General features: G+C 69.1%; 53 protein-coding genes (2 of these 53 only partly in view). 48 read left to right on the plus strand and 5 right to left on the minus strand.

Going from position 1 to position 57671, the window contains the following annotated elements; all coding sequences use genetic code 11:
- Nucleotides 1–773, minus strand: partial view of an aminotransferase class I/II-fold pyridoxal phosphate-dependent enzyme gene (locus tag M2317_RS11570; RefSeq protein WP_429460306.1) — the 5' portion only. It extends 544 nt beyond the left edge of the window; the window shows 773 of its 1317 coding nt (coding positions 1–773); it begins with the start codon at nt 771–773; the stop codon falls past the left edge of the window.
- 86 nt (nt 774–859) lie between these two features.
- On the opposite strand from M2317_RS11570, the gene pdxS reads away from it, so the two are divergent.
- The 12 genes from pdxS (at nt 860) to M2317_RS11630 (ending at nt 12505) form a co-directional block, all read left to right on the plus strand.
- Nucleotides 860–1753, plus strand: a complete 894-nt coding sequence (pdxS, locus tag M2317_RS11575; protein WP_429460308.1) for a pyridoxal 5'-phosphate synthase lyase subunit PdxS — start codon at nt 860–862, stop codon at nt 1751–1753.
- Nucleotides 1743–2333, plus strand: a complete 591-nt coding sequence (pdxT, locus tag M2317_RS11580) for a pyridoxal 5'-phosphate synthase glutaminase subunit PdxT (RefSeq protein ID WP_429460310.1) — start codon at nt 1743–1745, stop codon at nt 2331–2333. The genes pdxS and pdxT overlap by 11 nt, the downstream gene beginning before the upstream one ends.
- A 15-nt stretch (nt 2334–2348) precedes the next feature.
- A complete protein-coding gene (locus tag M2317_RS11585) occupies nt 2349–3224 on the plus strand; it encodes a DUF402 domain-containing protein (RefSeq protein WP_429460312.1) in 876 nt (291 codons plus the stop codon).
- Nucleotides 3225–3286: 62 nt separating this feature from the next.
- On the plus strand, nt 3287–4048 hold the full coding sequence (locus M2317_RS11590) for a YebC/PmpR family DNA-binding transcriptional regulator (RefSeq protein WP_429460314.1): 762 nt from the start codon (nt 3287–3289) through the stop codon (nt 4046–4048).
- Between the two features lie 6 nt (nt 4049–4054).
- On the plus strand, nt 4055–4642 hold the full coding sequence (locus M2317_RS11595; RefSeq protein WP_429460316.1) for a GrpB family protein: 588 nt from the start codon (nt 4055–4057) through the stop codon (nt 4640–4642).
- A 49-nt stretch (nt 4643–4691) separates the two neighbouring features.
- Nucleotides 4692–5258 (plus strand): crossover junction endodeoxyribonuclease RuvC, encoded by a 567-nt coding sequence (gene ruvC, locus M2317_RS11600; protein ID WP_429460318.1) that lies wholly within the window; start codon nt 4692–4694, stop codon nt 5256–5258.
- 27 nt (nt 5259–5285) lie between these two features.
- The gene (gene ruvA / locus M2317_RS11605) at nt 5286–5900 is read left to right on the plus strand and encodes a Holliday junction branch migration protein RuvA (RefSeq protein ID WP_429460320.1); all 615 of its coding nucleotides are present in this window, start codon (nt 5286–5288) and stop codon (nt 5898–5900) included.
- The gene (gene ruvB / locus M2317_RS11610) at nt 5893–6921 is read left to right on the plus strand and encodes a Holliday junction branch migration DNA helicase RuvB (RefSeq protein ID WP_429460322.1); all 1029 of its coding nucleotides are present in this window, start codon (nt 5893–5895) and stop codon (nt 6919–6921) included. The genes ruvA and ruvB overlap by 8 nt, the downstream gene beginning before the upstream one ends.
- 74 nt (nt 6922–6995) lie before the next feature.
- The gene (locus tag M2317_RS11615) at nt 6996–7415 is read left to right on the plus strand and encodes a preprotein translocase subunit YajC (protein WP_429460324.1); all 420 of its coding nucleotides are present in this window, start codon (nt 6996–6998) and stop codon (nt 7413–7415) included.
- Between the two features lie 56 nt (nt 7416–7471).
- Nucleotides 7472–9205 (plus strand): protein translocase subunit SecD, encoded by a 1734-nt coding sequence (gene secD / locus M2317_RS11620; protein ID WP_429460325.1) that lies wholly within the window; start codon nt 7472–7474, stop codon nt 9203–9205.
- Complete coding sequence (secF, locus tag M2317_RS11625) at nt 9205–10194, plus strand: protein translocase subunit SecF (protein ID WP_429460327.1); 990 nt, start codon at nt 9205–9207, stop codon at nt 10192–10194. Before secD ends, secF begins: the two co-directional genes overlap by 1 nt.
- Before the next feature lie 64 nt (nt 10195–10258).
- On the plus strand, nt 10259–12505 hold the full coding sequence (locus M2317_RS11630; protein WP_429460329.1) for a RelA/SpoT family protein: 2247 nt from the start codon (nt 10259–10261) through the stop codon (nt 12503–12505).
- Here the strand turns inward: M2317_RS11630 and M2317_RS11635 are convergent.
- Together M2317_RS11635 and M2317_RS11640 are read right to left on the minus strand one after the other, a co-directional pair.
- Nucleotides 12475–13035, minus strand: a complete 561-nt coding sequence (locus M2317_RS11635; protein ID WP_429460330.1) for a hypothetical protein — start codon at nt 13033–13035, stop codon at nt 12475–12477. The genes M2317_RS11630 and M2317_RS11635 overlap by 31 nt on opposite strands.
- A 72-nt stretch (nt 13036–13107) precedes the next feature.
- Nucleotides 13108–14454, minus strand: a complete 1347-nt coding sequence (locus M2317_RS11640) for a DUF349 domain-containing protein (RefSeq protein WP_429460332.1) — start codon at nt 14452–14454, stop codon at nt 13108–13110.
- Between the two features lie 246 nt (nt 14455–14700).
- Here M2317_RS11640 and nirB point away from each other — a divergent pair, with 246 nt between their 5' ends.
- The 5 genes from nirB (at nt 14701) to M2317_RS11665 (ending at nt 20720) form a co-directional block, all read left to right on the plus strand.
- Nucleotides 14701–17250: a nitrite reductase large subunit NirB gene (nirB, locus tag M2317_RS11645; RefSeq protein ID WP_429460734.1), complete on the plus strand. Its 2550-nt coding sequence runs from the start codon at nt 14701–14703 to the stop codon at nt 17248–17250.
- Nucleotides 17247–17609 (plus strand): nitrite reductase small subunit NirD, encoded by a 363-nt coding sequence (gene nirD, locus M2317_RS11650; protein WP_429460334.1) that lies wholly within the window; start codon nt 17247–17249, stop codon nt 17607–17609. Before nirB ends, nirD begins: the two co-directional genes overlap by 4 nt.
- Nucleotides 17606–18841: a uroporphyrinogen-III C-methyltransferase gene (gene cobA, locus M2317_RS11655; protein ID WP_429460336.1), complete on the plus strand. Its 1236-nt coding sequence runs from the start codon at nt 17606–17608 to the stop codon at nt 18839–18841. Before nirD ends, cobA begins: the two co-directional genes overlap by 4 nt.
- A complete protein-coding gene (locus tag M2317_RS11660; protein WP_429460735.1) occupies nt 18829–19965 on the plus strand; it encodes a uroporphyrinogen-III synthase in 1137 nt (378 codons plus the stop codon). The genes cobA and M2317_RS11660 overlap by 13 nt, the downstream gene beginning before the upstream one ends.
- Before the next feature lie 77 nt (nt 19966–20042).
- The gene (locus tag M2317_RS11665; protein WP_429460337.1) at nt 20043–20720 is read left to right on the plus strand and encodes a sirohydrochlorin chelatase; all 678 of its coding nucleotides are present in this window, start codon (nt 20043–20045) and stop codon (nt 20718–20720) included.
- 59 nt (nt 20721–20779) lie between these two features.
- Here the strand turns inward: M2317_RS11665 and M2317_RS11670 are convergent, their stop codons facing one another.
- Together M2317_RS11670 and M2317_RS11675 are read right to left on the minus strand one after the other, a co-directional pair.
- Nucleotides 20780–21697: a formate/nitrite transporter family protein gene (locus M2317_RS11670; RefSeq protein ID WP_429460339.1), complete on the minus strand. Its 918-nt coding sequence runs from the start codon at nt 21695–21697 to the stop codon at nt 20780–20782.
- Nucleotides 21698–21830: 133 nt separating this feature from the next.
- Nucleotides 21831–22124, minus strand: a complete 294-nt coding sequence (locus M2317_RS11675; RefSeq protein WP_429460341.1) for a hypothetical protein — start codon at nt 22122–22124, stop codon at nt 21831–21833.
- Between the two features lie 106 nt (nt 22125–22230).
- Between M2317_RS11675 and M2317_RS11680 the strand changes: the two genes are divergently transcribed.
- From M2317_RS11680 to M2317_RS11830, 31 genes are all read left to right on the plus strand, one after another.
- Nucleotides 22231–23559, plus strand: coding sequence for a replication-associated recombination protein A (locus M2317_RS11680; RefSeq protein WP_429460342.1), 1329 nt, complete (start codon nt 22231–22233; stop codon nt 23557–23559).
- Between the two features lie 169 nt (nt 23560–23728).
- Entirely contained in the window at nt 23729–24358 is a 630-nt protein-coding gene (gene rpsD, locus M2317_RS11685; RefSeq protein WP_429460344.1) for a 30S ribosomal protein S4, read from the plus strand.
- 115 nt (nt 24359–24473) lie between these two features.
- Entirely contained in the window at nt 24474–24662 is a 189-nt protein-coding gene (locus tag M2317_RS11690) for a hypothetical protein (RefSeq protein ID WP_429460346.1), read from the plus strand.
- Between the two features lie 62 nt (nt 24663–24724).
- Complete coding sequence (gene alaS, locus M2317_RS11695; protein ID WP_429460348.1) at nt 24725–27385, plus strand: alanine--tRNA ligase; 2661 nt, start codon at nt 24725–24727, stop codon at nt 27383–27385.
- Nucleotides 27382–27855 (plus strand): Holliday junction resolvase RuvX, encoded by a 474-nt coding sequence (ruvX, locus tag M2317_RS11700; RefSeq protein ID WP_429460349.1) that lies wholly within the window; start codon nt 27382–27384, stop codon nt 27853–27855. Before alaS ends, ruvX begins: the two co-directional genes overlap by 4 nt.
- A 1-nt stretch (nt 27856) precedes the next feature.
- Nucleotides 27857–29248, plus strand: a complete 1392-nt coding sequence (mltG, locus tag M2317_RS11705; protein ID WP_429460351.1) for an endolytic transglycosylase MltG — start codon at nt 27857–27859, stop codon at nt 29246–29248.
- 4 nt (nt 29249–29252) lie between these two features.
- The gene (locus tag M2317_RS11710; RefSeq protein ID WP_429460353.1) at nt 29253–30074 is read left to right on the plus strand and encodes a shikimate dehydrogenase; all 822 of its coding nucleotides are present in this window, start codon (nt 29253–29255) and stop codon (nt 30072–30074) included.
- A 48-nt stretch (nt 30075–30122) separates the two neighbouring features.
- On the plus strand, nt 30123–31346 hold the full coding sequence (gene aroC / locus M2317_RS11715; protein WP_429460355.1) for a chorismate synthase: 1224 nt from the start codon (nt 30123–30125) through the stop codon (nt 31344–31346).
- Entirely contained in the window at nt 31339–31857 is a 519-nt protein-coding gene (locus M2317_RS11720) for a shikimate kinase (protein WP_429460357.1), read from the plus strand. The genes aroC and M2317_RS11720 overlap by 8 nt, the downstream gene beginning before the upstream one ends.
- Complete coding sequence (aroB, locus tag M2317_RS11725) at nt 31854–32942, plus strand: 3-dehydroquinate synthase (RefSeq protein ID WP_429460358.1); 1089 nt, start codon at nt 31854–31856, stop codon at nt 32940–32942. The genes M2317_RS11720 and aroB overlap by 4 nt, the downstream gene beginning before the upstream one ends.
- Nucleotides 32939–33490 (plus strand): GNAT family N-acetyltransferase, encoded by a 552-nt coding sequence (locus M2317_RS11730; RefSeq protein WP_429460359.1) that lies wholly within the window; start codon nt 32939–32941, stop codon nt 33488–33490. Before aroB ends, M2317_RS11730 begins: the two co-directional genes overlap by 4 nt.
- On the plus strand, nt 33487–33927 hold the full coding sequence (locus M2317_RS11735) for a type II 3-dehydroquinate dehydratase (protein ID WP_429460361.1): 441 nt from the start codon (nt 33487–33489) through the stop codon (nt 33925–33927). The genes M2317_RS11730 and M2317_RS11735 overlap by 4 nt, the downstream gene beginning before the upstream one ends.
- 64 nt (nt 33928–33991) lie before the next feature.
- Nucleotides 33992–34552 (plus strand): elongation factor P, encoded by a 561-nt coding sequence (efp, locus tag M2317_RS11740; RefSeq protein ID WP_264157830.1) that lies wholly within the window; start codon nt 33992–33994, stop codon nt 34550–34552.
- A 3-nt stretch (nt 34553–34555) separates the two neighbouring features.
- Complete coding sequence (nusB, locus tag M2317_RS11745) at nt 34556–34966, plus strand: transcription antitermination factor NusB (RefSeq protein WP_429460363.1); 411 nt, start codon at nt 34556–34558, stop codon at nt 34964–34966.
- A gap of 59 nt (nt 34967–35025) precedes the next feature.
- Nucleotides 35026–38280, plus strand: coding sequence for an SNF2-related protein (locus tag M2317_RS11750; RefSeq protein WP_429460365.1), 3255 nt, complete (start codon nt 35026–35028; stop codon nt 38278–38280).
- Between the two features lie 132 nt (nt 38281–38412).
- Nucleotides 38413–39801: an MFS transporter gene (locus M2317_RS11755; RefSeq protein WP_429460367.1), complete on the plus strand. Its 1389-nt coding sequence runs from the start codon at nt 38413–38415 to the stop codon at nt 39799–39801.
- Nucleotides 39802–39803: 2 nt separating this feature from the next.
- Nucleotides 39804–41405: an FAD-dependent oxidoreductase gene (locus tag M2317_RS11760; RefSeq protein WP_429460369.1), complete on the plus strand. Its 1602-nt coding sequence runs from the start codon at nt 39804–39806 to the stop codon at nt 41403–41405.
- Nucleotides 41402–43489 (plus strand): molybdopterin oxidoreductase family protein, encoded by a 2088-nt coding sequence (locus tag M2317_RS11765; protein WP_429460371.1) that lies wholly within the window; start codon nt 41402–41404, stop codon nt 43487–43489. The genes M2317_RS11760 and M2317_RS11765 overlap by 4 nt, the downstream gene beginning before the upstream one ends.
- 85 nt (nt 43490–43574) lie before the next feature.
- Nucleotides 43575–45152 (plus strand): Rieske 2Fe-2S domain-containing protein, encoded by a 1578-nt coding sequence (locus tag M2317_RS11770; protein ID WP_429460372.1) that lies wholly within the window; start codon nt 43575–43577, stop codon nt 45150–45152.
- A 51-nt stretch (nt 45153–45203) separates the two neighbouring features.
- Nucleotides 45204–45695 carry a hypothetical protein gene (locus M2317_RS11775; protein ID WP_429460374.1) on the plus strand — a complete coding sequence of 164 codons (492 nt, stop codon included), beginning with the start codon at nt 45204–45206 and terminating at the stop codon, nt 45693–45695.
- Nucleotides 45696–45868: 173 nt separating this feature from the next.
- Nucleotides 45869–46399: a bifunctional pyr operon transcriptional regulator/uracil phosphoribosyltransferase PyrR gene (gene pyrR / locus M2317_RS11780; protein WP_429460376.1), complete on the plus strand. Its 531-nt coding sequence runs from the start codon at nt 45869–45871 to the stop codon at nt 46397–46399.
- Complete coding sequence (locus M2317_RS11785) at nt 46396–47361, plus strand: aspartate carbamoyltransferase catalytic subunit (RefSeq protein WP_429460378.1); 966 nt, start codon at nt 46396–46398, stop codon at nt 47359–47361. Before pyrR ends, M2317_RS11785 begins: the two co-directional genes overlap by 4 nt.
- Nucleotides 47358–48659: a dihydroorotase gene (locus M2317_RS11790; RefSeq protein ID WP_429460380.1), complete on the plus strand. Its 1302-nt coding sequence runs from the start codon at nt 47358–47360 to the stop codon at nt 48657–48659. The genes M2317_RS11785 and M2317_RS11790 overlap by 4 nt, the downstream gene beginning before the upstream one ends.
- A complete protein-coding gene (locus M2317_RS11795) occupies nt 48656–49162 on the plus strand; it encodes a hypothetical protein (RefSeq protein WP_429460382.1) in 507 nt (168 codons plus the stop codon). The genes M2317_RS11790 and M2317_RS11795 overlap by 4 nt, the downstream gene beginning before the upstream one ends.
- Complete coding sequence (gene carA / locus M2317_RS11800; protein ID WP_429460383.1) at nt 49159–50301, plus strand: glutamine-hydrolyzing carbamoyl-phosphate synthase small subunit; 1143 nt, start codon at nt 49159–49161, stop codon at nt 50299–50301. The genes M2317_RS11795 and carA overlap by 4 nt, the downstream gene beginning before the upstream one ends.
- Nucleotides 50301–53588 carry a carbamoyl-phosphate synthase large subunit gene (gene carB / locus M2317_RS11805; protein ID WP_429460384.1) on the plus strand — a complete coding sequence of 1096 codons (3288 nt, stop codon included), beginning with the start codon at nt 50301–50303 and terminating at the stop codon, nt 53586–53588. Before carA ends, carB begins: the two co-directional genes overlap by 1 nt.
- On the plus strand, nt 53585–54430 hold the full coding sequence (gene pyrF, locus M2317_RS11810; RefSeq protein ID WP_429460386.1) for an orotidine-5'-phosphate decarboxylase: 846 nt from the start codon (nt 53585–53587) through the stop codon (nt 54428–54430). Before carB ends, pyrF begins: the two co-directional genes overlap by 4 nt.
- The gene (gene gmk, locus M2317_RS11815; protein ID WP_429460387.1) at nt 54423–55331 is read left to right on the plus strand and encodes a guanylate kinase; all 909 of its coding nucleotides are present in this window, start codon (nt 54423–54425) and stop codon (nt 55329–55331) included. Before pyrF ends, gmk begins: the two co-directional genes overlap by 8 nt.
- A gap of 65 nt (nt 55332–55396) precedes the next feature.
- Complete coding sequence (rpoZ, locus tag M2317_RS11820) at nt 55397–55654, plus strand: DNA-directed RNA polymerase subunit omega (RefSeq protein ID WP_120228631.1); 258 nt, start codon at nt 55397–55399, stop codon at nt 55652–55654.
- Nucleotides 55655–55670: 16 nt separating this feature from the next.
- Nucleotides 55671–56867 carry a methionine adenosyltransferase gene (metK, locus tag M2317_RS11825; protein ID WP_429460388.1) on the plus strand — a complete coding sequence of 399 codons (1197 nt, stop codon included), beginning with the start codon at nt 55671–55673 and terminating at the stop codon, nt 56865–56867.
- On the plus strand, nt 56867–57671 hold the beginning of the coding sequence (locus tag M2317_RS11830; RefSeq protein ID WP_429460390.1) for a primosomal protein N'. The gene runs 1145 nt beyond the window's last position; 805 of the gene's 1950 nt are visible here — the first part of the coding sequence; it begins with the start codon at nt 56867–56869; its stop codon lies off the right edge, out of view. The genes metK and M2317_RS11830 overlap by 1 nt, the downstream gene beginning before the upstream one ends.

Here is a 57671-nt window from a genome sequence, read left to right on the forward strand (position 1 = left end):
TCCTCGACGAGCAGGACGTAGGGGTGATCGGCCAGCACCGCACGCAGCGCTGCGGCGCGGTCCGGGCTGAGCCGCGCGCCGGTCGGGTTCTGGGCTCGTGGTGTGCAGATCACGGCGCGCACCCCGGCATCCAGGGCGGCGCGGAGCCCGTCGACCGTCATGCCCTCCTCGTCGACCGGCACGGGGACGGCCCGGTACCCGCCGAGGCGTACGGTGTGGATGCTGGCGAGGAAGCACGGGTCCTCGAGCGCCACCGCGTCGTCGCGGGTCAGCGCCTGAGCGAGCAGTCGCTCCACGGCATCCACGGCGCCGCTGGTGATCGTGATGCGGAAATCGGCCGCGGGCAGGGCGGAGCCCATCCATTCGCGCGACCAGGCGTCCAGCCCCGGGTCGATCACGGGCTCGCCGTACAGCACCGGACGCCCGCCGAAGGAGGCCAGCACGGGGGAGGGATCGGGGATGAGCGCCGGGTCGGGGTTTCCTGTACCGACGTCGCGCAGCACGGTGTCGGCGGCATAGCCGTCCTGTGCGGCTGGGGCGTGTCCCGTGATCACGGTCCCTGCTCGCCCTCGGGTCTGCACGAGCCCGGCCTGGGACAGCTGGCGGTACGCGGCGACCGCGGTGTTCCGATTGATGCCGAGACGCTCGGCCAGCTCGCGGACCGGAGGCAGAAGGTCGCCCGCTTGCAGGATGCCGCGGTCGCGCAACCCGCGCACGCTGGCGGCGATCTCGGCCGCTGTCGCGCCGCTGATCTGCTCATTCGTGTCAACCATCGAAACACGAGTCTAGTTCGTCCTGCGACAGTGCTAGGTTTTGGCATAGATCAAACGGATCTTTGACCTCGATGAAGGGAAACCCGATGTCCCAGCCAGTCGCCACCGGAACCGGCCGCGTCAAGCGCGGCCTCGCAGAGATGCTGAAGGGCGGCGTCATCATGGACGTCGTCACGGCGGAGCAGGCCAAGATCGCCGAGGATGCCGGGGCGGTCGCCGTCATGGCGCTCGAGCGGGTGCCGGCGGACATCCGCGCGCAGGGCGGCGTGTCCCGCATGAGCGACCCCGACATGATCGACAGCATCATCGACACCGTGTCGATCCCTGTGATGGCGAAGGCGCGCATCGGCCACTTCGTCGAGGCGCAGGTGCTGCAGGAGCTCGGCGTCGACTACATCGACGAGTCCGAGGTGCTGTCGCCGGCGGACTACGTGAACCACATCGACAAGTTCGGTTTCACCGTGCCGTTCGTGTGCGGTGCGACGAACCTGGGCGAGGCGCTGCGCCGCATCAACGAAGGCGCGGCGATGATCCGCTCGAAGGGTGAGGCCGGCACCGGGGACGTTTCGGAGGCGATGAAGCACATCCGCAGGATCCGCGGTGAGATCGCGGCATTGACCGCCCTTCCGAAGGACGAGCTGTTCGTCGCCGCGAAGGAGCTGCAGGCCCCGTACGAGTTGGTCGCCGAGATCGCCGAGACCGGCGCACTGCCCGTCGTCCTGTTCGTCGCCGGTGGCGTCGCGACCCCCGCGGATGCCGCGATGATGATGCAGCTCGGTGCTGACGGCGTGTTCGTCGGCTCCGGCATCTTCAAGTCCGGCAACCCCGCGGAGCGCGCCAAGGCCATCGTGAAGGCGACGACGTTCTTCGACGACCCGAAGGTCATCGCCGAGGTCTCCCGTGGACTCGGCGAGGCGATGGTCGGCATCAACGTCTCCGACCTGCCCGCGCCGCACCGCCTGGCAGAGCGTGGCTGGTAGTCCACGCGTCGGCGTCCTCGCCCTCCAGGGCGACGTGCGCGAGCACGCGCGCGTCCTGGAGGGCCTGGGCGCTCGGGTCACGCTGGTGCGGCGGCCGGAGGAGCTCGCCGAGATCGACGGACTCGTCCTCCCCGGTGGCGAATCGACCGTGATCGACAAGCTCGCCCGCGGCTTCGGGCTTGCGGAGCCGGTGCGGACGGCTATCGCCGGAGGGATGCCGGTCTACGGCACGTGCGCCGGACTCATCCTCCTCGCGGATGCCGTGCTCGACGGCACGGCCGACCAGCGGACTTTCGGCGGGCTCGACATCGTCGTCCGCCGGAACGCGTTCGGACGGCAGACGGAGTCGTTCGAGACGACGCTGGACATCGACGGATTCGATGCGCCTGTCGACGCGACTTTCATCCGTGCGCCCCTGATCGAGCGCGTCGGTCCTCGAGCGCGCGCGATCGGCTCGCTGCCGGACGGCGGCGTCGTCGCGGTGGAGCAGGGCGTTCTGCTGGGGACCTCGTTCCATCCCGAGGTGACCGGAGAGGATCGATTCCACCGGCGGTTCCTCGCGCACGTGCGCTCGCGCTGACCGTAGTGTTGCGGCATGCGTCTGCCGATCGGGTCAACGGATGTCAGCACGAGTGGCGGCAACGCCACCCTGATCGGTCGACGGGGCGCGGGCTGGCAGCCCATCTCGACCAGCGGATCTTCACTGGAGGAGGCGATAGCGCTACTCGAACCGAGTGGCCATCGTGACGCGCACATCGACCCGGCGTTTGACGATGCCGTCACCGCCGGTGCCGGCGCGCCCGTGTTCGCACCGGGCGACGCGATCCTCTGGCGGTACGGCCGCTACGTCGAGACCGCGCGCGTGATCCGCGACGACGAGCGCGGCCTCGTCGTCTGGATCGCGTCCGGCTCCGCTCGCCTCGAGTCGGTCCCCGCCGATGGCCGCAGCACGCGCGAGGTGCCCCTCGACGAGCGGTTCAGTGTCCCGTGGGTCACCCGGGAGTCCACCTGGCGCGGCCAGGGCATCGTGCGGGTGGCTCCCACCGGAAAGCCGTGGTCGGTCTGGTTCTTCCGCAACCCGGACGGCACGCCGGCCGGCGCGTACGTGAACATCGAACTGCCGCATCGGCGAGTCGCGGGCGAGCTGCCCGGCGTCTTCACGAGAGACCTCGTGCTCGACCTCATGATCGATTTCGAGCATCCGGGCTCGGAGGACATCTGGCTCAAGGATGCCGATGAGCTCGACGCCGCCGTCGCGCAGGGGCGTTTCACCTCCGAACAGGCCGAGGCCGTGCGGACGATCGCCGAGCACGCCGGCCATGAGTTCGCATCGGACGGGTCCTGGCTCCTCGACGAGGCGTGGGATCGCTGGATGCCGGATGCGGCCATGGACGTCCCGCTGCGGCTGCCGGAGAGCGCGGTGATCGATGCCATGCGGCAGAGATCCGGTCGATCCAGCATCCACGGCTGATCGGCAGAGGGCCGGACCGCGTAGACTGATGCGCGCGAAACGCGAGAACGAGCGGGAGTCATATGTCCGGACATTCCAAGTGGGCCACCACGAAGCACAAGAAGGCTGCGATCGACGCCAAGCGCGCGAAGTCGTGGGCGAAGCTCATCAAGAACATCGAGGTAGCCGCCAAGCTCGGCGGTGCTGATCTTCAGGGCAACCCGACGCTGTTCGACGCGGTGCTCAAGGCGAAGAAGACGTCGGTCCCGAAGGACAACATCGATCGCGCCATCAAGCGCGGCGCCGGTATCGGCGGCGAGGCCGTCGAGTACACGTCGATCATGTACGAAGGCTACGGACCCAACGGCGTCGCCCTCATGATCGAGTGTCTGACAGACAACAAGAACCGCGCAGCCGCTGAGGTGCGCACCGCGCTGACCCGCAACGGCGGTACGCTCGCCGACCCGGGCAGCGTCGCCTACAACTTCAGCCGCAAGGGCGTCATCGTGGTCAGCTCCGAGGGCACCGACGAGGACGACGTCATGATGGCGGCGCTCGAGGCGGGCGCCGAGGAGATCGAGCCGCACGCCGAGGGCTTCGAGATCGTCACCGAGGCCACGGACCTCGTCCCGGTGCGCACGGCGCTCGTCGAAGCCGGCATCGAGTACGAATCGGCCGACGTCGAGTTCGTCCCGAACCTCAAGGTCGAGATCGACGCGGACACCGCACGCAAGATCTTCCGTCTGATCGACGCGCTCGAGGACAGCGAGGACGTCCAGAACGTCTTCAGCAACTTCGACCTCACCGCCGACGTGCAGGCCGAGCTCGAGAACGACGACGAATAGGCGCCCGTGACGGCGCCGCAGATCGTCGCATACGATCCGTCCTGGCCCGCGCTCGCGGACGAGTGGATGGCGCGCGAGCGCGCCGCGGTCTCGTCCGCGGGTGCGCCCGTTCGGATCGAGCACATCGGCTCGACCGCAGTGCCCGGTCTCGCGGCGAAGCCGTTCCTCGATCTGCAGCTGCTCGTGAGCGTGCTGCCGGACCCGCCCGCACTCGAGCAGGCGCTGCGCGGCTGCGGGTTCGAGCGGGCTCTTGGTTCGCGCCCTGATTCGCCGGGAGTGCACACCGACATCCCTCGGCCAGGATGCTCGGGTGAGCGGCACGAGAAGATGCTGTTCTTCGCAGACCTCGCAGACGCCGATGCCGCCGTGGACGGGGTGATCCTGCACGTGCGCCGTGCGGATTCGCCGTTCGCCGATTTCGTCCGATCCTTCCGCGACTGGCTGCGACGCGACCCCGCTGCCCGCGCGGAGTACGAGTCGATCAAGCGCGACCTGGCCGCCGGATTCGCGGATGCGCCGGACTACGACGACTACACCCGGGCGAAATCGGCCTTCATGGATCACGCGCAGTCGGCGATGGGCTGGCGCCGATAATCGGGCGCGCCGCCGCCGGCACCGTCCACGGCGCACATAGCCTGGGGGAGTGACTTCCTCGACGATTCGCGTGCTCGGGATCGACCCCGGCCTCACCCGCTGCGGTGTGGGTGTCGTCGACGTGTCGCGCTCGCGCCGAGCGAGTCTCGTGCATGTCGGCGTCGTCCGCACGCCGGTCGATGCTCCGATCGGCGAGCGGCTGGCGGCGGTGGCCGCCGGCATCCGTGAGGTCGTGGCGATGTACGGGCCGGATGCCGTGGCGGTCGAGCGGGTCTTCGCGCAGCACAACAGCCACACCGTCATGGGCACTGCGCAGGCGAGCGGTGTCGCACTCCTCGTCGCCGCCGAGGCGGGTCTTCCGGCGGCAACCCATACGCCGAGCGAGGTAAAGGCCGCGGTGACGGGTTACGGCTCGGCGGACAAGAAGCAGGTCCAGTCGATGATCGCGCGCATCCTGCGTCTGGACGCACCGCCGCAGCCCGCCGATGCCGCGGATGCCCTCGCCATCGCGCTCTGCCATGCCTGGCGCCGGGACATCGGAGCCGGGGCCGCGGGCGGCGATCTGACGCCCGCGCAACGTGCCTGGGCAGAGGCCGAGCGTGTCGCTCGAACATAACTACGACCTCTCTCGTAGGCTGGACGCATGATCTCCTCCCTGCATGGCGTCGTCCTGCACGCCGCGTCCGATCAGGTCGTCATCGAGGTCGGGGGAGTCGGCTTCTCCGTCGCCGTCCCGGCGGACGTCGCCCACACGGCGCGCGTCGGGGAGCGGCTGCAGCTGCACACCAGTCTGATCGTCCGCGAGGACTCCCTGAGCCTGTTCGGATTCGCGGAACGCGACGAGCTCGAGATCTTCGGTCTGCTGCTCGGCGTCACCGGCGTCGGTCCGAAATCCGCCCTCGGGGTGCTCTCGCACCTCACCGTCGATCAGATCGCCGAGGCCGTGACGGCCGAGGACGACGCGCCCTTCCGGCGGGTGTCCGGCATCGGGCCGAAGACGGCGAAGCTCATCGTCCTGCAGCTCGCCGGCAAGGTGCACGCGCCGACGCCGGGTGGGCGCTCGACGACGGCCGCTCCGGATGTCACTGACCAGGTGACCGCGGCGCTGGTGGGGCTCGGATGGTCGGAGAAGGTCGCCGTCGAAGCGGCGGCGAAGACGATCGAGGAGGCGAGCGAGGCGGAACGCACATCGGTGCCGGCGCTGCTGCGCCGCACGCTCGCTCTGCTCGGCCCAGCCCAGGGAGGAACCCGTGGCTGACGCCCGCGACGCCGCAGAGCCGCAGGACGAGGTCGAGCTCGCCATCGAGGGGGCCCTGCGCCCAACGAGCCTCGGCGAGTTCGTCGGCCAGCCCAAGGTGAGGGGCCAGCTGCAGTTGCTGCTGGAGGCGGCGCGGATCCAGCAGCGTCCCGCCGATCACATCCTGCTCGCCGGGCCCCCGGGGCTCGGCAAGACGACACTGGCGATGATCGTGGCTCACGAGAGCGAACGGCCCCTGCGGCTGAGCAGCGGACCGGCGATCCAGCACGCCGGTGACCTCGCGGCCCTGCTGTCGAGCCTGGTCCCCGGCGAAGTGCTGTTCATCGACGAGATCCATCGCATGGCGCGCTCGGCGGAGGAGATGCTGTATCTCGCGATGGAGGACTTCCGCATCGACATCATGGTCGGCAAGGGCGCCGGAGCCACCAGCATCCCTCTCGACCTGGCGCCGTTCACACTCGTCGGAGCGACGACCAGGTCCGGACTTCTGCCCAACCCGCTGCGCGACCGCTTCGGATTCACCGGCCACCTCGAGTTCTACGACGAGTCCGATCTGGAGCGTGTGATCGCCCGGTCTGCGCTCGTGCTGGACGTGCGGCTCCCGCAGGACGCCCTCGCCGAGATCGCCCGCCGCTCGCGCGGCACACCCCGGATCGCGAACCGGTTGCTGCGCCGAGTCCGCGACTATGCGCTCGTGCACGGTGCTGGCAACGAGGCCTCACTGGCCGACGTGCGCGCGGCGCTCGAGCTGTACGACGTCGATCCCATCGGTCTCGACCGACTGGACCGCGCCGTTCTGGACACGCTCGTCCGTCGGTTCCGCGGGGGACCGGTCGGTCTCAGCACACTCGCTGTGGCGGTCGGCGAGGAGGCCGAGACCGTCGAGAGCGTCGTCGAGCCCTACCTGGTGCGCATCGGATTCCTGGGGCGGACGCCCCGCGGTCGGGTGGCGATGCCCGAGGCGTACGCGCACCTCGGCATCGCGCACCCCGACGGGGCCGCATTGTTCGATGACTTATAATCACTGGAGACTTCACCCGACCCCCCCCAACTTCTGCACGCTCTGGCGCGTGCGCCCCGGAAAGGTTCCTCCTGATGGAAATCATGCTGTTCGGTCTTCTTGCAGTTCTCGTCATCTTCATGGTGATCAACACGCGCAAGCGCAACAAGCAGATGAAGGCCGAGCAGGAGGAGAAGGCGCAGAAGACGGTCCCCGGCGCCAAGGTCCTGCTGCAGGGCGGGCTGTACGGCACGGTCGTCTCGTTCGACCCCGAGAACCTGGACCAGCCGGCGCAGATCGAGCTCGCGCCCGGCGCCGTCGTCGAGGTGCACAGCCAGGCGATCCTGCGCGTGGTCGAGCCCACCGAGGACGCCGAGGACGCCGACGACGAGTTCGACTCCGCGGACGAGGTCCCCGCCGCTGACGCCATCACCGACGAGCAGCTCCCGCCGCTCACGGTCGAGACGCCCGAGCAGACGCGCGCGCGCCTCGAAGGCGACGCCGACGCCAAGTAGCATCGCAGCGAGTACGCTCACCCTCCCCGCCGGCCTTCTCAGAAAGCGCGACCCACGTGGCATCCTCCACTCCGACTCGTCATGCATGGCGAGTCCTTCTCGGCCTGCTCCTGGTGACGGCCGCCCTCTTCGGCATCAACGCCATCGGCGTCTACGGCGTCAAGCAGAGCTCCTGGACGCCTGAGCTCGCGCTCGACCTCCAGGGCGGAACCCAGATCATCCTGAGCGCGGTCACGGAGGACGGCTCCGACCCCACGCAGGAGCAGCTCGACCAGGCGGCGGACATCATCCGCCAGCGCGTCGACGCCTCAGGAGTCGCGGAATCCGACATCACGACCGAGGGCGGACGCAACATCGTCGTCCAGATCCCCGGTGAGGCCGACGAGGAGACCCGCGAGCGAATCCAGGCCGCAGCTCAGCTCGAATTGCGCCCCGTCATCTACACGACGGCCGCGGCGACAGAGTTCACGGGCGAAGACGGCAACGCGACCCCCTACCCGTCGCCCGATCCGGCGGCGAACGCCACGCCGACCGTCGAGCCGACCGACTCCAGCGACCTGTCCTGGGTCACAGAGAAGCTCCAGCAGGAGTTCCTGGCCTACGACTGCGCGAACCCGCAGAACGACCCGTCCAACGCACCGGCGGATCAGCCCCTCATCACGTGCGACGACCTCGGCACCACGAAGTACATCCTCGGACCGCAGGAGCTCGACGGCAACGCGATCGACGACGCCACGAGCGGCCGCGACCCGAAGAGCGGCGCGTGGCTCGTCCAGCTCGACCTGGACGACGACGGTGCCGGCATCTTCGGCGAGATCAGCCAGCGGCTCTACCAGAACAAGCTCGACGGACTGTCGCCGCGCGACCAGTTCGCGTTCGTGCTGGACGGCAAGGTCATCTCCGCCCCGCAGATGAACGGCGTGATCCTCGACGGCCGTCCCAGCATTTCGGGCAGCTTCGACCAGGAGAGCGCGCAGGCACTCGCCGACCAGCTCAAGTACGGCGCTCTGCCGCTGAGCTTCACCGTCGAGAGCACCGACACGGTCTCGGCCACCCTCGGCACCCAGCAGCTGCAGATCGGCCTGATCGCGGGGCTCATCGGCCTCGCGCTGGTCGCCCTGTACTCGCTGCTCAGCTACCGGGCGCTCGGCTGGGTGATCATCGCGTCGATCGCGGTCATGGCGGTGCTGACCTACATCATCATCTGCATCCTCGCGTGGCGGATCGGTTACCGGCTCTCGCTCGCCGGCGTCGCGGGTCTGATCGTGTCCATCGGCTTCACAGCCGACTCGTTCATCGTCTACTTCGAACGCATCCGAGACGAGCTCCGAGACGGGAAGTCCGTCACCGCGGCGGTCGAGGACGGCTGGGGACGGGCGAAGCGCACCATCTACATCTCGAAGTCGATCAACATCCTCGCCGCCGTCGTGCTGTACATCCTCGCGGATGCCACGGTGAAGGGCTTCGCGTTCACACTGGGTCTCACGACGCTCATCGACGTGTTCATCTTCGTGATCTTCACGCACCCGGTGATGCAGCTCCTGGCGCGCACGAAGTTCTTCGGCGAGGGCCACAAGCTGTCGGGGCTCGACCCGGAGAGCCTGGGCGCCGTCTACCGCACCCGAGTGCAGTACCGCGAGGTGACCACCGCCAGCGCCGGTCGCGCTGCGAAGAACGCGCGTTCGCGTTCCGAGGCCGATCGTCGTCAGACGATCGCCGAGCGCAAGCGCGCGGAGGCGCTGTCCGCCGCCGATTCGACGAGCACGACCGGAAACGAGGGCGAGCACTGATGTTCTCCATGAATGAGTTCGGAAACAACCTCTACACGGGCAAGACCTCGTTCCCCTTCGTGGGCAAGCGCGTGCTGTGGTTCTGGGTCGCGATCGCCCTCGTGGTCGGATCGATCCTCGTGCTGTTCATCCGGCCGCCTCAGTTCTCGATCGAGTTCACGGGCGGGTCGCAGTTCACCGTGACCGCCCCCGAGTCCACGGACCAGGGACTCGCCACCGACGCCGTTCACGAGATCGTTCCCGATGCGACGACCAAGGTCGCCGTCATCGGCGGCAGCGACGTGCGCGTCCAGACGTCCCAGATGAGCGCCGTCGAGACCCAGCAGGTCGCCGGCGCCCTCGCCGACGCGTACGGCGTCGAACCCAGCGAGGTGACGTCCTCGTTCATCGGCCCTGCCTGGGGAGAGAACGTCACGCGGCAGTCGCTGTGGGGCCTGGCGATCTTCCTCGCGCTGACCTTCCTCATCCTCGCGATCTACTTCCGCACCTGGAAGATGTCCGCCGCAGCCATCCTCGGCCTCGTCGACGTGCTGATCATCACGGTCGGGATCTACTCGCTGGCCGGCTTCGAGATCTCGCCAGCCGCGGTCATCGGGTTCCTCACGATCCTCGCGTACTCGCTGTACGACACGACCGTCGTGTTCGACAAGATCAGGGAGAACACGACCGAGGACGGCGAGAAGTCGTCGCGCACATTCGGCGAATCCGTGAACCTCGCGGTGAACCAGACGCTCGTGCGCTCGATCAACACGTCCATCGTCGCAGCGCTGCCGGTCGGTGCGATCCTGTTCATCGGCGCGTTCTGGCTCGGTGCCGAGACGCTGACGGACATCTCGCTGTCGATCTTCATCGGCATCCTGGTGGCAACGTACTCCACGCTGTTCGTGGCCGCTCCGCTGTACTCGCTGTTCCGTGAGAAGGAGCCGGCGATCGCCGAACGCGACGCTCGCATCCTCGAAGCGCGCGAGCGCGCCGTCGCGAGTGTCTGACGCGCCGCGGTGGGGCCGGGGCGGCTCCGGGGCGCGTAGGATTGCAGAGCCCGGGAGGTAGGCCATGGCGGAGGCGAACACGCAGGCGCAGGGATCCAGTCTGAGACGGCTCGTGCCCCGCATCTTCTCGCGCGCGCCCCGCGTCGACGACCTCGACATGCTCAACCGCACGGTGCGGGCGAATCACCCCAAGGGCGACCTCGCGATCATCGACCGGGCGTACGCGGTCGCGAAGGAGAAGCACACCGGGCAGAAGCGGCAGAGCGGCGAGCCGTACATCACGCATCCGCTGGCCGTGGCACAGATCCTGGCCGAGCTCGGCCTGGGGCCCCGGGCGATCGCGGCGGCCCTGCTGCACGACACCGTCGAGGACACCGGCTACGCCCTGAGCGAGCTGACAGCCGAGTTCGGCGACGAGGTCGCGATGCTCGTGGACGGCGTGACCAAGCTCGACAAGGTCAAGTACGGCGAGAGCGCACAGGCCGAGACGGTCCGCAAGATGATCGTCGCGATGTCGAAGGACATCCGCGTGCTGCTCATCAAACTCGCCGACCGTCTGCACAATGCGCGCACCTGGGGTTTCGTCCCGCCGGAGAAGGCCGCGAAGAAGGCCAAGGAGACGCTCGAGATCTACGCGCCCCTGGCGCACCGCCTCGGCATCCAGGCGATCAAGAGCGAGCTCGAGGATCTCTCGTTCGCCGTGCTGCATCCGAAGATCTATGCCGAGATCAACAGCCTGATCGCCCAGCGCACTCCGCAGCGCGAGAAGTACCTGGGCCAGGTGATCGAGGCGATCGACGAGGACCTGCGCGATCTGCGCATCCGCGGCAAGGTCGTCGGCCGCCCCAAGCAGCTGTACTCCGTGTACCAGAAGATGGTCATCCGCGGTCGCGAGTTCGACGACATCTACGATCTCATCGGCATCCGCGTCCTCGTGAACTCGGTGCGCGACTGCTATGCCGTGCTCGGCGCGATCCATGCGCGCTGGACGCCGCTGCCCGGACGCTTCAAGGACTACATCGCGACCCCCAAGTTCAACCTCTACCAGTCGCTGCACACCACCGTGATCGGCCCGAGCGGCCGCACGGTGGAGATCCAGATCCGCACGCACGAGATGCACCAGCAGGCCGAATTCGGTGTGGCGGCGCACTGGATGTACAAGGAGCGGATGAACGGCGGCAAGGCCGAGCTGCGCGCCTCGGACACGGACATGGCATGGCTCGCCCACATCTCGGACTGGCAGGCCGAGACAGCGGACCCGGGGGAGTTCCTGGATTCGCTCCGGTTCGAGATCGGTGCGAAAGAGGTCTACGTCTTCACGCCCAAGGGGCGCGTGATCGGGCTGCCGGCCGGCGCGACGCCGGTCGACTTCGCCTACGCCGTGCACACCGAGATCGGTCACCGCACGATGGGCGCCAAGGTGAACGGCCGCTTGGTCCCGCTCGAGTCGGTCCTGACCAGCGGTGACGTGGTCGAGGTCTTCACCTCCAAGAATCCGGATGCCGGGCCCAGCCAGGACTGGCTCAGCTTCGTCAAGAGCACCCGCGCCCGCAACAAGATCCGCGGCTGGTTCACGAAGGAGCGTCGGGAAGAGGCGATCGAGCAGGGCAAGGAGGCCATCGCCCGCGCTATGCGGCGTCAGAACCTGCCGCTGCAGCGCCTCATGAGCCAGGAGTCGTTCTCCGAACTCGCCCGTCAACTGCACTTCGAGGACGTGTCCGCCCTGTACGCCGCTGTCGGCGAGGGGCACGTCTCCACCCAGTCCGTGATCGAGAAGGTCACGGCGCTGGTGGCCGCCGCCGACACGAACACCGGTGCGATCACGATCCCGGTCGTCCCGTCGCGAGAGCCGCGTTCCGGCGATTCCGGTGTCCTGGTGCGCGGTGCGTCGGACATCCTCGTGAAGCTCGCGAAGTGCTGCACTCCGGTGCCGGGTGATGACATCGTCGGCTTCGTCACGCGGGGAAGCGGAGTCTCCGTGCACCGCACGGACTGCGTGAACGTGAAGGCGCTCAGCACCGACGAGCAGCGCTTCGTCGAGGTCGAGTGGGGTCCGACGTCGAAGAGCGTGTTCCGCGTGCAGATCCAGGTCGAGGCGCTCGATCGCTCCGGCCTGTTGTCCGATGTCACCCGCGTGCTCAGCGAGCACCATGTGAACATCCTGTCGGCGACGGTTCAGACGACGGACGAACGCCTCGCGCTCAGCCGGTTCGTGTTCGAGATGGGCGACGCCGTGCATCTGGATCGCGTCCTCAACGCGGTGCGCCGCATCGACGCCGTCTACGACGTGTACCGCGTCACCTCGTCGTAGGCCGACTCGAGCACGGCGATCGCCTGCCGTTTGCCCGGCAGGCGATCGCGTGCGCGGAGCAGTTCGATCGCAGGTGAGACCTGCCTCGGATCGAGTCCCGCCAAGGCGGTCACCCACGCACCCGTGTCCCCGGCCCGCTGCATCCGTGCCAGGTCGACGAGCGCAGCGGGTACCGTGAGCACCCGGATGCCGGCGAAGATCTGGATCTCGGATGCGGGGACCACACCGTCGTGCAGCACGACGTCGGCACCCGCCGGCGCACGCATTCGACGCGGCACGTGCGGACGCACATGGCACCGTCGGGGCCGGGAGTCGCCTGCCCCGTGCACCCACGCCGCTGTGGGACCGGACACCACGAACCCATCTCGGAGATGCACCGCCAGTGACAGCGCTCGGGCAGCGGCCGTCTCGGGAACATCCGCGGGAAGGAACGCGTCACCCACATCGAAGAGCACGCCGTCGAGCCGCATCGCGCGCAGCTCCGCCTCCGAGAGCGGACCGTCCGGTCCGTAGATCATCGCCGGGTGCATGCCCCACAGTGTGCACGAAGCCGCCCTCCGGATTCACCGGAGGGCGGCTTCTGTGGATAACGGGGCTGTCGCTCAGCCGCCGAGGGCGTTGAGCCAGGTGCGACGCGCCTCGAGGGCTTCGGCGGCCTCGGCGGCCGCCTTCTTGTCGCCCGACTTCTCCGCCGCGGCCTTCTCGGTCTCGAGCTTCTCGATCGCGTCGAGCAACTGCTGGCTCATGTCGCCGACGCGGGCCTTCGTCTCCGGGTTGTTCTTCTTCCAGTCGACGTCCTCGCGGGCCTTCAGCGCCTGCTCGATGACCCGCAGCTTGTCATCGAGTGCACGCTCCTTGTCGCGCGGGAAGATCCGACCCACGTCATCCCACTGACGCTGGATGTTCGTGAGGAGTGCACGAGCGCGCTTGATGTTCGGCTCGTCGGCGACGGCCTTGGCCTCCTCGAGCAAGGCCGTACGGGCCTCGATCTTCGGAGCCGAGTCGGCCTCCTCAGCCGCGCTCTGCTCTGCGCGGGCGGCGTAGAGCGCGTCTCCGGCGGCCTTGAAGCGCGCCCACAGCGCGTCATCGACCTTCCGGCCGGCACGACCGGCCGCCTTCCACTCGTCCAGCAGCGCGCGGTACGACGGGATGCCGTCGACACCGCGCGGTGCGAGCGCCTCGGCCCGCTCGACCAGACGCGCCTTGACGTCGCGTGCGGCCTTGTGCGTCTCGTCCAACTCGGCGTAGAACGCACGCCGCTGCCGGTCGATCGTCGCGCGGGCGTCGCGGAATCGCTTCCACAGCTGCTGCGAGACCGACTTCGGCAGACGCGGGCCGTTCTGCTGCTGCGCCTGCCAGGCGTCGAACAGCTCGGTGACCTCGGCGGTGACCTGCTTCCAGTGCGCCTTGGCCAGGTCGCCAGCGGCGATGGCCTCGATGCGCTCCACGAGCACGGTGCGCTCTGCGATCGCCTGATCCAGCAGCTCCTTGGCCTGCTCGGCCTCCTGGGCGCTGGCCTCGGCGAGAGACGCCGTCAGCACGTCGAGGCGCTCGCGCAGGCCGGCGAGATCGCCGACGGCCGCGGCATCCGTGACCTCGGCGACCAGATGCTTGGCCTGCGCCGTGAGTTCGCCTGCCGGGGCGCCGCCGGCGGCGTGCCGCTGCTCGAGGGTCGTGATCTTGAACGCGATGTCCTCGAACTTGCGGACGAAGTAGGCGATCGCCTCATCGCCGGACGCATCCGGGTACTGGCCGACGACACGCCAGTCGTCGCCCTCGCGGACTTCAACGGTGCCGTCCTCGGTGACACGTCCCCAATCGGCGGCGCCGGCGATCGTCGGCGCCGACGGAGCGGCGGGTGCGACGGCGACGCGCGGCGGACCGGGCACGCGCGGCGGTGCGGGGACGGGGGGAGTCGGCTTCGGCGATTCCGATTCGGTGGCAGACACGATGGTGCTCCTTGCGCGGTCATCCCGCGGGAGGTGGAAAGGACGGTGTTCAGCCTAGTATGCGCGGCCCCGACCCTCGGCTTCCGGTCCAGCCCGTCGCCCTCACATGTTCGTTACGGATTTGTGAGCGGATCGTTCGACGCGCGTAACGGCCACCGGACACTGCGCGAAACACCGCGGATCTACCTTCGGGAGCACCGAACACAGGAGGCACCCGTGAGAGAACGAACAGCACCATCGTCCGATGTGCTCGTGGTGGGCGCAGGCATGGTCGCGCACCGGTTCGTGGAGAGTCTGCTCACCCGCACGGAGGAGAACGTCACCGTCACGGTCATCGGCGACGAGGGGCGCGCGCCGTACGACCGGGTCGGCCTCACCTCGTTCTTCGCCGGGGCGACGCCCGAGGATCTCACGTTGGATCCCCACGTGCTCGATGACGAACGAGTGCGCCTGATCGGCGGCGACCGCGTCACGGGCATCGATCGTCGCGCGCGCACCGTCCGGACCCGTTCCGGTCTCGACTACGGCTACGGCACTCTGGTCCTCGCGACCGGATCGTACGCCGCGCGCGTCGCCGTCGACGGCTCCGACCTTCCTGGATGCTTCGTCTACCGCACCCTCGACGACGTCACGCGGATGCGCGAATTCGTCGAGCGCCGCACAGCCGAACTCGGCCGTCCCATGCGCGGTGCCGTGATCGGCGGCGGCCTGCTCGGTCTGGAGGCCGCCGGTGCCCTGCAGGGGCTCGATGTCGACTGCACGGTCGTGCAGTCCTCCGATCGGCTGATGTCCGCACAGCTCGACCTCGCCGGCGGCACGATGCTGCGCCGGCTCATCGAGTCCCGCGGCATCTCGGTGCGCACGCAGAGCCGCACGACTCGCCTGGACCCTGATGCCTCCGGTTCCGTCACGCAGCTTCAGTTCCAGGACGGCAGCATGCACGCCGCGGACATCGTCGTCTTCACCGTCGGCGTCCGTCCGCGCGACGAACTCGCCCGCAATGCGCAACTGGCCGTCCACCCGGCCGGCGGGGTCCTGATCGACGACCGCTGCCGCACGGCGGACGAGCACATCCTCGCGATCGGCGAGGTCGCCAACTATGACGGGCGCTCGGTCGGACTCGTCGCTCCCGGTTACGCCATGGCCGAGGTCGCTGCGACCCGGCTGCTGGGCGGCGACGCGACCTTCCCCGGGTACGACGAATCGGCGAAGCTCAAACTGTCGGGCGTCGATGTCGCGAGCTTCGGCGACGCGATGGCGACGACCCCGAATGCTCTCGACGTGGTCTACGCGGACCCCGTGGCAGGGGTGTACAAGAAGCTCGTCCTCTCGGACGATGCGAAGACGCTGCTGGGCGGCATCCTCGTCGGCGACGCCTCGGCGTACGGTTCGCTGCGCCCCCTCGTCGGTGCGCCGCTCGGGGCGGACCCGGCCGCGTACCTGATGCCGGAGGGCGGGGTCGAGGCCCCGACCGGCGCGCTTCCGGACGCCGCGGTCGTGTGCTCGTGCTCCAACGTGTCCGCCGGACGCATCCGCCAGGCCATGCACGAGGAGGGCTGCATGGATGCCGGGGCCGTCAAGGCCTGCACCAAGGCTGGGGCGACCTGCGGCTCGTGCATCTTCACGGTCAAGAAGCTCGTGGGCCAGGAGCTGGCCAAGCTCGGACAGACCGCGTCCAACGCGCTGTGCGAGCACTTCGACATGTCCCGTCGTCAGCTGTTCGACGCCGTGCGCGTGTCCGGACTCACCACCTTCAGCACGATCATCGCCCGCTTCGGACGCGGTCGCGGCTGCGACGTCTGCAAGCCGGCCCTCGCCAGCATCCTCGCGGTCCTCGTCGGCGAGCACGTGCTGGCGGGCGAGAACGCGACGCTGCAGGACACCAATGACCACGTCATGGCGAACATGCAGAAGGACGGCACCTACTCCGTCGTACCGCGCATGCCCGGTGGCGAGGTCACCCCGCAGGGGCTGATCGCGATCGGGCGGATCGCCGACGACTACGGGCTCTACACGAAGCTCACCGGCGGGCAGCGCATCGACATGTTCGGTGCGCGGCTGGAGCAGCTGCCGGAGATCTGGCAGCGCCTGGTGGATGCCGGATTCGAGTCGGGCCAGGCCTACGGGAAGTCGCTGCGCACGGTGAAGTCCTGCGTCGGATCCACGTGGTGCCGTTACGGAGTGCTGGACTCGGTCGGCATGGCCGTGCGTCTCGAACTGCGCTACCGCGGCCTGCGGTCGCCGCACAAGCTCAAGCTCGGCGTCTCCGGGTGCGCGCGCGAATGCGCCGAGGCCCGCGGCAAGGACGTCGGCGTGATCGCCACCGAGACCGGATGGAACATGTACGTCGGCGGCAACGGCGGGTTCTCGCCGCGTCACGCCGAACTGCTCGCCTCCGACCTGGACGACGAGGGCCTGATCCGTGCGATCGATCGGTTCTTCATGTACTACATCCGCACAGCCGACCGTCTGCAGCGCACTGCAGGCTGGTGCGAGGAGCTCGAGGGCGGCCTCGACGGTCTCCGCGCGGTGATCTTCGACGACAGCCTCGGCATCTGCGCCGATCTGGATGCCGCGATGGCGTCGCATGTCGACCGCTACGAGGACGAGTGGGCGGCGACCCTCAAGGACCCGGAGAAGCTGCGGCGGTTCGAGTCGTTCGTGAACGCGTCGGACACCCCCGATCCGTCCCTCGCCTACGTCCCGGAGCGCGGCCAGGTCCGCCCGGCGACGGCCCAGGAGCGCGCCGACGGCGGCGTGCTCATCGCAGGAACCACACTGGAGGTGCGTCGATGACCATCGCAGCAGACCAGCAGACCCTGATTCGTGTGTGCGACATCTCGGACCTCGAGGTCGAGCGGGGACGGGCCGCGCTGTTCGGCACCACGCAGGTCGCGCTGTTCCTGCTCGCCGACGGCACAGTGCACGCCGTCGACAACCTCGACCCGTTCAGCGGCGCGAACGTCATGTCGCGCGGGATCGTCGGCTCGAAAGGCGAGACGCCGACCATCGCGTCGCCGATGCACAAGCAGATCTTCGATCTGCGCACGGGGGAATGCCTCGAGGCGCAGGGCAAGGATCCCGTCGCGCTGCGCGTCTGGCCGATCACGCTGATCGACGGTGCGATCCACCTCGACTCCGAGGACCTGCGATGACTCTCATGCTCGGCGTGACGCTCGCCGGCCGCGACGTCCTTCTCGTGGGTGGTGGCGCGGTGACGGCACGTCGCCTGCGCCGATTCCTTTCCGAAGGTGCGCTGGTGCGCGTCGTCGCGCCGGAACTGCACGCGGAGACCGCGGCTCTCATCGAAGCGCACGGCCTCCCGTGGAGGCAGGGACGATTCCGGCCCGCGGATCTCCGCGGCGCCTGGCTCGTCCATGCCGCCACCGGTGACCAGCGCGTCGATCGGCACATCGCCGCCCGCTGCGATCGACGCCGGGTGCTGTGCGTCAACGCCACCGACGGCGGTCACGGTTCGGCACGGTTGACCGCACAGGTCGATGCCGGCGACATCACCGTCGCCGTCACGAGCACCGTGGGCGCGGACCCGCGCCGTTCGGCGGCTCTCCGCGACGCGATCGGCGACCTTCTGGCGCTCGGCAGGCTGCCGCTTCGCCGCCGTCGTGGTGGCGGTGCCGGGCGCGTCGATCTCGTCGGCGGCGGCCCGGGTCCCGCTGACCTCATGACGGTGCGCGCCCGACGTCTGATCGCCGAGGCAGACGTGATCGTCGCCGACCGCCTGGGACCGACAGCCGAGGTCCTGCAGGGGCTCGACCCGGACGTCCAGGTGATCGACGTGGGCAAGCGGCCGGGCAGCCACCCGGTTCCGCAGGACGAGATCAACCGCATCATCGTGGAGCACGCCGCGGCCGGTCGACGGGTCGTGCGTCTCAAGGGCGGCGATCCGTTCGTCTTCGGCCGCGGCGGTGAGGAGATGCAGGCGTGCCACGCGGCCGGGATCCCCGTCGACGTCGTCCCTGCTCCGTCCAGCGCGATCGCCGTGCCGCAGGCCGCGGGAATCCCGGTGACCCATCGCGGCACGGCCTCGGCATTCCACGTGGTGAACGGGCAGGGCCCCGTCACGGCCAGTACGCTGGATTCGATGGCGGATGACTCGGTGACCACGGTCGTGCTGATGGGCGTCGCCGCCCTCGGCGGGATCGTCGATGCCGCGCTGAGCCACGGCATCCCGTCGGATCGTCCGGTGGCGTTCGTCGAGAGCGGGCACACGCCCGAGCAGCGCACCACTCGCACGACCCTCGGGCGCTCTGTGCAGGATGCTCGGGCGATCGGTCTGCGCAACCCGGCGGTGATCGTGATCGGCGACGTGGCGCGAGCCGATCTGCTCATGCCGGCACCCGAGCGGATCGGGGCATCCCTGGCGTGACCGAACGACCCGCGCTCGATGCCGTACTGACCGGCTGCACGATGGTGATCGCCGCCGATCGGCGCTCCGGCGACCTCGCGACCGCGCTCGAACGCCGCGGTGCGCAGGTCTACCGTGCACCCGCGCTGACCATCCTGCCCAATGCCGACGACGACCTGCTGCTGCAGCGCACTCGCGAGCTCATCGCGCACCCTCCGGACGTCGTGATCGTCACCACCGGCGTCGGGTTCCGCGGGTGGATGGATGCCGCGCACGAGAACGGGCTCGCGGACGACCTCGCTGCGGCCTTCCGCGGCACGCAGTTCGTCGCCAGGGGACCCAAGGCGCACGGAGCGATCCAGCAGGCCGGCTTCGTCGCCGACTGGGTCGCCGAGACCGAGACGGCCGCCGAAGTGGGGGAGTACCTCACCCAGCTCGGCGTCGCCGGAAAGCGCATCGCGGTCCAGCATCACGGCGCCGGAGCCGACGGACTGGACGAGCTCATGACGGCACACGGAGCGGATGCCGTGAGCATCACCGTGTACCGCTGGGGACCGCCGCCGGACCCCAAGATCGTCAGCCGCTCGGCGATGCAGGCGGCGACGGGCGAGGTCGACGCCGTCCTGTTCACCTCCGCCCCGGGGGCCGCGGAGTGGATCAGAGCGGCCGAGCGCGGAGGCCGACTCGATGCGATCCGCGACCGTGCCGCCGCGGGACGACTTCTGCTGGCATCCGTGGGTCCGGTGACGGCGACGCCGCTCGTCGCGGCCAGGTTGCAGACGACGCTGGCGGTCCGCGGACGCCTCGGCTCGCTGGTGCGCTGCGTCGTCGACCATTATGCGAACGGCACCGCGCCGACGCTCATGACCGTGGCGGGCACGATCGAGGTGCGGAGCGGGGGAGCCGTCCTGGACGGCCGCTTCATCCCGCTCTCGCGCGCTTCGGCGAACGTGCTCGGGGCGCTCTTCGATGCCGGCGGACGCGTGCTCTCCCGTGAGGAGCTCGGCCGGGTGCTCCCGCGCGGCGGAGAGAACGCGCACGCCGTGGAGATGTCCATCGCGAGGTTGCGCGAGGCGCTCGGGTGCCCGGAGGCCGTCAAGACCGTGATCAAGCGCGGCTACCGCCTGGCCGTCCAGGAGGATTGACGAGTGAACGTACCCGCTCCGGCACTCACCGGCAGAGCAGATGCGCGGCAGACAGACAGGACGGCCGGGATTCGATCATGACCACGCTCATCGCCTGCTCGCACGGCACGGACTCCGCCGAAGGTCGGCGCACCGTCGAGGACATCGTCGATCTGGTCCGCGCGCGGATCCCGCAGACGCGCGTCGTCCAGGCGTTCGTCGACGTGCAGGAGCCGGACATCGCCACGGTCGTGGACCAGGAGGTCGTGAACGATGATGCGGTCGTCGTTCCGCTGCTGCTGTCCGTCGGCTTCCACACCGCGGTCGACATCGCCGGTGCGGTGAAACGGCACGCCGGGGTGCGCCAGAGCGACCCGCTCGGCACGCATCCGCTCATCGCGCAGATCCTCGCGACGCGTCTGCGCGCCTCGATCGGAGGCACCTGGCTCGACGGCGACGCCGTGGTGCTGGCCGCCGCCGGCTCGAGCAACCCCGCGGCTGTCGCCGATGTCGAAGCGGCCGCGACCCGGCTCGCCGCTCTCATTCCAGCGCCCGTGACGATCGGCTACGCCTCGGCGATCGAACCGCGCATCCCGCAGGCGGTGCAGGCCGCACGGGATGCCGGAGCGCGGCGTGTGATCGCCGCGAGTCACGTGCTGGCACCGGGGTACTTCGCGGGTCTCGTTCAGGCCGCAGGAGCGGATGTCGTCTCGGCGCCGCTGGGCGCCGACCCCCGCATGGCCGACGTCATCATCGATCGGTTCCGCTCCGCCTGACCTCGCACGCAGGAGCCGGGGCGCCATCGGCGCCCCGGCTCCTGCGTGCGTCCAGCGGATCAGGAGACCCGGGCCGGCTCTCGCTCGGTCGCAGGCTCGTTCGCGTCGGCATCCGCTGGGGCGGGTGCCGCCGGAGCGGACGCCGCGATACGGGACGCGCGCTTGGCCGCCCGCGCCTTGCGCGCCTTCGGACGACCGTGCGTGAAGTACAGCGGGAGCCCGACGAAGAGGAGCCCGCCGACGAGGTTGCCGAAGACGGTCGGGATCTCGTTCCAGACGAGGTAGTCCCAGAGCGTGAAGTCCGCACCGAGCAGCAGGCCGGACGGGAACAGGAACATGTTCACGATCGAGTGCTCGAAGCCCATGTAGAAGAAGAGCATGATCGGCATCCACATCGCGACGATCTTGCCGATCGTCGAATCCGAGACCATGGCGAGGACGACGCCGGTGGAGACCATCCAATTGCAGAGCACGCCTCGGATGAACAGCGTGAGCATGCCGGCGGCGCCGTGGTCGGCGTACCCGACCGTTCGCCCATGGCCGATATCGCTGATGGCCTGACCGACCGCACTGGGCTCTGTCGAGAACCCGTACGTGAAGTAGATCGCCATGAGGATCGCGACCATGAAGGCTCCGCCGAAGTTGCCGAGGAAGACCAGACCCCAGTTGCGCATGAGGGCGCCGAACGTCGCACCGGGCCGGCGGTCGAGGACCGCGAGCGGACCGAGCGTGAAGACACCGGTGAGCAGGTCGTATCCGAGCAGATAGAGCATGACGAAACCGACCGGGAACAGCAGGGCGCCCAGCAGAGGCTGCCCGGTCTGCGTCGACACGGTCACGGCGAAGGCGGCCGCGATCGTCAGCAGGGCGGCGCCCATGAAGGCGCGGATCAGTGTGTCACGGGTGGACAACTGCATCTTGTATGCGCCGGCGTCGACCATGCGGGTGACGAGCTCGGCAGGTTTGATGTACGACACGGGACCTCCACGGGGGACGGGAGCACTCTGGTGAGGCTCCGTCCAGCGTGACGGAGGCGCGTTTCGCCGGCGGACCGCTGACGTTACGACCGTGGTGCGAAGTCTTCACATCGTCGGATGCCGACGGTGAGCGTCACTCGGCCGCGGGTGTCGTGGGAGTCGGAGTGGGTGCGGTGCTGGGAAGCAGCGGATCCAGCGGAGCCGTGGTCTGGGTCGGGCTCGGAGTCGGCGTCGGCTCCGGCGCCGTGACCTGCGCATGGGCGAACTGGCTCACCATGGCGCCGACCACGATCAGGCCGCCGGCGATGCCGACGATCGTGTTGTCGCGCACACGCCGGCGGATCCGGCCGTCGTGCCAGGCCGTGCGGGCGGCGTACAGCCGGGCGCGCTCCTGATCGGCGCGCTGGGCGTTCTTGCGTCCGGCCATCGGTGATCCCCTTCTCCGTCGTGGCAGCATCTGCGAGCCTACCGTCGCCGGAGTCGGGGGCGTTCGCTCGGGACTGCGTGTCCGTCGCCCCCGTTAGCCTGGACTCATGAGCTCATCCGCGTCCCTGATGTCGGGGCAGACTCCGCTTGCGGTGCGGATGCGTCCCGTCTCACTCGACGAGGTCGCCGGGCAGAAGCACCTGCTGCGCGCCGGATCGCCGATCCTGGCGCTGGCCGACCCCGATGCGACGTCTCCGGGTGCCGTGTCGATCATCCTGTGGGGTCCGCCGGGAACAGGCAAGACCACTCTCGCGCAGGCGATCGCCCGATCCTCCGGTCGTCGGTTCGTCGAACTGTCCGCCATCACCGCGGGGGTGAAGGACGTACGGGAGGTCATGCAGGAAGCCGTCACGCAGCGCGACCTGTACGGTCAGACGACGATCCTGTTCCTCGACGAGATCCACCGATTCACGAAGGCCCAGCAGGACGCGCTGCTGCCGGGCGTCGAGAACGGCTGGGTCATCCTGATCGCCGCCACGACCGAGAACCCGTCGTTCTCGGTCATCTCCCCGTTGCTGTCCCGATCGCTGCTGCTCACGCTGCAGACGCTCACGGACGACGAGGTCGGTGAGCTCGTCGACCGCGCGGTCGTGGATGCGCGCGGCCTCCGTGGCGCCGTGGTTCTGAGTGACGCTGCCCGTGCCGCGTTGATCCGGCTCGCCTCGGGCGACGCCAGGCGCGCACTCACCGGTCTCGAAGCCGCGGCTGCGGTCGCGGCATCCGGGGCGAAGGACGAGACCCCGACCATCACGGATGAAGACGTCGCCCAGGCCGTCGACCGAGCGCTCCTGCGCTACGACCGCCAGGGCGACGAGCACTACGAGGTCATCAGCGCGTTCATCAAGTCGATCCGCGGGTCCGATCCCGACGCCGCGCTGCACTACCTCGCACGCATGATCGAGGCGGGGGAGGACCCGCGCTTCATCGCCAGACGCCTGGTGATCTCGGCGGCCGAGGACATCGGACTTGCCGATCCTCAAGGGCTCGTCATCGCGACGGCAGCCGCGGACGCCGTGGCTTTCATCGGGATGCCGGAGGGGCGGATTCCGCTCGCCGAGGCGACGGTGTACCTGGCGACGACCGCGAAGTCGAATGCCGCGTATCTCGGCATCGACGCCGCGATCGCCGACGTCCGGGCCGGCGGATTCGGCCGAGTGCCCGTGCACCTGCGGGACGCGCATTACCCCGGTGCGAAGCGACTCGGCCACGGGAAGGGCTACCGGTACCCGCACGACAGCGAACACGGCGTCCTGCCTCAGCAGTATCTGCCGGATGAGCTCGACGGCCGGCGCTACTACAACCCCAAGACCCTCGGCGCCGAGCGGGATGTCGCTGCGCGACTGGAGCGGATCCGCCGCATCCTCGGTGATCGCTGAGAGGTTCCAGCCGATCTGTTAGACTTGATCGGCTCGAAACCGTGTTTTCGGGCATCCCCGTGTTCATCCCCACCTTCTCCGCGCCCCGGCGTGCGCGCGAAGGCAGAACGCAGGAGATACGCCCGTGAGACGCGAAAGACGCGTCCACGTCATCGGAAGGAAGAACTTCGTGGTCACGAAGTCCCAGGACCGCCGCAAGGTCCGTCTGTCCCGCGCCCTCGGCGTGGCACTCACCCCGAAGGCCGCCCGCTACCTCGAGAAGCGTCCGTACGCTCCGGGTGAGCACGGCCGCACCAAGCGCAAGGCCGACAGCGACTACGCCGTCCGTCTGCGTGAGAAGCAGCGTCTGCGCGAGCAGTACGGCATCCGCGAGAAGCAGATGCGCAACACCTTCAACGAGGCACGTCGTCGCGACGGCCTGACCGGTGAGAACCTGGTCGAGCTGCTCGAGATGCGTCTGGACGCCCTCGTGCTGCGTGCCGGCTTCGCCCGCACCACCGCGCAGGCTCGCCAGCTCGTCGTGCACCGTCACATCCTCGTCGACGGTCAGCTCGTCGACCGCCCGTCCTTCCGCGTGAAGCCGGGCCAGCTCATCCACGTCAAGGCCAAGAGCGAGGGCACCGAGCCCTTCCAGGTGGCGGCAGCCGGCGGTCACGCCGAGGTGCTTCCCCCGGTTCCGGGCTACCTCGAGGTCGAGCTCGACAAGCTGCAGGCACGCCTGGTCCGTCGTCCGAAGCGCGTCGAGGTCCCCGTGACCTGTGAAGTGCAGCTCGTCGTCGAGTACTACGCGGCTCGCTGATCCGCTTCATCGCGTAACAGCACCAGAGAGGCGTCGGGGATACCCGACGCCTCTCGTCGTTTCCGCATACGATGGAACCACCGCGCCTGGGCGGACTGAGGGCAAGGACATCGTCATGAAGAAGCTGCTGTGGTTCCTGATCGGAGTGATCGGCGGATTCGTCGCTGCGCACTTCATGAACAAGGACCCTCGCGGTCACGACATGCTCGCCGAGGTGGATGCCCGTATCAACGGGTTCACCGCCGTCCTCGGCGAGGCGTACCGGGCGCAGGAAGCCCGTCTCACCCAGCCAGACGAGAACTGATCTCCGATCGGCCCCGCGACTGCGACGCCGATTCCCATCCACACGAGGACAGCCGTACCCCTATGAACACTGCGGACATCGCGCAGCGCTATCTCGCCTTCTTCGAGAAGAACGACCACACCATCGTCCCGTCCGCGTCACTCGTCTCCGATGACCCGACGCTGCTGTTCACGGTCGCAGGGATGGTCCCCTTCATTCCGTACCTCACCGGCGTCGTCCCCGCGCCGCACCCGCGGATCGCCGACGTGCAGAAGTGCATCCGCACCAACGACATCGAAGAGGTCGGACGCACCGCACGACACGGCACGTTCTTCCAGATGATGGGCAACTGGTCGTTCGGCGACTACTTCAAGGAAGGCGCGATCCGCTACGCATGGGAGCTGCTGACCAGCTCCGAATCAGATGGCGGTCTCGGGTTCGACGAGAAGGACCTGTGGGTCACGGTCTACGAGACCGATGACGAGGCGGAGGCGATCTGGCGCGACACCATCGGCTTGAAGCCCGAACGCATCCAGCGCCTCGGGGCGGCCGACAACTACTGGCACACGGGCCAGCCCGGTCCTGGTGGCCCGGATTCCGAGATCTTCTTCGACCGCGGTCCCCGATACGGGAAGGACGGCGGTCCCGCCGTCGACGACTCCCGGTTCCTGGAGATCTGGAACCTCGTGTTCATGCAGGACCTGCTCAGCGGTGTGCGCTCGAAGGTCGATTTCGACATCGCCGGCGCGTTGCCGCAGCGGAACATCGACACCGGTATGGGCCTCGAGCGCGTCGCCTTCCTCAAGCAGGGCGTCGAGAACATGTACGAGACCGACCAGGTGCGTCCCGTTCTCGACCGTGCCGTCGAGCTCTCCGGCCGGCCGTACGGCGCCGTCCATGAGGACGACGTCCGCTTCCGGGTCATCGCGGACCACGTGCGCTCCTCTCTGATGCTGCTCTCCGACGGCGTGCGTCCGTCGAACGAGGGCCGCGGCTACATCCTGCGTCGCCTGATGCGCAGGACCGTCCGTTCGATGCGCCTGCTCGGTGTGGATGCGCCCACCTTCCCGGAGCTCTTCGCAGCGTCGCGCGATGCCATGAAGAGTTCCTACCCCGTGCTCGAGACCGAATGGGACCGCCTCTCCGCCACGGCCATCGCGGAGGAGGAGACGTTCCTGCGCACGCTGGCAGCCGGGTCGACGATCCTCGACCTCGCTCTGGGCGAGACGAAGAAGAGCGGCCGCCAGACCCTCGCCGGCTCCGAGGCCTTCCTGCTGCACGACACCTACGGGTTCCCGATCGACCTCACGCTCGAGGTCGCCGAGGAAGCCGGCTTGAACGTCGACCGCAACGCCTTCGACGAGCTCATGCGCGAGCAGCGCACGCGCGCCAAGGCCGATGCCAAGAGCCGCAAGCGCCAGCTCGCCGACGTCTCGGTCTACCGAGAGCTGCGCGGCCTGGGCGAGACCGGATTCGACGGGTACAGCGAGCTCGAGACAGAGTCGACCGTGCTCGGCATCCTCGTCGACGGCGCGCCGGTGACCAGCGCGACCGAGGGCCAGGTCGCCGAGGTGATCCTCGCCGAGACGACGCTCTACGCCGAGTCCGGCGGCCAGGTCGCCGACAAGGGCACCATCACCGGTCCCGGTTTCTCGCTCGAAGTCCTCGACGTGCAGAAGCCGGTTCCCGGCCTCATCAGCCACACCGTCGAGGTCACGACCGGAACGGTCGCCGTCGACGATCGCGCCACCACGGTCGTGGATGCGGCGAACCGTCGGGCCGCGCGCCAGGCGCATTCCGCGACGCACCTCGTCCACGCCGCGCTCCGCGACACGCTCGGCCAGAACGCCACACAGGCCGGTTCGCTCAACCGCGCCGGCTACCTGCGCTTCGACTTCTCATGGAACCAGGCGCTCTCGGCCGAGACTCGCACCGAGATCGAGGAGATCACGAACCGCGCCGTCCACGATTCCCTCGAGGTCACGACACGCGTGCTGACGCTCGACGAGGCGAAGGAAGCCGGCGCCATGGCGCTGTTCGGCGAGAAGTACGGCGATGTCGTCCGCATGGTCGACATCGGCGGACCGTGGTCTCGTGAACTGTGCGCAGGGACGCATGTCTCGACGAGCGCCGAGATCGGCCTCGTCAGCATCACCGGAGAATCGTCGGTCGGTGCGTCCAACCGTCGCATCGAGGCTCTCGTCGGGCAGGACGCCTTCCGCGAGCTCGCCGCCGAGCGCACCCTCGTCTCGCAGCTGACCGCCACTCTGAAGACGCCCCGCGACCAGCTCGCCGAGCGCATCGCCGAGATCGCCGCGAACCTGAAGACGGCCGAGAAGCGCATCGCGCAGTTCGAAGCCAAGGAGCGCGAGGGCCGTGTGCCCGCGATCGCCGAGGCCGCCGAGCGCGTCGGCGCGTACCGGGTCGCCGCCCAGTCGCTGGGAGAGGTCGGTTCGGCCGACGACATCCGCGGCGTAGCGCTGAGCGTCCGCGACCGCCTGGGTGCGGACGCCGCGGTCGTCGCCCTCGGCGGCATCGTGTCCGGCCGGCCGATCGTCGTGGTCGCCACGAACGACGCGGCTCGGTCCGCAGGGGCCAAGGCCGGAGCGCTCGCGAAGATCGCGGCGGGCGCGCTCGGCGGCGGTGGCGGCGGGCGCGACGACGTCGCCCAGGGCGGCGGCGCGGACGCGACGGCTCTTCCGGCTGCCCTCGACGGCATCGTCACGGAGCTGCGCGGCGCGTGAGCGGCTTCCGCCGCGGCATCCGCCTCGGGATCGACGTCGGGAAGGCGCGCGTCGGGGTCGCCAGGTGCGATCCCGACGGGATGCTGGCGGTGCCCGTCGAGACGGTGCAGCGCGACGACGCCTCGATCGAGCGGCTCGCGGAGCTTGCGGGGGAGTACGAGCCACTGGAGTTCGTCGTCGGACTGCCCGTCAACATGCAGGGCGCCGACACGGCGTCGACGACGGATGCCCGCGAGTTCGCGACCGCTCTCGCACGGCGAACCGGCCTGCCGGTGCGGCTCATCGACGAGCGACTGAGCACCGTCTCCGCGCATCAGGCGCTGCGCGCTTCGGGCAGATCCCAGAAGAAGTCTCGTAGCATTGTGGATCAGGTTGCGGCAGTGGTCCTGCTGCAGCAGGCGATCGACATGGAGAAGAGCTCCGGAACCCCCGCAGGAGCATCCGTCGATCTCGATGAGGAGACCCACTGACATGCCACAGGGAGACCTGTTCGACAACCTCCCGGATCCATCGACCGAGCACCCGACGCTCGACCAGGCGCCACCGCCGCCCGGATCCCGCAGAGCAGCTCGCGAGGCCGCTCAGCGCGCCGGTGACACGGGCGCTGTCGACACGGGCGCCGTCGAGCAGTCGGACTCCGCCCCCGCTGAGGCACCGCAGACGACAGCAGCACCGCTGACGCCGTCTGCACCGGCATCCGCACCGGTCGCGGGCGGCACTCTCGAGGACCTGTTCGCTCCGAGTATCGACGACCACCACGCCGAGCCCAAGCGCAAGCGCCGCACCGGTTGCCTGGTGGCGCTCATCATCGTTCTCGTGCTGCTCGGCGGCGCCGCCGCCGGCGGCCTGTGGGTCTGGAACACGTATGGCGACAGGATCAGCGACGCGATGGGCTGGGGTGAGCCCAAGGACTACGAAGAGGGTCAGGCCGGCGATGAAGTCCTCATCACGATCGAAGAGGGCTTCACCGGACAGCCGATCTCGCAGGCGCTGTACGCGGGCGGCGTCACCAAGACCGAGGATGTCTTCTACGACATGCTCATCGACGAGGGACTCAACCCGAACTTTCAGCCCGGGGTCTACAAGCTCCAGGAGCGCATGACCGCGGCCGCAGCCCTGGAGGCCATCGAGAATCCGGTGAACCGCATGGAGAACTCCGTCGGGTTCGCCGAGGGTGCCACGCTCAAGGTGATCGTGCCGACGATCGCCGAAACTCTGCAGCTCCCGCTGGAAGAGGTGCAAGCAGCAGTGGCGGATCCCACGGCGTACGGCGTCGCCGCGGAGACGCTCGAGGGCTGGCTGTTCCCCGCCGTGTACACCTTCGACCCGGGGGCCACCGCCACCGACGTGGTCCAGACGATGGTCGACCGCACGCGTGAATCCCTGGCCGCGGCCGGTGTTCCGGATGCCGAGGCGCAGCGCATCCTCACAGTCGCGTCGATCATCCAGCGCGAGGGACGCACGGCCGATTTCGCCAAGGTCTCGCGCGTGATCGAGAACCGTCTGGACGAGGGCAATCAAGAGACTCATGGGCTGCTGCAGATGGACTCGACCGCGCAGTACGGGTACGGGCTGACGCACGACGGCCCGGTATCGGAGTGGCCGTGGAAGGACGTCGTCGGCGATCAGAACCCCTGGAACACCTACCAGCATGCCGGGCTTCCGGCAGGTCCGATCTCGGCTCCGAGCGCCGCTGCCGTCGACGCTGCGATGCACCCTGCTGACGGTCCGTGGTTCTACTTCGTCACGGTCAATCTGGACACCGGCGAGACGGTGTTCTCCGCGACCTACGAAGAGCAGCAGCAGGCCGAGGCGCAGTACCGGCAGTGGTGCGAGGAGAACCCCGACGGCGGCTGCTATTGACGCGGTGACCGGCAGGTCGCGGCTCGCCGTCTGGGGCGACCCGATCGCCCACTCGAAGTCGCCGGGGCTGCACGCGGCGGCGTACGCCGTGCTCGGATTGGATTGGGAGTACGGCCGCCGCCGGGTGACCGAGACGGAGTTCGCGCACACCCTCCGCTCGCTCGACGGCTCCTGGCGCGGTCTGTCCCTCACGATGCCCCTCAAGGACGAAGCGTTCCGCATAGCGGACTCGCACGACCGGCATGCCGAACTCACCGGCGTGGTCAACACGCTGCGGCTCGGCGCCACGATCCAGGGATTCAACACCGACGTCGGCGGCATCGTCGACGCCCTCGCCGAGAACGGCATCGCCGCGCTCGAGCGCGTGCGCCTTCTCGGCGCCGGCGCGACCGCGTCCTCCGCGCTGGTCGCGATCGCCGATCTCGGAGCGACGCGTGTGGACGTGCGCGCGCGGCGGCCGGAGCGCGCGGCGGACGTCGTCGCGCTCGGCGCGCGCCTCGGCGTGGACGTGCGGGTCTCGGAGTTCACGGCCGCTGCCGGCGACGTCGACCTGACGATCGCGTCCCTCCCCGGCGGCACTGTGCTCGCCCCCGATGTCGTCGACCCGCTCGCGCGCACCGGGGGAGTCCTGTTCGACGTCGCGTACTCGCCGTGGCCGTCGGCTCTGGCCTCGTCATGGTCGGAAGAGTCGGCGATCTCGGGCCTCGGGATGCTGCTGCATCAGGCGATCCGTCAGATCCGCATCTTCCTGCACGGCGACCCGGCGATCGCGTTGCCGGATGAGGATGCCGTTCTCGCCGCTATGCGCGCGGCGCTGACGTCGTAGGACGACACGCGGCGCATCGGGGCCTGGAACACGTGGGAGACTGGAGCAATGCTCCGCGTGCTCACGGCCGGCGAATCGCACGGCCCCGAACTCATCGCCGTCATGGAGGGACTGCCCTCCGGCGTCCCCATCTCACCCGACCAGATCCAGGCGGATCTCGCGCGGCGCAAGCTCGGCTACGGCCGCGGCTCGCGGATGAAGTTCGAACAGGACGAGCTGACGCTGTCCTCCGGCATCCGGCACGGCAAGACCCTCGGGAGTCCGATCGCGCTGCGCATCGGCAACACGGAGTGGCCGAAGTGGACCGAGGTGATGAGCCCGGAGCCGGTGGAGCTCACCGAGAAGTCCCGCGGCCGCGGGGCGCCGCTCACGCGCCCCCGACCAGGTCACGCCGACCTGGTCGGCATGCAGAAGTACGACTTCGATGAGGCACGGCCGATCCTCGAACGCGCCAGTGCCCGCGAGACCGCAGCCCGTGTCGCCCTCGGGGCGGTCGCCCGCGCGTTCCTCGGCGAACTGGGCATCCGGCTCGTCAGCCACACCCTGTCCATCGGACCGGTCCAGGTGCCGGCCGACGCACCTCTGCCCGTCCCGGACGACGTCGACGCGCTGGACGCCGATCCGCTGCGCTGCTTCCACCCGGAGACATCGGTGCGGATGATCGCAGAGGTCGACGACGCCAAGAAAGACGGCGACACCCTCGGCGGCATCGTAGAGGTGCTCGCGTACGGGCTGCCACCGGGGCTCGGATCCCACGTGCAGTGGGACCGCCGCCTCGACGCGCGCCTCGCCCAGGCGCTCATGAGCATCCAGGCGATCAAGGGCGTCGAGATCGGCGACGGCTTCGAGACGACGCGCCGTCGTGGCTCAGCCGCGCACGATGAGCTGTTCACCGCGGATGCCGGGATCACCCGCGCCTCCGACAAGGCGGGCGGCACCGAGGGCGGCATGTCCACCGGGACCGTGCTGCGGGTCCGTGCGGGCATGAAGCCGATCGCGACGGTGCCGCACGCGCTGCGCACGATCGACATCGCCACCGGCGCGGAGGCGACCGCGCACCACCAGCGGTCCGACGTGTGCGCTGTCCCGGCCGCGGGCGTCGTCGCCGAGGCCATGGTCGCGATCGAACTCGCCGGCGCGGTGCTGGAGAAGTTCGGCGGCGACAGCGTCGGCGAGACCCGCCGGAACCTGCAGGGCTATCTGGACGCGATCCCCGTGGAGCTGCGCACAGCAGCGGCGTCGGAGGCAGGACTCGCCGTCGGCGATGTCTGACGACCGGCCGCTGACCGTCGTGCTCGTCGGGCCGATGGGCGCGGGCAAGACCAGCGTGGGACGTCGTGTCGCGAAGCACCTCGGCGTGCCGTTCATCGACACCGACAGACGTGTGGTCGCCCGGTACGGACCGATCCCGGACATCTTCGCCGCGCACGGCGAAGCGCACTTCCGCGAGCTCGAGCGCGCAGCCGTCGCGGATGCCGTCCGCGAGGGGGGAGTCGTCTCGCTCGGCGGCGGTGCCGTCACCGATTCCGGTACGAGAACGCTGCTGCGGGATGAGCCGGTCGTCTTCCTCTCCGTGAGCCGGGAGGCCGTCGCCGAGCGCATCCGCGGCGCAGGGCGCCCGCTGCTAGTGGGCGATGAGGATCCGCTGGACCGGTGGGAGCGCATCATGCACGCCCGGCAGGAATTGTACGAACAGGTGTCGACGATCGAGTTCGACACCTCGCGCCGACCGATGGCGCGCATCGCTCGGGAGATCGCCGACTGGCGGAGAGGACTGTCATGAGCATCACGACCATCAGCGTCACGGGGCAGAACGCGTACGACATCACGGTCGGCCGCTGCATCCTGGACCAGGTCTCACGAGCGCTGGATCCGGCGGTGCGCAAGATCCTCGTCGTGCACCCGCCGACGCTGGCGGTGCGCGCAGCTGAACTGCGCGACCGCCTGCTCGCCGACACGGAGGACGGCCCTCGGGAGGTGCTGCTCGCCGAGATCCCGGATGCCGAGCAGGGAAAGCGCATCGAGGTCGCGGCATTCTGCTGGCAGATCATGGGCCAGGCCGACTTCACCCGCACCGACGCCGTCGTCGGGTACGGCGGGGGAGCGGTGACCGATCTGGCCGGCTTCGTCGCGGCGACCTGGCTGCGCGGCATCCAGGTGGTGCAGGTGCCCACGACCGTGCTCGGTCTCGTGGATGCGTCCGTCGGCGGCAAGACCGGCGTCAACACCGCCGAGGGCAAGAACCTCGTCGGAGCGTTCTGGGCGCCCAGGGCCGTGATCGGTGACCTGGACGAGCTCGCGAGCCTCAGCGCGCACGAGGCCACCGCCGGCTACGCAGAAGTCGTCAAGGCCGGGTTCATCTGGGCTCCGGAGATCCTGGAGATCGTCGAAGCCGACCCGCAGCGCGCAGTCGACACGACGACGGACGAGTTCCGCCGCACCATCGAGCTCGCGATCGACATGAAGGTGAAGGTCGTCTCCGAGGACTTCCGCGAGGCCGGTCAGCGCGAGATCCTCAACTACGGACACACGCTCGGACACGCGATCGAGCACGCCGAGCGGTACCGCTGGCGTCACGGCGCCGCGATCTCGGTCGGGATGCTGTTCGCCGCCGAGCTCTCTCGCCTCGCCGGGCGGCTTCCGGATGCCGCGGCCGAGCGTCACCGAGCCATCCTGGAATCCCTCGGACTGCCGACGAACTACCGCGCGGGCGCGTGGCCGCAGCTGCTCGCGACCATGCAGCGCGATAAGAAGTCCCGCGGCGGGATGCTGCGGTTCATCGTCCTCGACGACATCGCCAAGCCCACGGTGCTCCAGGCGCCGGACGAGTCCCTGCTCTTCGCCGCCTACCAGGAGGTCGGAGAATGACGTTCGCGATCCGTCGCGTGCAGGCGCACGAATGGCGCGCCGTGCGCGACCTGCGCCTGCAGGCTCTGGCGGACGCCGCGGCACCCATCGCGTTCCTCGACACGCTGGAGGCGGCATCGGTCCGCCCCGACGAGTTCTGGCAGGACCGGACGTCGCGGGCCGCGGACACCGACGAGAGCGCGCAGTTCGTCGCCGTCGACGGCGACGAGTGGGTGGGCTCCGTCTCCGTGATCCGGCGTGCCGCGGGCGCGACGGACCACCACGGCAACCGCCTCGCTCAGCCGCGCGCCGATGTCGTCGGCGTGTACGTGACGTCCGCCTGCCGCGGACAGGGAACCATCGACGCCCTGCTCGCGGCGGCCGCCGACTGGGCCAGCCGACTCGGCGACACCGCTCTGTGGCTGGACGTGCACGCCGACAACGAGCGGGCCAAGGGCGCGTACGCGCGATGCGGCTTCGCGCCGACCGGCCACCGCTTCACCGGCCCCATCGGCGCCGAGATCGAGATGGTCCGCCCCCTCGCCGACAGCGATAGGGTGCCCGCATGACCGCTCGCCGCCTGCTGCTCGTCAACGGACCGAATCTCAACCTGCTCGGCATACGCGAACCCGGCGTGTACGGCACGGCCACACTCGCGGACGTGGAGCGCATCACGGCGGAGACCGCGGCATCCGCGGGGTTCGGGATCCGGGCGATCCAGAGCAATCACGAGGGCGTCCTGATCGACGCGATCCACGCCGCGCGCGCGGACTGCGCCGGCATCGTGATCAACCCCGGCGGGCTCACGCACACCTCGGTGTCGTTGCGCGATGCCCTGACCGGTGTCGGGCTGCCGTTCGCCGAGGTGCACATCTCCGATGTGCACGCGCGGGAGTCGTTCCGTCACTTCTCCTACCTCGAGGACGTGGCCGAGGTGCGTGTGATCGGTGAGGGCGTCGACGGGTACGCGACCGCCGTGCGGCGGCTGACCGCCCTCATCCCGTAGAATCGACTGTCGGCCGCGTCCGCGCGGCCCCGCACACCTCGAAACGAAACGGAACCCGCTCCTCATGGCATCCACCGCAGACATCAAGAACGGCGTCGTCATCAACATCGATGGCCAGCTCTGGAGCGTGGTGGAGTTCCAGCACGTCAAGCCGGGCAAGGGCGGCGCCTTCGTGCGCACCAAGCTGAAGAACGTCATGACCGGCAAGGTCGTGGACAAGACGTACAACGCCGGCACGAAGATCGAGCTCGAGAACGTCGATCGCCGCGACTTCACCTACCTGTACACCGACGGCGACGGCTTCGTCTTCATGGACGTCGCCGACTACGACCAGATCACGGTCGGTGCGGCGACCGTCGGCGATGCGAAGAACTTCCTCCTGGAGAACCAGCAGGTCACGATCGCGACCAACAACGGCAACCCGCTGTACATCGACCTCCCGGCATCCGTCACCCTCGAGGTGACCTACACCGAGCCCGGCCTGCAGGGCGACCGCTCGTCCGCAGGCACGAAGCCCGCCACTGTCGAGACCGGCTACGAGATGCAGGTTCCGCTGTTCGTCGAGACCGGCACCAAGATCAAGGTCGACACCCGCACGGGTGAGTACCTGGGCCGCGAGAAGTAAGGCGTGGGCGCACGCACGAAGGCGCGCAAGCGCGCTCTCGACATCCTGTTCTCCTCCGATGTCCGCGGCGACGCGATCGGCGTCACGCTGGCCGCCGAGGCCAAGCGCGCAGCCAGCGAACCGGCCCGAGAGGCCAGCTGGCTGTACGCCCGTGAAATCGCGGACGGGATCGTCGACCACCAGGACGAGATTGACGAGCACATCACGACCCACAGTCGGGACTGGAAGCTCGAGCGGATGCCCGCAGTCGATCGCGCCCTGCTGCGCATCGCGGTGTGGGAGATCCTCTACAACGACGAGATCCCGACGGCGGTCGCGATCGACGAGGCTGTGGAACTGGCCAAAGAGTTCTCCACGGATGACTCCGGCGCGTTCGTGCACGGCGTTCTCGCCCGTGTCGCGCGAGCGAGCTGACGAACGCGGAGTCCGCTGAGTCCCGGCGTGTGTCGGATGCCGGGGAGAAGATGACGGACATGACGGCGCCCTATGTCCTCGAGGAGGACATCCTCGCGCATACCGATCCGGGCAGCTTCGAGCGCGGATTCGCCTATGCACGCGACGGCAAGGTGCTGTACGCGATCTGGAACTCCGAACGCCGTCGTCTGAACGGCCAGGTCTCCGGTTCCGGCGGCCGGCCGTACAGCTGCGCGATCGAGTTCGCCGAGGACGGCTCGATCGCCGTGAGCCGTTGCGCATGCCCAGTGCGGCTGCAGTGCAAGCACGTGGTCGCGGTGCTCTTGGTGAGCAACGAGAAGCAGGAGCGGCCGGCCCCGGCACGGGCGTCGGCATCGCGGACGCAGGTCCCGGCGTGGCGGTCGCTGCTGGCGGATTCGACGCGGACAGCCGACCCGGTGCCACTGGCACTGGGGGTGGAGGTCCGCCAGCGAGCCGCGCGCGGCGCGCATCAGTGGGCACCGCGTCCGGTGACGGCGGCGCATCCGCGTGAGCTCGCCAGGGACGGCGGTGAGGTGCTTCTGGCGGTTCGGCCGCTCATGCGCAGCGAGTCCACGGGCAACTGGATCCAGGGCGATGCCGGCTGGGATGCGATCCGCCGGTCGTTCGGACGCTTCGCCCCGGAGCAGGTGCGCTGGTTCGGCGACCTGCTGAGCATCGCGCGCGAGTCGCTGATCTCCGGCACCGCCGGCGAGTGGATCCTTCTCGATCTCGTCCCTTCCCGCCTGCTGTGGGGTCATCTGAGCGGGGCGCGTGCGCTCGGCATCGAACTCGTTCCGACGCAGAAGCACACCGAGATCCGCTTCGCCGACCACGCCTCGGTGACCGCCGCGATCAGCGCGGCCGACGACGGACTGCTGCTGTCGCCGCAGGTCGAGATCGATTCCGCCCCGCACGCGCCGGACCGGGTCCGACCCCTCGGTCGCTCCGGCATCTACGCCTGGGATGTCGTCGGCACGCGCATCCGCGTGACCCTGGCACCGGTCGCGCTCGAGCCGATGGAGCATGCACTGCTCACCGGGCCCGGCACGATCGAGATCCCCGAGGCGGAGCGCGACGCGTTCCTCGCCGAGGCCTACCCGCAGCTGGTCCGCCAGACCGATGTGAGCGTCGCCCCCGGCATCGATCTTCCCGAGCCGAGCGCACCACTGGCCGTCGTCACGATCGCATACCGGGCCGGACACGTCATCGAGCACTCGCTGCACTGGGAGTATCCGGGCTTCGGGCGCTTCGGGGCGCAACCGACCGCCGACGCCGTGCGGGACTCCGTGCAGGAGGCGGAGATCCTCCGGGCGCTGCGGACGGTCTGGGAACAGGTGCTCCCCGAGACGTACGAGCCGGGCGGTGCCCTGCGCGATACTGATGCCGCCGAGTTCGTCTCGCGGATCGTCCCGCAGTGGGAAGCGATCGGCGTCGTGATCGAGACCAAGGGGACACCGCAGGCGTACCGTGAGCTCACCGGCGACCCGCTCATCACGGTGTCGACCGTGGAGACCACCTCCACGGACTGGTTCGATCTCGGCATCCTCGTCACGATCGACGGACGCACCATTCCGTTCCAGCCGTTGTTCACGGCACTGGCCATGCGCCGGACCAAGCTGCTCCTCGTGGACGGCAGCTACTTCTCGCTCGCGCACCCCGCACTGCAGCGCCTGCGTGATCTGCTCGACGAAGCGGCGGAGCTCGCGGAATGGGAGGCAGGGCCGAAGATCAGCCGCCACCAGGTCGCCCTGTGGGAGGAATTCGAGGACCTCGCCGATGAGGCGCAACCCGCCGTCAGCTGGCGTGAGACGGTCGCGGGGCTGCGCGGCGCGCAGGGTGTGCCTCCCACCGACGTCCCGTCACGGCTGCGTGCCGAGCTGCGGCCGTACCAGAAGGCCGGTTTCGACTGGCTCGCCTTCCTCTGGCGCCATCGGCTGGGTGGCATCCTCGCCGACGACATGGGCCTGGGCAAGACGCTGCAGCTGCTCACGCTGATCCTCCACGTCCGCGAAACCCGGGAACGGCGTCCGATCCTGGTGGTCGCGCCGACCTCGGTGCTCGGCACCTGGCAGGACGAAGCGGCGCGCTTCGCGCCGGACCTGCACGTGCGGATCATCGACGGCACGCGTGCGAAGAGCGGCCGCAAGGTTTCGGATGCCGCGGCCGGGGCCGACCTCATCGTCACGAGCTACACGGTCGCGCGGCTCGACCAGGACGAGTTCCAGAGCGTCGAATGGGCAGCCCTCATCCTCGACGAGGCGCAGTTCGTGAAGAACCCGGCGACGCTTCAGCATCGGGCCATCGCGGCGCTGCGCGCGGACGTGACCTTCGTCGTCACCGGCACGCCGATGGAGAACAGCCTCAGCGAGCTCTGGGCCCTCCTCCGGCTGGCAGCACCTGGGCTGTTCCCCTCGGCGCGCAAGTTCCGGCAGGAGTACATCCAGCCGATCGAGCAGGGCAAGGTGCCGGAGAACGAAGAGGGCGCGCCGTATCGCCAGAAACGATTGGAACGACTGCGCCGTCGCATCCGTCCCCTGATGCTGCGCCGGACCAAGGACCTCGTCGCCGCCGATCTGCCGCCCAAGCAGGAGCAGCTGCTGCACGTGGATCTCGCGCCGGCGCACCGCGCGCGCTACGACACGGTGCTCCAGCGCGAGCGGCAGAAGGTGCTCGGGCTGCTGCAGGATCTCGATCGCAACCGGTTCATCGTGTTCCGTTCGCTCACGATGCTGCGCATGCTGAGTCTCTCTCCCGCACTCATCGACGGCGAGGACGCACGGATCGGCTCCGCCAAGCTCGATGTGCTGATCGAACGCGTGCAGGAACTGCAGGCGGAGGGGCACCGGGCACTGGTGTTCAGCCAGTTCACCTCGTTCCTCGCCCTCGCCGCCGAGCGGCTCGATGCGGCGGGTGTGCCGCATGCCTATCTCGACGGCTCCACGCGCAATCGGCGTGCGGTGATCGACGGTTTCCGCTCCGGTGAACAGCCGGTGTTCCTGATCAGCCTGAAGGCCGGCGGGTTCGGGTTGACGCTCACGGAGGCCGACTACGTGTTCCTGCTCGATCCGTGGTGGAACCCGGCGGCCGAGGCGCAGGCCGTCGATCGCACGCATCGGATCGGCCAGACCGAGCAGGTGTTCGTCTATCGGATGATCGCATCAGGCACCATCGAGGAGAAGGTCCTGGCCCTTCAGCAGCGCAAGGCGCGGCTGTTCACCGCCGTCATGGACGACGAGCAGCTGTTCGCCCAGTCGCTGACCGCCGACGACATCCGGGGACTGTTCGAGCCCTGACGCCGCCGAAGCGATTGTTTCCCGCACATGACGGCGCGCTCACTGCGCGCGTGAACGTGCGTGACGCAGAAGTGACCATGCGGTAATCCACGACGACGTCGGACGAAACACCGTCCTCCTATCGTCGGTGGCATGACCACTTCTGACGTCGCACTCGCGCAGCCCGACACCGCTGTCGTCCTCACTCGCCGTCCTGGTCGCTGGGTCGACGGCTTCGATCCGGAGAACAAGACCTTCTGGGAGGCTGAGGGCCGTGCGATCGCACGGCGCAACCTCGGCTGGTCGATCTACGCCGAGTTTCTCGGCTTCATCGTCTGGCAGCTGTGGAGCATCGTCGTCGTGATGCTCCCGGCCGCCGGTTTCACCTTCACCACTTCCGAGATCTTCTGGTTGATCTCGCTGCCGAGTCTCGTCGGCGCCACGCTCCGCTTCCCGTACACGTTCATGGTGCCGCGGTTCGGCGGCCGCAACTGGACCATCGTGTCGGCGCTGCTGCTGCTGATCCCGGCGATCCTGCTCGGCGTCGCAGTCGGCAACCCGGAGACACCGTTCTGGATGATGCTCTGCATCGCGGCCCTCGCGGGCTTCGGCGGTGGCAACTTCGCCAGCTCCATGTCGAACATCACCTACTTCTTCCCGCAGCGCGAGAAGGGCTGGGCGCTCGGCCTGAACGCCGCGGGCGGCAACCTCGGCACGTCGGTCGCCCAGTTCCTCGTCCCGATCGTCGTGTCGCTCGCCGCCGGAATCGGGCTCGGGCTGCCGCTGGCCGGCTGGATGTGGGTGCCGCTCATCCTCGTCGCCGCCTGGGGTGCATGGCGGTACATGGACAACCTGTCCTCTGCGAAGGCCGACTTCGCCGGATCGGCCGCGGCGCTGCGCGAAGGGCACATGTGGCTGCTGTCGCTGCTCTACATCGGCACTTTCGGTTCGTTCATCGGCTTCGCCAGCGTCTTCCCGAAGCTCATCGCCGACCAGTTCCCGGAGTTCTCCTCGCTTCACATCGGCGCGGCCGCGGTGTCTCTCGCCTTCCTCGGCGCGCTGGTCGGATCCCTGTTCCGTCCGCTCGGCGGACGTCTTGCCGACCGCTTCGGGGGTGCGCGGATCACGATCGCGGCGTTCGCCGTGATGGCGATCGGTGCCTTCGGCATCCTCGGGGTCCTGGCGCTCGGACAGTTCTGGGCGTTCCTGCTCTGCTTCCTGGTGCTCTTCGCCGCGACGGGGGTCGGAAACGGGTCGACGTACCGGATGATCCCGATCGTCTTCAGCGCACGCGCGGTCGCTCGCAAGGAAGGCGACGCCGCGGCGGTCCAGCGCCGCGCCGCCGCTGCTCTCGGCCTCATCTCCGGCATCGGCGCCTACGGCGGATTCATGGTTCCGCAGGTGCTCAACGCATCCCAGCTCTCCACCGGCACCTATGAGGGCGCGTTCATCGGCTTCGGCATCGCGTACATCGTGATGCTCGTCATCACGCTGCTCGTCTACGGAATCCCGCGCGCCGCACTCGACGGACGGCGGATCTGACAATGCCGACGCCCTTGCGCGTCGTCGTCGTCGGGTTCGGTCCGGTCGGAGCTCGGCTGTGCGAAGATCTCCTCCCGGCCGTCGAGGACGGCACGATCGCGCTGACGGTGATCGGAGCAGAGCGGCATGCTCCCTACAACCGCGTGCTGATCGCCGAGCTCGCCGCAGCGAGGGCGGATCGCGACGGCATCGTCCTGCACGACCCGGCCGACAGCACGGCCGCCGGTGCCAGGATCGTGCTCGGAGCACGCGTGGTGAGCATCGACCGCGATGCCAGGACGGTCCAGCTCGACAGCGGAGAGGTGGTCGACTACGACCGGTTGGTACTGGCGACCGGCGCGAGGGCGAACGTGCCGACTCTCGCCGGGCTGGAACGACCACGCTACGACGAGGCTTCTCTGGTGCGTGCAGGCGCCACCGTCGTCGGGTCCGACGCGGAGCTCCCGGCCGGTGTCACGGTGCTGCGCGACCTCGCCGATGCGGAGCGCGTCCGTCGGGTCGTCGAGGCGAAGGCGCGGATCATCGTGCTCGGTGCAGGCGTGCTGGGTCTCGAGTTCGCTCTGCTGGCTGCCGACGCGGGAGCCGAGGTCGGCGTGCTGCACCACGGGCCGACGCCGATGCCCCGCAACCTCGATCGCGGCGCAGGAACGGTGCTGGCCAGGGCGCTGAAAGCCCGCGGCATCACGATGTACGCGCACAGCCGCGCCGAGGCGATCGCGTTCCACGACGACGCCGACGGCGTGCGCGCGTTCGATGCCGTGGTCACTGCTGACGGGAACTACGTCCGCGGAGATCTCCTGGTGCTCTCGTGCGGTGTCGGGGCCCGCACGGAGCTGGCCACGCTGGCAGGCATGCGCACGGCGGCCGGCATCATCGTCGACGAACGGCTGCGCTCATGGAGCGACGACGACGTGTACGCGATCGGCGACTGCGCGCACGTCCTCGCGCGGACGCCCGAGAACGAGGCTCTCTCGCGCCTGCCAGGGGCGCCGTCCGGGCTCATCGGGCCGGGCTGGCGCCAGGCATCCTGGCTGGCCGGACGCCTGATCGCGGAGGCTCGAGGCGAACCGCACACGGATCCGGCGCCGGGGGAGAAGGACCCTGTGGTGATGCTGAAGGACGAGGGCATCGACGTCGTCGCCGTCGGCGACCTGGACATCGACATCTGGGATCTGCCCCATGGAGATCGTCCGCACCGGCACGTCGCGCAGTGGGCCGACCCGCAGCACGGCCGCTACGTGAAGATGGTGACGGTCGACGGCGTGCTCGACGCGTTCGCGTGCGTCGGGATGCCGAGGACCGCCGGCGAGCTGACCCTGCTGTACGACCGGCAGGGCGAACTGCCCGCCGATCGCTCGCTGCTGCTGCGGCTGGACGGCGCGGACGACGTCGGCGCCGGTTCCGATGCCTTCGCGCCGGCATCCACGGTGTGCTCGTGCAACGGCGTCAGCGTGCAGCGGATCACGGACTCGATCGCCGACGGCAACGACACCGTCGCCTGCCTCGGCCGCGACACCAGGGCCGGCACCGGCTGCGGCGGATGCAAGCCGCGCCTGACGGAACTGATTGAGCGGTTCGCCCTCGCAGAGGCGGCACGCGCATGACCGCCACCCACTGCCCGTACTGCGCTCTCCAGTGCGCGATGACGCTCACGCCTCGACGCTCGGATGCCGCGGCATCCGACCCGTCCATGACCGTCGCGGGGCGCGACTTCCCGACCAACCGCGGAGGGCTGTGCAAGAAGGGGTGGACATCGTCGACCCTGCTCGACGCCCCGGACCGGCTCACTCGGCCGCTGGTCCGAGGCGAGGACGGAGTGCTCGCCGAGGCGAGCTGGGAGGATGCGCTGGATCTGCTGGCATCCCGCGTCCGACGCCTGCAGGACGAGTCGGGCCTGGACGCGATCGGCGTCTTCGGCGGCGGCGGACTCACCAACGAGAAGGCCTACCAGCTGGGCAAGTTCGCACGGATCGCCCTGCGCACGTCGCGCATCGACTACAACGGGCGGTTCTGCATGTCGTCGGCTGCTGCGGCGGCGAACCGGGCATTCGGGATCGACCGCGGCCTGCCGTTCCCGCTGAGCGATCTCGACGATGCGCACACCGTGCTGATGCTCGGCTCGAACGTCGCGGACACGATGCCGCCGTTCCTGTCGCACCTGGCCGGCGTCCGCGAGGCCGGTGGCCTGATCGTCGTCGACCCTCGGCGCAGCTCCACCGTGCGGCTCACCGATGACGGCCAGGGGATGCATCTCGCGCCGGCGCCGGGCACCGATCTCGAGCTGCTCCTCGGGCTGACGCACATCGTGATCGCCGACGGGTTGCACTCCGCCGCGTCCGTCGAACGCTGGACGACCGGATTCGACGCGCTGCGCCGCAGCGTCTCCGCCTGGTGGCCGGCTCGCGTGCAGCAGGTCACGGGTGTCCCGGTGGAGCTCCTCCGCCGCGTCGCTCGGCGACTCGCTGCGGGGGAGAACACCTTCATCCTCACCGGGCGCGGCGTGGAGCAGCACGCCAACGGCACCGATACCGCGACCGCGGCGATCAACCTCGCCCTGATCCTCGGGCTTCCCACGCGCGAAGGAAGCGGCTACGGCACGCTCACCGGGCAGGGCAACGGTCAGGGTGGCCGGGAGCACGGCCAGAAGTGCGACCAGCTGCCCGGCTACCGCAGGATCACCGATCCGGATGCCAGGGCGCACGTCGCCGCGGTCTGGGGCGTGTCGCCGGAGGACATCCCCGGCGCAGGCCTCCCCGCGGTGCAGCTGCTGGAGTCGATCGGCGAGCACGACGGCATTCGGGCCCTGCTCGTGCACGGCTCGAATCCGGTGATCTCGGCTCCGGATGCCGGAGCCGTGCGCGCTCGAATGGCGCAGCTGGATCTGCTGGTCGTGTGCGACTTCTTCCTCTCCGAGACCGCCGCCATGGCGGACATCGTGCTCCCCGTGACCCAGTGGGCCGAGGAGGAGGGCACGATGACGAGCCTGGAAGGGCGCGTCATCCGGCGCCGCCAGGCGCTGGCGGCACCGGACGGAGTCCGAAGCGAGCTGTGGATCCTCGCCGAGCTCGCGCGGCGTCTGGAGGCGCCTGGCCGCTGGGACCTGGACCCGTCGGCGGTGTTCGACGAGCTCGCCCGCGCATCGGCCGGCGGCATCGCCGACTACTCCGGGCTGAGCCATGCGGTTCTGGATGCCGGGATCGACGCGTTCTGGCCCTACCCTGCGGGTTCGCGCGGGACGGCGCGGCCGCTGCTCGACGGATACCGGCATCCGGACGGGCGCGCTCGGATCGTGCCGGTGGCGGTACGGATGAAACCGGAGGCTTCGGCCACGGGGGATGAGCTGACGCTGATCACCGGACGGCTGCTGGAGCACTACCAGTCCGGCGCGCAGACACGGCGCGTCACCGAGCTGGTATCGGCGCGGCCGGCGCTCGAGGCGACCCTGCATCCGACGACCGCCGCCGATCGAGGGATGCGCGACGGTGACCGGATCGTGCTCGTCAACGCTCGCGGCTCCGTGAGCGCAGAGATCGCCACGGACAGCGGCATCCGACCGGACACGGTCTTCCTGCCGTTCCACTATCCGGATGAGCACTCGGCGAACCTGCTGACGATCGCCGCGACCGATCCGATCTCGTCGATGCCGGAGTTCAAGCGGTCGGTGGTCCGAGTGCTCCGCGCCCCCTGACGACGGTTATCCCCGGCCAGGCTTCGGCCGCCTTCCAGCCCCTGCCGGGTAGACTCGGTCGGTCCAGTTCGGGAGGAAGACACGCATGCGGATCACGGGACTCGGCCACGCCGGGATGTTCATCGAGACGGTCGGCGGGAACATCATCTGCGACCCCGTTCTCGGTCCCTCCTTCTTCGGATCGTGGTTCCCGTTCCCCGACAACCGCGGGCTCGACTGGGAGCGGTTCGGCCGCGACGCCGACTTCCTGTACATCTCGCACCGCCACCGCGATCACTTCGACCCCCGGCTGCTCGAGCGCTACATCCGCAAGGACATCGAAGTGCTGCTGCCGGAGTATCCGACGGACGAGCTCGAGCAGGACATCCGCGCGCTCGGCTACACGAACATCACGTATGCGCCGGCCGGCGAGGTCATCCGGCGCGGTGAGCTGAAGATCATGATCACGCCGCTCCGAGCACCCAGCGACGGTCCGATCGGCGACTCGTCGCTGAGCGTCGACGACGGCACGGGATCCGTGCTCAACCAGAACGACTCGCACCCGCTGGATCTGGAGAAGCTGCTCGCCTTCGGCAAGCCCGATGCCTACTTCACCCAGGTTTCCGGGGCGATCTGGTGGCCGATGGTGTACGACCTGCCCATGGACGCCAAGCAGAACTTCGCGCAGCTCAAGCGGGATGCGCAGAACAAGCGCGCGATGTACTACATCGAGAAGGTCGACGCCCCGCACGTGTTCCCGATGGCCGGACCGCCGATGTTCCTGCGTGATGACCTTTTCGACTTCAACGGCCTCGGCCGCAACGGCGAGTCGATCTTCACCGACCAGAAGCAGTTCCTCGAGCACCTCGCCGAGAAGGCGCCGCAGTACGACGGTCAGCTGTTCATCCCCGGCACGGTCGTCACCGTGGCCGGCGGCGAGGTATCGAGCGCTCAGACCCTGTATTCGGATGCCGAGATCGCCCACATCTTCGACGAGAAGTGGGACTACCTGGAGTCCCAGCGCGCAGCACGCCAGCAGGAGATCCGCGATGAGGAGGCCTCCCGCGCCGAGGTCATCCCGCCCGCCGAGATGCTCCAGGCGATCAAGGAGTGGTGGGAGCCGCTGCTGAAGAAATCGCGCACGATCCGGCTCGGCGTTGGTGGCTGCGTCCGGTTCCGCATCGGCGATCTGGACATGGTCGTGGACTTCCCGAAGGCGAAGGTCCGCGAGTACGCGGGGGAGGAGTGCATCTACTGGTACACGATTCCCGCTGATCTCGTCTCCACGAACATCCGCGACCACGAGATCGACTGGTCGAACTCGATCTTCCTGTCGATGCAGTTCTCGGTCGGCCGCAGCGGGAAGTTCAATGAGTTCCTCACCACCTTCCTGAAGTGCCTGTCCGTGGACCGGATCGAGTACGTCGAGAACTGGTACCAGGAGCAGACCGACCAGACCGAGGATGCCGAGATCGGCGACTGGGTCGTCCAGCGCCGCTGCCCGCATCTGCGCGCCGATCTGACGCGCACGGGGAAGATCGACGAGGACGGCATCCTGACCTGCAGCATGCACGACTGGAAGTGGGATCTGAAGACCGGCAAGTGCCTGTCGACGGCCGGCCACGAGATCCGCGCCGCGAAGGTCGACGACGTCACCGATGAGGCGCTGCGCCTGGGGGCGTGACTTCGATTCCCTCCGTGGCGCCGCGCTGACGGTTCTCTCTAGAGTGGTGCCATGTCCGACGCCTCGAACGTGCACGCCGACTGGACCCAGGTCGAGCTCATGTGGCATCGCGGCGCCTCGGGGCAGCGCGCCGCGGGTGTCCTGATCGCTCTCGTCGGAGCAGTGGGCGTCGGCCTGAGCTTTCTGATGGCGCCCCAGTGGTGGGCGGTCGTGCTCCTGCTGCTCGCGTGCGCCTTCGTCGTCCTGGTCGGTGCGAGCATGTGGTTCCAGGCCGGCGCGGCGGAGCGAGCGACGACTGAACTAGGGGTGGCCGGCCGCGAGGTCGACCTCCCAGTCGTGGCGGTGACGGACACCTCGCACGACATGGAGAGCTTCCGCCTCGAACTCAACCTGCCCGTCAGCGGCGGACGCGTCGTGCTGCACGAGTGCAGCGACCGCCGCTGCGTCGCGGCCGCGCGTGCGTTCCCCGGTTCGACGGTCTCCGCGATGATCGATGAAACCCGTGCCGTCTGGGGCGTCGTGCACGGCGGCATCGGCCGTTGAGAGGGTGATCTCATCCTGCACGCCGTCACCCTCGCTCGCGACCCTCGGTGCCCGCTTCGCACAGGTCGCACGAGAGCGGGGCGTCACCGTCGTCGGCGCGTGATCGCCTCCGCTAGACTGAGATCACGAGCAACCTTTAACACCGTCCTGTGAGGCGGAGAAGGGAGCGGCGGATGAGCACGCGCACCGTGCTGCAGCAAGCCGATATCTCGCGGGCACTGACCCGCATCGCCCACGAGATCCTGGAATCCAATCGTGGAGCGACCGATCTGGTCCTCCTGGGAATTCCCACCCGTGGCGTCGCCCTCGCCGAACGTCTCGGCGCACTCATCAGCGACATCTCGCAGCAGCCGGTTCCGGTCGGCGCGCTCGATGTCACCCTGTTCCGGGACGACCTCGCCAAGCATCCGACCCGGTCGCCCCGTCCGACCGAGATCCCGACCGGCGGCATCGACGGCAGGACCGTGGTCCTCGTGGACGATGTGCTCTTCTCCGGGCGCAGCATCCGCGCGGCGCTCGACGCGATCCAGTCGATCGGGCGTCCATCGGTCGTCCGACTCGCGATCCTCGTCGACCGCGGGCACCGCGAGCTGCCGATCCGGCCGGATTTCGTCGGCAAGAACATCCCGTCGTCCCGCCAGGAGCGCGTGAACGTGCGCCTGTTCGAGTACGACGGCGCCGAAGAGGTGACGATCGAAGCATGAGGCACCTGCTCGACACCCAGACCCTCGACAGGACGACGGCGCTCCGGATCCTCGACGTCGCCGAGGACATGTCCGACACGCAGTCCCGCGAGGTCAAGAAGCTCCCCACGCTGCGCGGCAAGACCGTCGTGAACCTCTTCTTCGAGGACTCCACCCGCACGCGCATCTCGTTCGAGGCGGCCGCCAAGCGACTGTCGGCGGACGTGATCAACTTCGCCGCGAAGGGCTCCAGCGTCTCGAAGGGCGAGAGCCTGAAGGACACGGCCCAGACGCTGCAGGCCATGGGCGCGGATGCCGTCGTCATCCGCCACGGGGCATCCGGCGCGCCGCGCACGCTCGCCACGAGCGGCTGGATCAGTGCCGGGGTCGTGAACGCCGGCGACGGAACGCACGAGCATCCGACGCAGGCGCTGCTCGATGCCTTCACGATCCGCAAGCGCCGATACGGCGCCGACAGCCGCGGGCGCGACCTGTCCGGCATCCGCGTCGTGATCGTCGGCGACGTGCTGCACTCGCGCGTCGCGCGATCGAACGTCTGGCTGCTCACCACGCTCGGTGCGGAGGTCACGCTCGTGACGCCGCCGACCCTGATCCCGCAGAACATCTCGCTGTGGCCTGTCCGCGTCCGGTACGACCTCGATGAGGCGCTGGCCGACGGCCCGGATGCAGTGATGATGCTGCGCATCCAGCTCGAGCGCATGAACGCGGCGTATTTCCCCAGTGAGCGGGAGTATTCCCGGCGCTGGGGCCTCGACGCCGTGCGCGCTGCCGGCCTCCCGGACGGTAGCATTGTGATGCATCCCGGCCCGATGAATCGGGGCCTGGAGATCTCTTCCGAAGCCGCCGATTCGCCTCGCTCCACCGTGCTGGAGCAGGTCACGAACGGCGTCTCGGTGCGAATGGCCGTGCTCTACCTGCTGCTGGCGGGGGAGCGCGAAGACGAACGAGGGGAAGTGAAATGAGCCAGACCCTCGTCATCGAAGGCGTCCAGCTGCTCGGGCGCGACAGCGCCGACATCGTGATCGAGGACGGCGTCATCGCCGAGATCGGTTCGGGGCTGAGCCGCGCCGGAGCGCAGCGGATCGACGCCGCAGGACTCGTCGCGCTCCCCGGCCTCGTCGACCTGCACACGCATCTGCGCGAGCCGGGCTACGAAGCATCCGAGACGGTGCTCTCCGGCACGCGCGCGGCCGCGGCCGGCGGGTTCACCGCGGTGTTCGCGATGCCCAACACCTCGCCGGTCGCCGACTCGGCCGGTGTCGTCGAGCAGGAGCTCGCCCTCGGCGAAGCGGCCGGCTATGCCACCGTGCAGCCGATCGGGGCCGTGACGGTCGGGCAGAAGGGCGAGCGCCTCGCCGAGCTCGGCGCCATGGCCACCTCTCGGGCGAAGGTCCGCGTGTTCAGCGACGACGGCTTCTGCGTCTGGGACTCGCTCATCATGCGCCGCGCCCTCGAGTACGTGAAGAGCTTCGACGGCGTGATCGCGCAGCACGCGCAGGACCCTCGGCTCACCGAGGGCGCTCAGATGAACGAGGGCACGGTGTCCGCGGAACTCGGTCTCGCCGGCTGGCCGGCCGTCGCCGAGGAGTCGATCATCGCGCGCGACGTGCTGCTCGCCGAGCACGTCGGCTCCCGTCTGCACGTCTGCCACCTCTCCACGGCCGGTTCGGTCGACATCATCCGCTGGGCCAAGAAGCGCGGGATCGCGGTCACGGCCGAGGTCACCCCGCATCACCTGCTGCTGACCGACGAGCTGGTGCGCGGTTACGATGCCCGCTACAAGGTCAACCCGCCGCTGCGTCGTGAGGAAGACGTCCTCGCGGTTCGCGAAGGTCTGGCCGACGGCACGATCGACATCGTCGCCACCGACCACGCCCCGCACCCCAGCGAGAACAAGGCCTGCGAGTGGCAGGCGGCCGCCAACGGCATGGTGGGTCTCGAGAGCGCACTGCGCGTCGTCCACCAGTCGATGGTCGCCACCGGCCTGCTCGAGTGGACAGACGTCGCACGGGTCATGAGCACGAACCCGGCCCGGATCGGCCGCCTGGACGGGTTCGGCGCCCTCGAGGTCGGAGCTCCGGCCAACGTGAGCGTGTACGACCCGTCCGTCCCCGGCGTCTTCACCGAGGCCGACCTGCACGGCCGCAGCAGCAACTCGCCGTACCTGGGCCGGGACCTGCCAGGACGCGTGCAGTGGACCATCCACCGGGGCACGGCGACCGTCGCCGACGGCGTGCTGGTCGAGGGGCTGAACACGTGACTCGGGAGCTCATGTTCCTCATCACCGGGCTCATCGCGCTCGGCATCCTGCTGGCGATGTTCTTCGCCTGGCGTCGGCGCCTGCGCAGGGACTCGGGGCTCACCGCACCGCTCGGCGTGCCCGAGCACGCCGAGGTGCGCGCGCGTCACGAAGTTCTGTACGTCTCCACGACCAAGCACGACGAACCGCTCGAGCGGCTCACGATCTCTCCGCTCGCGTATCGCGCCCGCGGCGAGATCGCCGTGACGGACCGCGGGGTCGCGCTGTGCCTGGACGGAGCACCCACGGTGTTCCTCAGCCGCGACCGGCTTCAGGCCGTCGACCGCGCGACCGTGACGATCGACCGCGTCGTCGAACCGGACGGACTGGTCAAGATCGTCTGGAACGTCGCCGACGCCCACCCGGTCGACTCCTACCTCCGCGTCACCACCGGTGACCCGGCGCATCTCATCTCCGAACTGCGGCCGCTCATCGCGGCCCCCAAGACGGGAGCCACCTCATGACTCACCTTTCCGAATCCGCTGTCCTGGTCCTCGAGGACGGATCACGCCACCGCGGCCGCGCCTACGGTGCGCGGGGCACGACCCTCGGCGAGGTCGTCTTCGCCACTGGCATGTCCGGATACCAGGAGACCCTGACCGACCCGTCCTACGCCGGACAGATCGTGCTGCAGACGGCCCCGCACATCGGCAACACGGGCATGAACGACGAGGACCCCGAGTCCCGTCGGATCTGGGTCGCCGGGTACATCGTCCGCGACCCCTCGCGCGTCGTGTCCAACTGGCGCGCGAACAGCTCGCTCGACGACACCCTCGAGCGCGACGGCATCGTCGGCATCAGCGGCATCGACACGCGCGCGATCACCCGCCACATCCGCTCGGCCGGGTCCATGCGCGGCGGGATCTTCTCCGGAGAGGCCGCGGCCCTGGATGCCGAGGAGCAGCTGCGCATCGTGCAGGAGGCTCCGCAGATGGCGGGCCAGAACCTCTCCGCCGACGTCTCGGTCGACGCCGCGACCGTGACACCCGCCGTGGGCGAGAAGATCGGGAACCTCGCCGTGCTCGACCTCGGCGTCAAGCAGGCGACCGTCGACAACCTCGCCGCCCGCGGTTTCGAGGTGCACGTGCTGCCACAGACCGCCACGATCGAGGAGATCCGCGCGATCGACCCCGTCGCGGTCTTCTACTCGAACGGACCAGGCGACCCGGCGGCCTCGGACGGCCACGTCGAACTGCTGCGCTCGGTCCTCGACGAGAAACTGCCGTTCTTCGGCATCTGCTTCGGCAACCAGCTGCTCGGCCGGGCCCTCGGCCTCGGTACGTACAAGCTGCCGTTCGGTCACCGCGGCATCAACCAGCCGGTGCGCGACAAGACCACCGGTCGCGTCGAGATCACCGCCCACAACCACGGCTTCGCAGTCGACGCGCCCATCGAGGGCGTCTTCGACAGCCCGGCCGGCTACGGTCGCGTCGAGGTCAGCCACGTCGGGTTGAACGACAACGTCGTCGAGGGTCTGCGCGCCCTCGACATCCCGGCCTTCTCGGTGCAGTACCACCCCGAGGCCGCCGCCGGCCCCCACGACGCCAACTACCTCTTCGATCGGTTCGCGGATCTGGTCCGCGAGAACAAGGACGCCAAGTAATGCCCAAGCGCGACGACATCAAATCCGTACTCGTCATCGGCTCCGGCCCGATCGTCATCGGTCAGGCCTGCGAATTCGACTATTCCGGCACCCAGGCCTGTCGAGTGCTGCGCGAGGAGGGCGTCCGAGTCATCCTCGTCAACTCCAACCCGGCGACGATCATGACCGACCCCGACTTCGCCGATGCGACCTACATCGAGCCGATCACGCCGGAGGTCATCGAGACGATCATCGCGAAGGAGCGCCCGGACGCGATCCTGCCGACCCTCGGTGGCCAGACGGCTCTGAACGCCGCTATGGCACTGGATGAGCGCGGCATCCTCGCCAAGTACGACGTCGAGCTGATCGGCGCCAAGGTCGATGCCATCAAGAAGGGCGAGGACCGCCAGATCTTCAAGCAGCTCGTCCTGGATGCCGGGGCGGACGTCGCGGCATCCGTGATCTGCCACACGATGGACGAGCTGCTCGCCGGAGCCGAGAAGCTCGGCTACCCGCTCGTCGTCCGCCCGAGCTTCACGATGGGCGGACTGGGATCCGGTTTCGCGTACGACGAAGCGGACCTGCGTCGCATCGGTGGTGCAGGACTGCACGATTCGCCCACCAACGAGGTGCTCCTGGAGGAGTCGATCCTCGGCTGGAAGGAGTACGAGCTCGAGCTCATGCGCGACACGGCCGACAACACGGTCGTCGTCTGCTCCATCGAGAACGTCGATCCGGTCGGCGTTCACACGGGCGACTCGATCACGGTCGCCCCGGCGCTGACGCTGACCGATCGCGAGTATCAGAAGCTGCGCGACATCGGCATCGACATCATCCGCGCCGTCGGCGTGGACACCGGCGGCTGCAACATCCAGTTCGCCGTCGATCCCAAGGACGGGCGCATCATCGTCATCGAGATGAACCCCCGCGTCTCCCGTTCGAGCGCGCTGGCCTCGAAGGCCACCGGCTTCCCGATCGCCAAGCTCGCCGCCAAGCTCGCGCTCGGCTACCGCCTCGACGAGATCCCCAACGACATCACGGGGGTCACCCCCGCGAGCTTCGAGCCCACGCTCGACTACGTCGTGGTGAAGGTGCCCCGTTTCGCGTTCGAGAAGTTCCCCGCCGCCGACCCGACGCTCACGACGACCATGAAGTCGGTCGGCGAGGCGATGGCGATCGGCCGCAACTACGCCACGGCGCTGCAGAAGGCGCTCCGCTCGCTCGAGAAGCGCGGCTCCAGCTTCCACTGGGGCGTCGAGCACCGCAGCGTCGAAGAGCTCCTGGATATCTCCAAGACCCCGACCGACGGCCGCATCGTCACCCTGCAGCAGGCGCTGCGCAAGGGAGCGACGATCGAGCAGGCGTTCGAAGCCACCGCGATCGACCCGTGGTTCCTCGATCAGATCGTCCTGATCAACGAGGTCGCAGAATACGTCCGCGCGGCAGCCGAACTCGATGCCGACACGCTCCGCCACGCCAAGGATCACGGCTTCTCGGATGCGCAGCTCGCCGAGATCCGCGGCATCTCCGAGGCCGAGGTCCGCGGCGTCCGTCACGGCCTCGGCATCCGTCCTGTCTACAAGACGGTCGACACCTGCGCTGGCGAGTTCCCGGCGCTGACGCCCTACCACTACTCCAGCTACGACTTCGAGACCGAGGTCGCGCCGTCCGAGCGGACGAAGGTCGTCATCATCGGCTCCGGCCCGAACCGCATCGGTCAGGGTGTCGAGTTCGACTACAGCTGTGTGCACGCATCGTTCGCGCTGTCGGATGCCGGGTACGAGACCGTCATGGTCAACTGCAACCCCGAGACCGTCTCGACGGACTACGACACATCCGACCGGCTCTACTTCGAGCCCCTCACCCTCGAGGACGTCCTCGAGGTGCTGGATGCCGAGGCCGCCAGCGGCACGATCCTCGGCGTCGTGTGCCAGCTCGGCGGTCAGACCCCACTGGGCCTTGCCAAGGGCATCGAGGCGGCCGGGTACACCGTGCTGGGCACGAGCCCCGCGGCGATCGACATCGCCGAGGAGCGCGAGCTCTTCTCGCAGCTGCTGGACGCGGCCGAGCTGGTCGCGCCCCGCCACGGCACCGCCATCGACGCCGACGAAGCCGTGATCATCGCCGAGGAGATCGGCTACCCGGTGCTGGTGCGCCCGAGCTTCGTCCTCGGCGGCCGCGGGATGGAGATCGTCTACGACACGGCCAGCCTGCGCGACTACTTCGTGCGCACGGCCGGCGAGGTCGTCATCGAGCAGGGCAAGCCCCTGCTCGTCGACCGGTTCCTCGACGACGCGATCGAGCTCGACGTCGACGCCCTCTACGACGGTCACGAGCTGTACATCGGCGGGGTCATGGAGCACCTCGAGGAGGCCGGCATCCACTCCGGCGACTCCAGCTGCACCCTGCCGCCGGTCTCGCTCGGGCGCAGCGACATCGACCGGGTGCGCAAGGCGACCCTCGCGATCGCCGAGGGCGTCGGGGTGCGGGGACTCCTCAACGTGCAGTTCGCGATCAGTGCAGGCGTGCTCTACGTGATCGAGGCCAACCCGCGCGCGAGCCGCACGGTGCCGTTCGTCTCGAAGGCCCTGGGCATCCCGCTCGCCAAGGCCGCGAGCCGCATCATGGTCGGCTCCACCATCGCCGAGCTGAAGAGCGAGGGGATGCTGCCCGTCCAGGACGGCTCTCAGGTGCCGCTGGATGCCCCGGTCGCCGTCAAGGAGGCCGTGCTTCCGTTCAAGCGGTTCCGCACCCGCGACGGCCGGACGGTCGACTCCGTGCTCGGCCCGGAGATGCGCTCCACCGGTGAGGTGATGGGCATCGACAAGGACTTCCCGACGGCGTTCGCGAAGAGCCAGGCCGCGGCCTACGGCGGACTGCCCACTTCCGGCACCGTGTTCATCTCGGTCGCCGATGCCGACAAGCGCGCCGTCATCCTCCCCGCCCACCGGCTCCACCAGCTCGGCTTCGTGCTGGTCGCGACCGAGGGCACCGCGGAGATCCTGTCGCGCAACGGCATCCCGGTGACCGTGGTCGCCAAGTACAGCGAGACGCAGGACAACGGGGAGCGCAACGTCGTCGACCTCATCAACGACGGCGAGATCGACATCGTCGTGAACACGCCGTCCGGGGGAGCAGCGCGCGCCGACGGCTACGAGATCCGTGCCGCGGCGGTCGCCGCCGACAAGGCGCTGTTCACGACCATGGCCGTGCTGGGTGCCGCCGTCAGCGGAATGGATGCCGCCGACGAGGGCTTCGAGGTCAGGAGCCTGCAGGAGTACGCGATCGACAGGAAGAACGCGCTGTGACCACGAGCTTCGGAGAGCGCACCAGAGCGGCGCTGGCCCAGTACGGGCCGCTGTGCGTGGGGGTCGACCCGCACGCCGCGCTGCTGGATGCCTGGGGCCTGCCGCAGAGCGGTGCCGGCGTCCGCGAGTTCGGCCTGCGCGCGGTCGAGGCCGCCCGCGGTCGCGTCGGCGTCGTGAAGCCCCAGGTGTCGTTCTTCGAGCGCTTCGGATCCGCCGGGTTCGCCGCGCTCGAGGAGGTGCTCGCCGCTGCTCGTGCGGCCGGCCTGCTGGTGATCGCCGACGCGAAGCGGGGCGACATCGGCACCACGATGGACGCCTACGCCGCCGCCTGGTTCACGCCGGGATCGCCGCTCGAGGCCGACGCGCTCACCGTCAACCCGTTCCTGGGCGTCGGCGCGCTGGACAGCACGTTCGACCTGGCCGCCCAGCACGGCAAGGGCACGTTCGTGCTCGTTGCGACGAGCAACCCCGACGCGACGCCGATCCAGCGCGCCGCGGATGCGGAGGGGCGCACGGTCTCGGCATCGGTCGTCGCCGCGGTGTCCGCACGCAACGCGACGACGACGCCCGAGGGGGAGTGGGGGAGCAACGGCTTCGTCATCGGCTCCACCGTCGACTGGGTGCAGGCCGGCCTCGAGGCGTTCGCCCCTGCGGCTCCGATCCTCGGACCGGGCTTCGGCGCCCAGGGTGCAGGGCCCGCCGATCTCCGCGCGCGTTACGGTGCGCAGGCCGGCCTCGTGCTGGCCAGTGAGAGCCGCAGCATCCTCTCCGCAGGTCCGGCCGGCCTCGCCGACGCGATCGACAGCGCAGCGGAGTCGTACCGGAAGGCGCTCCGTGACTGACAAGCGCATCGTCCCCGACGTCGATCGTGTCGCTGCAGCGCGCCGCGCGGTCGAGCGGCGTCGCGCGCGCGCCGCGCTCAAGCGCGACCTGACCACACGGGTCGCGGCCCCGCAGCGGGTGCTCGCCGATGCGATCGCCGACCCGGAATCCGTGGCCGGGTCGTTCCGGGTCACCGACTTCCTGCTGGCGCTGCCGGCGATCGGCGTCGGCAAGAAGGATCGCATTCTCGAGGAGCTGCACATCTCGCCCGTGAAGCGGCTCGGCGGACTCGGCATCCGGCAGCGCGAGGTTCTCGCCGCCTGGCTCGACGAGCGCTTCCCCCCGCACACGCCGCGAGCCGGACGCAGCCGCCTGCTGGTGCTCGCCGGCCCCACGGCGGTCGGCAAGGGGACGGTCGCGGCGCACATCCGCGAGGCGCATCCGGAGATCCACCTGTCGGTGTCGGCGACGACCAGGCCGCCGCGCCCCGGTGAGATCGACGGGGTGCACTACTACTTCGTCGACGATGCCGAGTTCGATCGGCTGATCGCCGACGGCGAGCTGCTCGAGTACGCGGTCGTCCACAACAAGAGCCGTTACGGCACTCCGCGCGCCCCGATCGACGCCGCTCTGGCCGCGGGCAGGACCGTCCTGCTGGAGATCGATCTGCAGGGTGCGCGCCAGGTCCGAGCGGCGGAGCCGTCCGCGACGCTGATCTTCCTGCTGCCGCCGTCGTGGGACGAACTCGTGCACAGGCTCGTCGGCCGCGGCACCGAGAACGAGGAGGAGCGCGCCAGGCGCCTGCGCACCGCGAAAGTGGAATTGGCCGCCCAGGGCGAGTTCGATTACCTGATTGTGAACGAGGATGTCTCCTCGGCGGCCCGCGAGGTCGTAGAATTGTCTGAGGCGACTGCGCGCTGAACGCTGCCGCGCGCCCGCCGTTTCGACTTCGCGACGATCCCGTCGCCTGATCTGGAGGTCCCACCATGGCCGGACACCACACCAACGGAATCATCGACCCGCCCATCGACAACCTGCTCGACCGCGTCGAGTCGAAGTACGAACTGGTCATCTACGCGTCCAAGCGCGCACGCCAGATCAACGACTACTACTCCGATCTGCACGAGGGCAACCTCTTCGACAACGTGGGTCCGCTCGTGGACTCCTCGGTCGAGGACAAGCCCCTCACGATCGCGCTCCACGAGATCAACGAGGACAAGCTGCGCATCCGTCACGCCGAGTAAGAGCGCGACAGCCTTCATGACCGCACTGCGCCTGTTCACGTCCGAATCCGTCACCGAGGGCCACCCCGACAAGATCTGCGATCAGATCTCGGACAGCATCCTGGACGGCCTGATCGCCGAGGATGCCGGCTCCCGCGTCGCCGTCGAGACCCTCGTCACGACGGGCCTCGTCCACGTCGCCGGCGAGATCCGCACCGAGGCGTACGTCGACATCCCCACGATCGTCCGCGATGTCGTGAACGGGATCGGCTACACCTCGAGCGACACGGGCTTCGACGGCTCGTCGTGCGGCGTGAGCGTGTCGGTGGGGGAGCAGTCCGGCGACATCGCGCACGGTGTCGACCAGGCGCAGGAGCACCGCGACGGCAGCTCGACCGAAGCGCGCGATGCGCTCGGTGCGGGCGATCAGGGCATCATGTTCGGCTTCGCGACCAACGAGACGCCGCAGCTCATGCCGATGGCCGGGTGGACGGCGCACCGGATCGCGGAGCGCCTCACCGAGGTCCGCCGATCGGGGCTCCTGCCCTATCTGCGTCCGGACGGCAAGACGCAGGTCACGCTCGGCTATGACGGATTCACGCCGAAGACCGTGGATGCCGTCGTCGTGTCGACCCAGCATCACCCCGACATCTCGCAGGAGGAGCTGCAGGCGCAGGTCCGCGAGCACGTCATCGACCCGGTGCTCGCGTCGACCGGACTCGACATCCCGTCGGATCTCACGTACTACATCAACCCCGCCGGCCCGTTCGTCACCGGTGGGCCCAAGGGGGATGCCGGTCTCACCGGCCGCAAGATCATCATCGACACCTACGGCGGCGCCGCCCGCCACGGCGGTGGCGCGTTCAGCGGCAAGGACCCGTCCAAGGTCGACCGCTCCGGCGCCTATGCGATGCGCTGGGTCGCGAAGAACGCCGTCGCCGCGGGGCTGGCCGATCGCATCGAGGTGCAGGTCGCGTACGCCATCGGCGTCGCCCGTCCCGTTGGCCTGTACGTCGAGACCTTCGGCACCGGCCGCGTCGCGGACGACGTGATCACACAGGCGATCACCGAGGTGTTCGACCTGCGACCGCAGGCCATCATCGAGGAGCTCGACCTGCTGCGTCCGATCTACGCGCAGACCGCCGCGTACGGGCACTTCGGTCGCGAGCTGCCGGACTTCACCTGGGAGCGGACAGACCGCGCCGAACAGCTGCGCCGCGCCGCCGGCGTCTGATGACCGGGGAGGGCCGGCGCATCGCGCGCGTGCTCCTGGACTCGCCGCTGCCGCAGCTGGACAGGCTGTTCGACTACGCGCTTCCCGAAGAACTGGGCCCCGTCGTCCCCGGCGTACGGGTGAAGGTTCCGCTGCGCACAGCCGGACGCGTCGTCGACGGGTACGTCATTGAGATCGACGCTGAGAGCGACGCGGACCGCCCGTTGTCCGAGGTGGACAGCATCGTCTCGTCGGTGCCGGTGCTCACCGACGCGCTCTACCGGCTCGCCCGACGCACCGCGGATCGCGCCGCCGGATCGGCATCCGACATCCTGCGCCTGGCGATCCCGAAACGCCAGGTGAGGGTCGAGAAGGCCTGGACCGCGGATGCCGAGACACCGGTCCCCTCCCCGGAAGCGCTCGCGAAGGCCGGCGACGTGATCGACCGGTACTCGGGACTGCGGGACGTTCTCGACGGCGCCGGACGCGCCGCTGTGGAAGCCGTGCCGGTCCTCGAGCACGGACACCCCGGCTGGACCGCGCTCGTGGCGGCGGCGACTGCGCACACGCTGGCCGCCGGACGCTCGAGCATCGTCGTCGTCCCCGACCATCGGGATCTCGACCAGGCGATGACCGCGTTGGAGGCGTTCGTCCCGACCGACGCGATCGTGCGCCACGATGCGCGTCAGTCCAATCCCGATCGCTATCGGGCGTTCCTGAGGACGCTGGAGGATGCCCCGTGCGTCGTGATCGGCAATCGCTCCGCCGTCTACGCTCCGGCGCGGGCTGGACTCGTGATCGTCTGGGACGACGGAGATCCGCTGC

Origin of the sequence: Microbacterium sp. ZKA21 (genome assembly GCF_050434165.1) — a bacterium.
In the GTDB taxonomy this organism is placed as follows: Bacteria; Actinomycetota; Actinomycetes; order Actinomycetales; family Microbacteriaceae; genus Microbacterium.

Bases quoted from the DNA above. Each gene is read 5' to 3' on its own strand.
- pyrR (WP_429460376.1), top strand. From the start codon at position 45,869: ATGAGCACGCGCACCGTGCTGCAGCAAGCCGATATCTCGCGGGCACTG.
- M2317_RS11665 (WP_429460337.1), top strand. From the start codon at position 20,043: ATGACCACGCTCATCGCCTGCTCGCACGGCACGGACTCCGCCGAAGGT.
- ruvA (WP_429460320.1), top strand. From the start codon at position 5,286: ATGATCTCCTCCCTGCATGGCGTCGTCCTGCACGCCGCGTCCGATCAG.
- M2317_RS11635 (WP_429460330.1), bottom strand. From the start codon at position 13,035: ATGCACCCGGCGATGATCTACGGACCGGACGGTCCGCTCTCGGAGGCG.
- metK (WP_429460388.1), top strand. From the start codon at position 55,671: ATGACCGCACTGCGCCTGTTCACGTCCGAATCCGTCACCGAGGGCCAC.
- cobA (WP_429460336.1), top strand. From the start codon at position 17,606: ATGACTCTCATGCTCGGCGTGACGCTCGCCGGCCGCGACGTCCTTCTC.
- M2317_RS11730 (WP_429460359.1), top strand. From the start codon at position 32,939: ATGACGTTCGCGATCCGTCGCGTGCAGGCGCACGAATGGCGCGCCGTG.
- efp (WP_264157830.1), top strand. From the start codon at position 33,992: ATGGCATCCACCGCAGACATCAAGAACGGCGTCGTCATCAACATCGAT.
- alaS (WP_429460348.1), top strand. From the start codon at position 24,725: ATGAACACTGCGGACATCGCGCAGCGCTATCTCGCCTTCTTCGAGAAG.
- M2317_RS11755 (WP_429460367.1), top strand. From the start codon at position 38,413: ATGACCACTTCTGACGTCGCACTCGCGCAGCCCGACACCGCTGTCGTC.
- M2317_RS11585 (WP_429460312.1), top strand. From the start codon at position 2,349: ATGCGTCTGCCGATCGGGTCAACGGATGTCAGCACGAGTGGCGGCAAC.
- aroC (WP_429460355.1), top strand. From the start codon at position 30,123: ATGCTCCGCGTGCTCACGGCCGGCGAATCGCACGGCCCCGAACTCATC.
- M2317_RS11735 (WP_429460361.1), top strand. From the start codon at position 33,487: ATGACCGCTCGCCGCCTGCTGCTCGTCAACGGACCGAATCTCAACCTG.
- secF (WP_429460327.1), top strand. From the start codon at position 9,205: ATGTTCTCCATGAATGAGTTCGGAAACAACCTCTACACGGGCAAGACC.
- aroB (WP_429460358.1), top strand. From the start codon at position 31,854: ATGAGCATCACGACCATCAGCGTCACGGGGCAGAACGCGTACGACATC.
- carB (WP_429460384.1), top strand. From the start codon at position 50,301: ATGCCCAAGCGCGACGACATCAAATCCGTACTCGTCATCGGCTCCGGC.
- M2317_RS11630 (WP_429460329.1), top strand. From the start codon at position 10,259: ATGGCGGAGGCGAACACGCAGGCGCAGGGATCCAGTCTGAGACGGCTC.
- M2317_RS11590 (WP_429460314.1), top strand. From the start codon at position 3,287: ATGTCCGGACATTCCAAGTGGGCCACCACGAAGCACAAGAAGGCTGCG.
- pdxS (WP_429460308.1), top strand. From the start codon at position 860: ATGTCCCAGCCAGTCGCCACCGGAACCGGCCGCGTCAAGCGCGGCCTC.
- M2317_RS11765 (WP_429460371.1), top strand. From the start codon at position 41,402: ATGACCGCCACCCACTGCCCGTACTGCGCTCTCCAGTGCGCGATGACG.
- M2317_RS11750 (WP_429460365.1), top strand. From the start codon at position 35,026: ATGACGGCGCCCTATGTCCTCGAGGAGGACATCCTCGCGCATACCGAT.
- M2317_RS11720 (WP_429460357.1), top strand. From the start codon at position 31,339: ATGTCTGACGACCGGCCGCTGACCGTCGTGCTCGTCGGGCCGATGGGC.
- rpoZ (WP_120228631.1), top strand. From the start codon at position 55,397: ATGGCCGGACACCACACCAACGGAATCATCGACCCGCCCATCGACAAC.
- M2317_RS11675 (WP_429460341.1), bottom strand. From the start codon at position 22,124: ATGGCCGGACGCAAGAACGCCCAGCGCGCCGATCAGGAGCGCGCCCGG.
- M2317_RS11770 (WP_429460372.1), top strand. From the start codon at position 43,575: ATGCGGATCACGGGACTCGGCCACGCCGGGATGTTCATCGAGACGGTC.
- nirD (WP_429460334.1), top strand. From the start codon at position 17,247: ATGACCATCGCAGCAGACCAGCAGACCCTGATTCGTGTGTGCGACATC.
- M2317_RS11680 (WP_429460342.1), top strand. From the start codon at position 22,231: ATGAGCTCATCCGCGTCCCTGATGTCGGGGCAGACTCCGCTTGCGGTG.
- M2317_RS11760 (WP_429460369.1), top strand. From the start codon at position 39,804: ATGCCGACGCCCTTGCGCGTCGTCGTCGTCGGGTTCGGTCCGGTCGGA.
- M2317_RS11785 (WP_429460378.1), top strand. From the start codon at position 46,396: ATGAGGCACCTGCTCGACACCCAGACCCTCGACAGGACGACGGCGCTC.
- M2317_RS11615 (WP_429460324.1), top strand. From the start codon at position 6,996: ATGGAAATCATGCTGTTCGGTCTTCTTGCAGTTCTCGTCATCTTCATG.
- mltG (WP_429460351.1), top strand. From the start codon at position 27,857: ATGCCACAGGGAGACCTGTTCGACAACCTCCCGGATCCATCGACCGAG.
- M2317_RS11790 (WP_429460380.1), top strand. From the start codon at position 47,358: ATGAGCCAGACCCTCGTCATCGAAGGCGTCCAGCTGCTCGGGCGCGAC.
- M2317_RS11775 (WP_429460374.1), top strand. From the start codon at position 45,204: ATGTCCGACGCCTCGAACGTGCACGCCGACTGGACCCAGGTCGAGCTC.
- M2317_RS11690 (WP_429460346.1), top strand. From the start codon at position 24,474: ATGAAGAAGCTGCTGTGGTTCCTGATCGGAGTGATCGGCGGATTCGTC.
- carA (WP_429460383.1), top strand. From the start codon at position 49,159: ATGACTCACCTTTCCGAATCCGCTGTCCTGGTCCTCGAGGACGGATCA.